Source organism: Aliivibrio thorii, assembly GCF_057368585.1.
In genome coordinates, this window is sequence record NZ_CM170654.1 from 2133843 (window position 1) to 2191513 (window position 57671).

A 57671-nucleotide genomic window follows, 5' to 3' on the forward strand; every position below is an offset into this window, starting at 1 on the left:
CTTTGGCTGGAATATATAGAAGGCTCGTGTAATCGTTTTTACCTTCTACTTTATTATGGCTCCACGTCAGTGGATCAGCAAAATCATGAGATACGTGCTTATAAAACTCTTGATACTCAGCATCTTCAATCTCTGATTTACTGCGAGTCCAAAGCGCTTGAGCCTTGTTTACTTGCTCCCACTTTCCTTCTTTATCTTTGCCTTCTTTGTCTTCTTTGTCTTTTTCTACAGACCAAAGGGAAACAGGAATACCGATGTGATCAGAGTATTTACCAATCACTTCTTTTAGGCGCCACTCACTTAAGAACTCTTTACCGTCTTCACGCATATGAAGAATAATATCCGTACCGCGAGTTTCTTTAGTAATGTCTTCAATTGTATAGTCACCCTCACCTTCTGAGTGCCACTGAACCGCTTGGTCTTTCGCTACACCCGCTTCACGAGTACGAACTGTTACAGCATCAGCAACAATGAACGCAGAATAGAAACCAACACCAAACTGACCAATCAATTGAGAGTCTTTACTTTGATCATCCGATAGTTTTGAAAAGAAATCAGCAGTGCCTGATTTAGCAATTGTACCTAAATGCTCAATCACATCTTCGCGGCTCATACCAATACCATTATCAGAAATGGTTAAGGTGTTTGCTTCTTCGTTAAAAGAAAGTTTTACACCAAGATCTGCATTGCCTTCATATAAATCACCATTTGATAATGCTTTGAAACGCAATTTATCTGAGGCATCAGAGGCGTTTGATATTAATTCACGTAAAAAGATCTCTTTATTTGAATATAAAGAGTGGATCATTAGATGAAGTAATTGTTTCACTTCAGACTGAAAGCCGCGTGTTTCTTTATTATTAATTGTTTGCTCGCTCATCAATAAACTCCAAAATTGTACAATGTATTTAACTTATTAATTAAAATGAGGTCTTAAAATGGCAATTCAAGGTAAAGCAATGTAAAAAACACTGTTTTTTTGCTTTTTTTATACTATAAAATGCGTAATGATAAATTTTGACATAAAATAGACATTCTAAAAATGATACTTGGATATCATAAATAAGAATCACCATTACTGAGTTAGCAACCAATGAATATAGAAAATAACAAAATTATTATTGGCAACCGGTTTCTATTCGATCCAAACGATAATAGCCTCATCGATACATTAAATGATGAAGAAATTATCCGCTTAGGTGGTAATGAAAGTCGCGTATTAAGCCTACTTATTCAAGAACCAGGGAAGGTTGTTAGTCGCCATGAACTACATGAATACGTATGGAGAGATCAAGGATTTGAAGTTGATGATTCGAGCTTAACTCAAGCGATCTCTACGTTACGAAAAATGCTACAAGATCCAACAAAACTACCTGTTTATGTAAAAACAGTGCCTAAGCGTGGGTATCAATTCATTTCAACAGCAGTAGCTCAAGAGTCAGACTCAGAAACAGAGCTTGCGACGAACCCAATGGAAGATCTCTCAACTGTTTCAATGGAGAGTCATGAAGACATAACTTCTGACGAATCTGTGGATACCGTTAAAACAGAAAGCGTGCAACCAAGTAAAATCACAGAAGCATCAAATATAAATAAACCTCAAGCACACCTATCTCTGCTTGGAACAATAACCTTGATTATTGCGTTTATCTTGCCTGTCATTGCATACTTTAATCATACTCCAAAATCAGATGCATTTACTCAAGTCGCTATTTACGATGAAATTCCTGTATTGATTCCTATTAATCATCCTAATATCGACCAATGGCAACCTCTTATTGAACAATGCACCATTTTTTATAATTCAAAGCATACTGATACATTAAAGCCAATTGAAGTTATCGCTACTAGTGGACAACCAAATCAAATTACATTGAATTATATTCATAATGAAGAACATAGCGATCAAAGCATTAGCGTTCGTTTGCTAATAAATCAAAAAGAGGTAGATAAAGTATGTGGTTAAACGACGAGCAGTTACCTCTAATGAAACGCTTTTCACCTATTATTCTTCTTCTCATTTCAATGATAGGGAGTGGTTGGTTTTACTGGGAAAGCGACAGTAAAGTTGAACAATTACTGACGTCTAAAGAATGGCAAAGTATGAGTACAATTCGTATCGATAGCAATATTGATTACGAAGATATGGGACCGTTAAAACGAGCTGACATTAAATCAAATGTAGTTTACTTACCAAATAAAACTTACTCTAAATCATCAAAACTGACTATTTATAGTGTCCTAGATACAGAAACGCATCCACTAACCATTAACGTGATGGAAACCGGTAATTGGGAATATAGCGGTGATTACCTTCTTATTGACCCTATTGAATTTAAAGATGTAACATCAAGCGATAATAAAGAATTCACTGGCGCACAGAAAAAGTTAATCATGCGAGTATTTAGAATTGATGCCCAACAAAGCAAGCGTGTTGATGTGATTAATGATAAAACATTATTATTGACTAGCCTTAACTATGGCTCAGGGATTTTATTTTCTCATTAAATTAACGGCATAGTTCTTAATATAAAAAATCCGAGACGATTATCTTCTCGGATTTTTTATATCTGTTCTAAATTTAAGTAAGAGTGATCGAATACAAACTTAGATTACAATTCGATAGAATTCAAAATATTCCCATCAAAATCAAGAACGGATAGATTAGTTCCATCCAGTAAACCGTAACTTGGTTTCCCACTATCATTACGTGGGAAGGTCGTTGAGCCCGGATTAAAAATAATCTGCTCACCTTGCCATTCAGCAACGGTTATATGAGTGTGTCCATGCGCAATAACATCTCCTTTCTTTAATAAAGGACGTTTATCTGCATTAAAAATATGCCCATGAGTTAAAAAGATTTTTTTCCCTGTTGGCAATAATACAATATTGTAATCAGACATTATTGGAAAAGAGAGCAGCATTTGATCAACTTCACTGTCACAATTACCTCTTACTGCAATGATAGACTCAGCATATTGATTCAATAATTCAGCAACCCCAATAGGATTATGGCCTTCAGGTATTGGGTTTCTTGGACCAAAATTAATTAAGTCTCCAAGCAGAATTAAATGATCCGCTTTAGAGGCAAGAAACGTATCAATAACACGCTGAGTTGCAGGCAATGAGCCATGCAGATCTGAGGCAAAAAATAACTTCACAAAGAATCCTTAAATTTAAAGAGGTGCTTCAAACCAGAAGTATAAAGGAAAATTGCATGAAAGTTGCCAATCAGTGAAGTCAATTTATACTTAGTTCATTAGATATTAGGAATATCTTGCAGGAGACGAGATGAAAATACTTATTACAGGCAGTACTGGATTAATCGGAAAAAAGTTATTAGATCACCTGAAAGGTCACCATTTAATACTTTTAACTCGTGATACAAAACAAGCAGAGTCCACACTGAGTCACCTTGCTTTACCTCACGCTGAATTTATTTCAGATCTCAGTTCTTTTCAGAATTTTAACGAGATTGATGTAGTCATCAATCTTGCAGGTGAGCCGATTGCTGAAAAAAAATGGACTAAAAAACAAAAAAAAATTATTACCGATAGTCGATGCAACCTTACTGATAATCTAGCTCAACTCAGCCTTAAATCAACTAATCCACCACCTTGTTTTATTTCTGGATCCGCGATTGGCTATTACGGCGATAACGGTAATCAAGATATAGATGAGACAACGCAAATTTTATCATCTGATTTTGCACACCAAATCTGCCAGCGTTGGGAAAATAAAGCCTTACAAGCCCAAAGTGAGCAAACCCGCGTTTGTATCTTACGTACAGGTGTTGTTTTATCTCCTCTAGGAGGCGCTCTTAAAAAAATGCAACTACCCTATCAGTGTGGGCTGGGTGGCCCCATAGGAAATGGTAAACAATATATGTCGTGGATTCATATCGATGACATGGTACTCGCTATATTACACCTGATAGAAAATAACGATAGTTGTGGTATTTATAATCTAACTGCCCCTCATCCTGTGACCAATGCTATTTTTAGTCAAACATTAGCAAAAACACTAAAACGCCCTCACTTTCTGTTTACACCCACAATAATCATTAAGGCAATTCTTGGCGAAGCAGCGGTTTTGCTTACAGATAGCCAAAGAATCCGTCCAAAACGTTTAGTTCATGAAGGATTTAAGTTTCGTTATTCCCGTATTGAATCAGCATTAAAACAATTGCTGAGCTAAGTAGCTCTAGTTGCAATAGATTTAGTTTAGATTCATTATAAAATGACATTCATAAACAGAAGTGTAAGTTAAGCTATGCAACGTTCAATCTTTATTACAGGCTGCTCTACGGGCATTGGTTATACCGCTGCCCATCAATTACAACATCACGGGTTTCAAGTCATTGCATCATGCAGACAAATTAAAGATGTGGAACGACTGCAAAAAGAGGGCTTAACTTGCTTACATTTGGATTACAGTGCTCCTCAAACGGTGACTCAAGCTATTCAGGAGTTACTCGCTCTTACTGATGGGAAATTATACGCATTGTTCAATAATGGGGCATATGGACAAGCTGGAGCACTAGAAGACTTACCAAGAGATGCATTAAAAGAGCAGTTTGAATCAAACTTCTTTGGATGGCACCAATTAGTCACAGAACTTCTTCCTGTCATGAGAAACCAAGGAGAAGGTAGAATTATTCAAAACAGCTCCGTTTTAGGTATTGTTGCAATGAAATATCGCGGGGCTTATAACGCATCAAAGTTTGCTATCGAAGGTTGGACTGATACTCTGCGTTTAGAGTTATCAGATACCAATATTAAAATAAGCTTAATCGAACCAGGGCCAATTGAAACTGAATTTAGATCTAATGCATTGAAAGCATTTAAAAAATGGGTCGATATAGAAAAAAGCCCGCATAAAGAAAAGTATCTTATTCAACAAAAACGACTTGAAAAAGAAAACTCTGCCAGTGCATTTGTTTTGCCTTCGGAATCTATTATCCCTCCATTATTACATGCACTTAATTCATCTAGACCCAAAGCACGCTATCGAGTCACCTTTCCGACTCACCTCTTTGCTATTCTAAAACGATTATTACCAACAAAGTACCTAGATAAAATCTTAAATAAGAGCGATTAACTTATCTTTATCATGTCGATTAAGTGTAATAATTAAGAAATATGAGAAAAGACTAAAAATGTAATATTAGTGTCATATTGCATAAGTATATTCGTTCATATCCGGTAGAAAGTGTTTTAGGAGAGAATATGACACTAGGTAAAATCAACTGGATCTGTGTGAGTGTCGCGGTTGCAGTCTTCATACTGATCTAACAGTTGTCTTCGCTTACGATAGTAAAGCCATTATGTTACGCATAGTGGCTTTCTTCGTACCTGGCTCCTTGAAAATCAATGCAATACCCCATATAACTGTATATATCTAGCAACAATACTGATTTTAGGAAAAGACCATGCAGCCAGAACATAGCGTTGAACTGAACGAACAAAACTTCCAACAAATTCTCGAAGGCTCAATGCAGATCCCTGTGTTAATTCATTTCTGGACCCCAATGAGTCAAGAAAGCCTTGCTGTCATTCCTGCATTACAACAATTGGCGCAACAATACGGTGATGCAGTAACTCTCGCCCTACTTAACTGTGAAGAACAACAAAGTCTTGCACAGCAATTTGGCGTTCAAACCTTACCTACAATTGCTTTATTTAAAAATGGCCAAGCGGTTGATGGGATGGGCGGCCCTCAAACGATCGAAGCCATTCAAGGAATGCTAAGCAAACATTTACCTAGCCAAGAAGAACTTCAGTTAGGCCAAGCATTTAAATTAGTTGAAGAAGGTGAATTTCAAGCAGCACTTCCTACCCTTCTCGCTTTACTTGAGCACTTTGGTGGTAATGGCCAAATTAAACTTCATATCGCCCAATGCTATATTGAAACTCAAGCTTATGATCAGGCAGAAGCAATGTTGTCTGAAATATTAATGCAGGATCAAGACAGCAAATACAAAGAATTAATAGCAAAACTAGAACTTCACAAGCAAGCAGGAAATACACCAGAAATCCAAGCATTAGAAGATAAGTATAATGCCGATCAAAGCAATACGGACCTAGCTTTAGAGCTTGCGATTCAATACAGCCAAGTAAATCGCCAAGAAGAAGCATTAGACATTTTAATGATCATTTTATTAAAAGATCTTAACGCTCAAGATGGGCAGGTAAAGAAGACAATGATGGATATCCTCTCTGCTCTTGGCCAAGGAAATCCAGTTGCAGGTAAATACCGTCGCCAACTGTATTCTCTACTTTACTGATTGACGAATTAATCCTGTTGCTACTTTTTATCGTAGCAACAGGTAAGCCCTTTAATAATAGGACAGTCATTACTTTCATCTCCAGGACAAGCACTCGCCAGCTCTAATAATGTTTGCTTCATTCCTTCTAACTCTTGAATTTTAGCTTCTATTTCCATTACTTTTTCTAGCGTTTTCTTTTTCACATCCGCACTACGGCGGTTTGGGTTATTTGATAAGCTTAAAAGATCTTGGCACTCTTCTAGACTAAACCCAACCAATCTTGAACGTCTAATCAGCTGCAATTCTTCAACTTGGGTTGCGGTGTATTGACGATAACCATTAGCACTTCTATTTGCCTCTCTGATGATGCCTTTACTTTCATAAAAACGAATCGCTTTCGACGTTAATCCGGTTAACTTAGCTACTTGACTAATATTCATTTCATTTACTCATTTAACTGCTTGACCTTCCATTTACTGTAAGGTTTATTCTTAGCAATATCAAGAATAGTTAATGAGGTTATTATGAGTCAGGAATTCACTCTTCCTTTATCAGGATTAAATTGCGGCAAATGTATCGCTAAGGTAGAGCATGCACTTTCTACCAACACTGGTATCTCTCAATATTCTGTTACCAAAACAGAACTGACTCTTACCACTAGCCTTTCTAAACAACATATTATTGAGATAATTTCTCAGCTTGGTTATTCTGTACCTGAAGAAAAAGTAATAACGCTTTATTTAGCAGGATTAAATTGCGGTAAGTGCGTAAAAAAAACCACAGAGGCATTAGAAACCTTATCTCATTCCACTATTCTTTCTATTTCAAAAGCAGAACTTAATCTCAATACCATACACTCAACAGGAAATGTGGTATCGCTGATTAAATCTATTGGTTTTCACGCCTCTACAATTCCACTTGCTCTTGAAGATAAATCATCAGAAGAATCAGATAACAAAGCCATCACTAGCAAACCAGAAATACTAGAACCTAATACAACCAAAACAACTCAACTCATTTTATCCGGAATGACTTGCGCTAGCTGCATCGCTTCTGTTCAGAAAATCATTTCAAACATTCATAGCGTTCAATCTGTTCAAGTGAATTTAGCAGAACGTACCGCTCTAATTATTGGTGATATTAACGAAACTGACGTAATTCACGCGATAGAAAAAGGCGGTTATGGGGCAGAAATTAGTCTAAATGAAGAGCAACGCCGTAAAAGACAAAAAGAGCTGTACCTAAAAACAACCGCTACACATAAAAAAAACACCACCATCTCATTAGCGATTGGGGCGCCATTAATGTTATGGGGAGTGTTTGGTGGCAATATGCAAATCAACACCATAAATGATCAACTTTCATGGGCTGTAGTTGGATTAATTTGTTTAGGTTTATTATTAACTTCAGGTAAACATTTTTTTGTTAATGCATGGAAAGCTTTCTCCCACCACAGAGCAACAATGGATACGCTTGTGGCTCTGGGAACAGGCTCCGCTTGGCTTTATTCCATGGCTTTGGTTATTTCACCTGAGTTTTTCCCTGAACAAGCACGTCATGTTTACTTTGAAGCAACAGCAATGATCTTAGGTTTAATAACGCTTGGTAATTTAATTGAAACCAAAGCACGGAATCGAACGTCTAATGCAATTGAAAATCTATTAAATCTTCAGCCACAAACCGCCGTGGTTATTCAGGATGGTCAAGAGGTTAAATTACCCGTATCTCAAGTGTTTCAAGGAATGATAATCAAAATTAAACCTGGTGAAAAAATCCCCGTTGATGGTGTTTTAATTAGCGGTGAAAGCTACCTTGATGAAGCGATGTTAACTGGAGAACCTCTCCCTAACTTAAAAACCATCAACGAGACTGTGCATGCCGGAACAATTAATCAACAAGGCAGCTTTACTTTTAAAGCAACCAACGTTGGTGAACACACTATGCTGGCGCGAATTATTACTATGGTACGTAATGCACAAAGCAGCAAACCTAATATTGCCAAGTTGGCCGATAAAATATCATCTGTATTTGTACCAAGTGTCATGATTATTGCTATTTTCTCAGCACTCATTTGGTATAACTTTGGTCCCGAGCCAACATCAAGTTATATGTTGGTCGTTGCCACAACGGTACTCATCATTGCGTGTCCTTGTGCACTCGGTCTTGCAACACCAATGTCTGTGACTGTTGGAATAGGCAAAGCCGCTGAATTTGGCGCTCTAATAAAGGATGCCGATGTACTCCAAACAGCAAGTACCATAGATACCGTTGTTGTTGATAAAACAGGGACACTGACTGAAGGCAAACCTACCGTCAATAAAGTCACTACCTTTAATGATTATACCGAACAACAAGTAATGACGTTGGCTGCCGCGGTTGAAAGCCATTCAGAACACCCGCTTGCTTTGGCTGTAATGGCTTATTTAAAACAACAGTCATGGACTCCTATTACTAGTCTTGGGTTTACCGCTCAGCTAGGTCTTGGGGCTTCAGCAAAAATAGATAGCGATACCGTACTTATCGGCAATATGGCTTATTTATTACAAAATGAAATAGCAGTACCTCACGTTGAGCTTTCACCTTCATCAACACCTCTGTTTGTTGCAAGAAACACCCAATGCATTGGCGTCATTGAGGTCAGTGACGCAATTCGTGTTGATTCCGCCCTTGCAGTTAAACAATTAACTCAATTAGGCATTACTGTCGTGATGCTCACTGGTGATCGCAAAGAAACTGCAGAGCATGTAGCTAAACAACTAGGCATTACTCAAGTAATTTCAGGTGTACTACCTGACGGAAAAGCACAAGCAATAAAAGATCTTCAATCACAAAGTAAAAAAGTCGCCATGATTGGAGACGGTATTAATGATGCACCTGCGCTCGCTCAAGCAGAGGTAGGAATTGCCATGGGTAATGGCAGTGATGTAGCCATTGAAAGTGCGCACCTAACCTTAATGAATCATTCATTACTTACCGCGGTAAGCGCGATTGAATTATCTAAAGTCACAATGAAAAATATGAAACAAAATTTATTCGGCGCATTTGTTTATAACATCATAGGTATTCCTATTGCCGCTGGGATTTTATTTCCATTTACGGGTATGTTACTAAGCCCTGTAGTTGCGGGAGCTGCAATGGCCTTGTCTTCAATTACTGTTGTTACTAATGCAAATCGATTACGACTTTTTACCCCTCGTTCTCAACGAGATATTCACCAACAAACACAAGGAGCATCACATGATTAATCTATTTGGTCTCGCTCTAATTATTGCCATTATCTACTGGTTTTGGCTATCACCTAATTCAAAATAACCTTTGGGAAAACCCACTATGCAAAACCTTAAATTTGCTTTTTTTTCTTTCGTTTTATTTAGCTCTTCAGCGTTCGCATCTACTGAGGTAATGACTTACAAATCACTTTACTGCGGTTGTTGTAGCGAATGGGTTGAACATATGGAAGAAAATGGATTTACGGTCAAAATAGAAAATCATGAAGACATGAATCCAATTAAAGAAAAACTAGGTGTCGAACCCCGCCTTGCTTCTTGTCATACCGCTGTTATTGATGGTTATGTATTTGAAGGACATATCCCTGCTGCTGATATCAAGAAATTTTTAGCGGACCCACGTGATTTTAAAGGCCTAGCTGTTCCAGGCATGCCAATGGGTTCTCCGGGTATGGAATATGGCGATAAGAAAGATAAATACCAAGTTGTGGCATTTAAAGAAAATGGAAAGCTAGCACTATTTAATACATATAATTAGGGTCTAGGGTCTAGGGTCTTTAAAGCATAATAGGTGTTGATAGCTATCAATACCTATTCATTTCTCAAATAAAATGGTTATACCAATCGTAGTAGATAACTAATCGTCCTAGCTGGTTAAAATGCTCGATAACTGTGTTGAAATACTATTACTTACTGTGATTAGCATTTACATTACAGACGCAAAAAAGCCGTATCATTTCTGATGCGGCTTTTTTAAAAGTGGTCGGTGAAGAGGGATTCGAACCCCCGACCCTCTGGTCCCAAACCAGATGCGCTACCAAGCTGCGCTATTCACCGAGCTGTTAAACAAAGAATTTGTCCGAGTCAACGAGGGCTATAATACTGTCTGAGAATTTTTTGACAAGTATTATTTTGTTTTTTCTTGCCGTTCGCTTACAAAAACAACAAACTGTTGAATTGATAAACAAAAGCCCCTAAAAATATAACGATTTAGGGGCTTATCTTCTTTTAATAATTACTTATAAGTAATTTCACCACGAGGTGCAAATTTGTTCACATCGATTGGGCTGTTTGTTTCTAAGAACTCTTTAAGAACTTCAGCATCAACAAAGCCAGTATTCACATAGCCTGGGTGATCCGAGATTTTCGGGTAACCATCACCACCAGCAGCGTTGTAGCTTGGTACTGTAAAGCGATACGTATTATCTAAACGTAATTGTTTACCACCGATAAACACATTTGATACCTTACCATTTTCAACCGTCATCTTGATCCCAGCAAACTGAGCATAAGCACCAGAATCGATTGGTTTGGTTGCAACTACATTTAGGTAATCTAATACTTCTTGACCCGTCATATCTGCATAAGTCACGATGTTACCAAATGGTTGAACCGTTAAAACGTCTTTATACGTAACATCACCAGGTTCAATTGAATCACGTACACCACCAGAATTCATTACTGCGAAATCTGCTTTGGCACGAACCATATGGGAAGTCGCGATTAAACGACCTAAGTTTGTTTGCTCAAAACGAACCACATTACGGTCACCTTCTAACTTACCGTTAGTTGATGCAATTTTCACATTCAATTGGCCTTGGCCTTTTTCTTGGTAAGGTGTTAGGAATGCAAGTAACTCAGGATCTTGTGCAATTTCTTCTTGAATAAATACACGCTGTTTTTTACCGTCGATCTTCACTTTTTTCTTCAAGTTAACAGGGATTAGATTGTAGCTAACCATTTCTAATTCACCATTACGGAATTCAAAATCAGCTTTACCTACATACTTACCCCATTCGTAAGCTTGAACAATCCAAGTACCGTTTTGCTGATCTGGTTGACACTCATCACCCGGCTTGAAATTTTTCTTCATTACGTTAGGGCCTTCCATACACACAGGCTCTTGTGAGTGGCCACCAACAATCATATCTAACTCACCTAGCTCAAGTGAACGCGCTAATGCAACATCACCAGGTGCATTAATACCACGTTGACCGTTCTCATAGTGACCCATATGAGTCACAGCGAAGATAAGATCTGGTTTTTCATTTTCTTCTAATTCTGCAATTACTATTTTTGCCTCTTCTTTTGGATCTCGGAACTCTAATTCATCAATATATTCAGGGTTACCAATCTTTGCTGTATCTTCAGTTGTAAAACCAATAACCGCTATTTTAATGCCTTGTTTTTCGAAGATTTCATAAGCCTGATACTTACGCTCACCCGTTTCTTTATCGTAAATATTTGCAGACAGCATCGGGAATTCAGCCCAATCAATTTGCTTTTGAAGAACATCTAGTGGGTTATCAAATTCATGGTTACCTAATGCAATTGCATCATATCCAATTTTATTCATACCCTTAAAATCTGGTTCAGCGTCTTGGAGATCTGATTCTGGAACACCAGTATTGATATCACCACCAGATAAAAGAAGCACACTGCCGCCTTCTGCTTGAACATCTGCTCGTAATTCATCAATCAACGTTTTACGTGCTGCCATGCCATATTCACCGTATTTATTTTTCCAAAAACGACCATGGTTATCGTTTGTGTGTAATACCGTTAGTTTATATGTTGTATCTTCTTGCCACTCGTGTTCAGTCGTTGTAGCACAACCAGCAAGAGTCGTTACCAATGCCGCAGCAATCGCTGTTTTTAGAGAAAGACGTTCCATCATGTTTCACCATTAATTCAAAAGAGGATGATCTAGACCAAATAAATCAATTGTTGATTAATCCTGTCAAATAACCTGACCAAGTTTAAAAGAATTACGTAGGACTCTCACATTGATCTCATAAATATGTCTATTAGATCACTAAAAATTACGGATAAATAAAAAAAGTAAATCACAAACAATTAAATATTTTACAGGAAAAGCAAACGTTTACCCATCAATCACGGCTTGATAAAAACAAAATTCATTAATGCAAAAATAAGAAAAATTCAATTTTAAATTAAGTTTTGTAGGTTATTTCCGATAACCAGAGCAGTGCTTAGTAAAGCAATCCATATTACAAACTAATATAATGGCAACATGAATCCACGGACTTAGGTAAAACTATGAAACTAAAACATAAGCTAATAGGCGCAAGTGTACTCGCTGTTGTTATTACTGCATCAGCCTTAACTTGGCTTTCTTCAAACCAACTTTTTGAACAGACCCGCAACGGTGTATACTCTCGAGCAGAAAGTGTTACTTCAGCGGCAACAACTGGGATTTCAAATTGGATCTCTATTAAAGCTGAAATCGCTCATGCGACTAATGAACACACCCAAGAAAATGACATTGTTTCTTTCTTACAGCTTAGTCGTAAAGCTGGTGGGTTTGATGATATTTTCTTTGGAACTCCTCAAGGTGATATGTACCGCTCTCATCCAGAAAGAAATCGTGCCGATTATGACCCTCGTCAACGCCCTTGGTATCAAGAAGCACAGCGTGAAAACAAACAAATCATTACCTCATCATATCAAGATGCGATTACTCAATCTCTCCTCGTAACCATCGCAGAACCAATATATAAAAACGGAACTTTTTTAGGCGTAATTGGTGCCGATGTTCTTATTGACCAATTAATTGCTGATGTAATTAGCCTTGATGCAGGTAAAGATACTATTACTATGCTGATTGATAGTGATGGGACTTTTTTAGCTCATCCAAATAAATCACTGATCAAAAAAGAGGTAAACCGCTACTTCTCTGATATGACACCACAAAGTATCCAAGAATCTATCTCTCTAAAACGCATCGATGTTGCCGAAATCAATGGTGACACTAAGTTGGTTTACTTCGCAAAAGTACCGAACACCAATTGGACATTTGCTGTTGAGATGACGCAAGCAACAGAAGAAGCCGCTCACGCAGCTCTGCTTCGTGAAATTATTCTACTTAGTATTGTACTAACCGTGGTGGTTGCTATTGGTGTCACTATTCTGGTGAATATTCTATTCCGAGATTTACTTCGAGTATCAGATGCGCTTGCTGAAATATCTTCAGGCGAAGGCGATTTAACTCAGCGCTTAGAGCCAAACAGTAATGATGAAGTGGGTCAATTAGCTATTAATTTCAATACTTTTGTGGGTAACATGCACTCAATGGTATGTCGCCTACGTAGCATTTCTATCACTCTTGCCAACCAAGCTAACTCAACAGCAGAAAGTGCTGAAGAGCGTAATGTTCGCATCCAACATCAAATGGATGAGATTAACATGGTAGCAACTGCAATTAATGAAATGGCAGCTGCTACACAAGAAATCGCTGGTAATGCTGACAATACAGCTCAAACTGCAGAGCAAACTGTAAGTGCATCAAACCACGGTGCCGAACAAGTAAGCCAAAGCCAACACTCTATTGATAACCTAGCAAAAGAAGTTGAAACCGCAACTGGTGTAATTGAAGAGCTCCACCACAACGCACAAAACATTAACACTATCCTTTCAACGATTCAGAACATCGCCGAACAAACTAACTTATTGGCATTAAACGCAGCAATCGAAGCCGCTCGTGCTGGTGAACAAGGCCGTGGTTTTGCTGTCGTTGCTGATGAAGTTCGTATCTTAAGTCAACGAACTCACGCTTCAACTCAGGAAATTCAACAAATGATTGAGGCACTACAAGGCACGACTCAAAAAGCGGTAGGTATAATGGAAGATAGCCAGAATTTGGCAAACACCAGTGTAGAAGATGCTCAATCGGCATCAGCTAGCCTACTTCAAATTACAAACTCGGTAACTCAAATCAGCGACATGGCTGCACAAATTGCAGCCGCTGCTGAAGAGCAATCATCAGTAACTGAAGAAATTACTCGTAATACAGAAGCAGTTCGCAATGTGTCAAATGAGCTAACGGAAGAAACGAAACAATCAGTAATTCAAGCCTCTGAACTTTCAGAGTTATCTAATGAACTAAAACAAGAGATCGATAGATTTAAACTATAATTGTTTTATTTCATTAATTAACAAAAAAAGACAGTATGTGAACTTCATATTCTGTCTTTTTTTTTCAGATTTTTATCCATAAACAGCTTAAATTTCCGGATATCCTTTCAATATTTGTAAAAAAACCACAAACAAAAGCTACGTGCCACAAATAACTCATTGAATTATTAGATATAAAGTATAATACCACCTTAGAGCTACCCCTTTGGAGTAGTTTTATTTCGTAATTGATCCACATCATATCTACATATTCGTTCATAACTCATCATATATACATATCAATGATAATAGGAATTCTTATGAGCAAGATGAAGTTAGTCATCATCGGTAATGGCATGGTTGGTCATCGCTATATCGAAGATTTAGTCGATAAAACCGATGTTCAAAATATGGATGTTACTGTATTTTGTGAAGAGCCACGTATCGCATATGATCGTGTTCACCTTTCTTCATACTTCTCTCATCATACTGCTGATGAACTTTCTCTTGTAAAAGAAGGTTTCTACGAAAAACACGGTATTAATGTATTACTTGGCGAACGCGCTATTAATATCAATCGTGAAAAACAAGTCGTTTACTCAAGTACTGGTCGTGAAATTCAATACGACAAACTGGTTCTTGCAACCGGATCTTTCCCATTTGTTCCACCGATTAAAGGTAACGAAAGTAAAGACTGCTTTGTGTATCGTACTATTGAAGATCTTAAATCTATCGAAGCGACGGCTAAAAACAGTAAAAGCGGTGTTGTAATTGGTGGTGGCTTACTTGGCCTTGAAGCTGCTGGTGCGCTTAAAGCATTAGGCGTAACGACTCACGTTGTTGAGTTTGCGCCAGTACTAATGGCTGAGCAGTTGGATCAACAAGGCGGTTTACAGCTACGCAATAAAATTGAGCGCATGGGTGTTCAAGTTCATACAAGTAAAAACACACTTGAAATCGCTCCTGAAGGTAAAGACGCTCGTAATGTAATGCGCTTTGCTGATGGTACTGAACTTGAAACTGATTTCATCGTATTTTCTGCTGGTATTCGTCCTCAAGATAAATTAGCTCATCAAATGGGTTTAGGCGTTGCTCCTCGTGGTGGCGTTGAAATCAATAACCATTGCCAAACTACAGATAGCAATATCTATGCTATTGGAGAGTGCGCTTCTTGGAATCGTACTTTCTATGGGCTGGTTGCTCCTGGCTATAAAATGGCGACGGTTGCCGTTGATCATTTACTAGGTAATGACAGTGCATTTGAAGGCGCTGATATGAGTGCTAAATTGAAATTACTTGGTGTAAAAGTAGGTTCAATTGGTGACGCAAATGGTCGAACTCCTGGCTGTAAAAGTTACGTTTACCAAAACGAAGAGCAAGAAGTCTATAAGCGCATTATCGTTTCTGAAGACGGTAAAAAACTGCTTGGTGCGGTAATGGTTGGCGATACGTCTGATTATGGCGATTTACTTCAACTTAAACTTAATGACATTGATCTTCCTGAACATCCAGATCTTCTGATCCTTCCTGCTCATTCAGGTGCAGAAAAGCCATCATTAGGTGCTGATTCATTACCAGAAACAGCGGTTATCTGTTCATGTTTCGATGTAACTAAAGGCAAAATAGCTCAAGCAGTTGCAGATGGTCATCACACGATGGCAGACATTAAGGCGGTTACTGGAGCGGGTACGGGCTGTGGGGGTTGTATCCCTCTGGTAACTTCCGTTCTTAATGCAGAGCTAGCTAAATCTGGTATTGAAGTAAAAAGTGATGTATGTGAGCACTTTGCTTACTCTCGCCAAGAACTTTTCCACCTGATCCGCATTGAAGAAATCAAAACATTCGACGAATTACTAGAGAAATACGGTAAAGGCTACGGCTGTGAAGTCTGTAAGCCTCTAGCGGGTTCTATTCTTGCTTCATGCTGGGGTGAACACATCCTGAAGCCTGAACTTGTAAAACTGCACGACACCAACGACAACTTTTTAGGTAATATCCAAAAAGACGGCACTTACTCTGTTATCCCTCGTATGGCGGGTGGTGAAGTAACACCTCAAGCACTTAGCGTCCTTGCTGACGTTGCGGCTGAATACAACCTGTACACCAAGATCACGGGGGCGCAACGTATCGGTCTGTTCGGTGCTCAGAAAGATGACTTACCAGCAATCTGGAAGAAGTTAATCGCTGCAGGTTACGAAACAGGTCAAGCTTACGCAAAAGCACTTCGTATGGCTAAGACATGTGTTGGCTCAACTTGGTGTCGTTACGGCGTTCAAGATTCAGTTGGCCTAGGCGTGATGATCGAGAACCGTTACAAAGGCATCCGTACTCCTCATAAGATGAAGTTTGGTGTGTCGGGCTGTACTCGTGAGTGTGCTGAAGCTCAAGGTAAAGATTTAGGTATTATCGCGACTGACGCTGGTTGGAACATGTACGTGTGTGGTAACGGTGGTATGAAGCCTCGTCACGCAGACCTACTAGCAAGCGACCTAGACCAAGAAACACTGCTGAAATATATCGACCGTTTCATGATGTTCTACATCCGCACGGCTGCTCCACTGCAACGTACTTCGGTATGGATGGACAACCTAGAAGGTGGCGTTGACTACCTACGTGAAGTGATTGTTGATAACAAACTTGGCATCAACAACCAGCTTGAAGCTGACGTGGCTGGCCTAGTGGGTAACTTCGCTTGTGAGTGGACTGACACTATCAACGACGAAGCTCAACTTAAGCGCTTCTCACACTTCATCAATGCTGATGAGCGTGATGAAAACGTTGTGTTTGTTGACGATGGCCGTGAACAACACCGCCCAGCAACATTTACAGAGAAACACCCAGAAGCGAAGGGCGACATCCTTCACGTTGAACTGGTTTAATTGGGAGACGACATCATGGCATTTACCAAAGTTTGTAAGATCGAAGATATTATTCCAGGTACCGGTGTTTGTGCATTGGTTGGTGGTGAGCAAGTTGCTATTTTCCGCCCAACTAAAGCCGAAGAAGTGTTCGCTATTAGTAATACTGACCCGTTTTTCCAATCAAACGTTTTATCTCGCGGTTTAACGGTTGAGCACAAAGGTGAGCTTTGGGTGGCGAGCCCACTTAAGAAGCAACGCTTTAACCTAGCAACAGGTGTGTGCATGGAAGATGAGAACTTCAGCGTGAAAGCGTATAAAGCTCGTATTACCAAAGGTGCTGTTGAAATCTCAGCATAATCGAATACGTAACAAGATTTGATAGTTCAAGGGTTCTAGTTCCCGACATTGCCTTAGTTCGGCAGCTAGAGCCTTTTCCTATCCAATTTTAACTTTTAATTTTTAATTTTAACTTTTTAAGGACAACCTTATGTCTCCTGATTTTAAACCAGCTGAATTCGTTCAAACGATGATCGATGTGGGTGAAGCGAAAACGAAAACAAGTACTCGAGATCTTCTTATTCGAAGCACAATGGCAGGCATCATTCTTTCTCTTGCTGTTGTTGTGGCAATTACGACTATCGTGCAAACAGGCATTGGTATTGTTGGCGCTCTAGTATTCCCAGTGGGCTTCGTCATTCTAAGTGTTATGGGCTACGACCTAGTAACCGGTGTATTTGGCCTTGCTCCTTTAGCGAAATTCGATAACCGCCCAGGTGTGACTTGGGGTCGTGTTTTACGTTGTTGGGGTATTGTTGGCCTTGGTAACCTCATCGGTTCTCTAATCGTTGCGGTATTGGTTGCTATCTCATTAACGGGTAACTTTTCTTTAGATCCAAACGCAGTAGCACAAAAGTTCATTGCGGTTTCTACAGCTCGTAGCTTAGGTTTTGAAAACATGGGTATGGACGGATGGATCACGTGTTTCGTACGCGGTATCTTCTGTAACCTAATGGTATGTCTAGGCGTGATTGGTAACATGACTGCACGTACTGTGTCCGGTCGTGTAGCAATGATGTGGTTCCCAATCTTCATCTTCTTCGCACTAGTATTCGAGCACACAGTAGTAAACATGTTCCTATTCCCACTGGGTATGATTCTAGGCGCTGATTTCGGTATCGCGACATGGTTGAACTTCAACCTTATCCCAACAATCCTTGGGAACATCGTTGGTGGCCTACTAATGGCATGTGTTCCTCTATACCTAACTCACGCAAAAACAGCGCCATCATTGAATGCTAAATAATAAGTAACAGACAAAGTTAGTTATAACTCATTCAAATTAAATCACTCTTAATCAAGTATTAAGGGTGATTTTTTTTATCGACTCTTACATACTAGAGTGAAATAAAAAATGATGCAGGAATCTATTATGCCAAGTATTCAAGCTCAGTCTGAGCAGAAAAAACAAAACGGACTTGTTTCTCTTGTTGGCGCAGGTCCTGGTGATGCAGACCTATTAACGGTCAAAGGCTATCGCCTTATACAGCAAGCTGATGTGGTTGTTTATGATCGTCTTGTTTCCAAAGAAATTTTAGCGCTTGCTAATGACAATGCTGAAATGATTTATGTCGGGAAAAAGCTCGATTTTCATTTCGTGCCGCAAGATAAAATAAATCAACTTCTAGTTGATAAAGCACAAGAAGGAAAGCACGTTGTTCGCCTTAAAGGTGGTGATTCATTTATCTTTGGTCGTGGTGGTGAAGAGTTAGAGACACTGGCTGAGAATGGTGTTCAATTTGAAGTGGTTCCTGGTATTACTGCTGCTGCAGGAGCAACCTCTTATGCGGGGATTCCCCTCACCCATCGAGATCATGCTCAAAGCGTTCAGTTTATAACTGCACATGTACAAAAAGACGGAGCAGAAATTGAATGGGATGCCTTAGTTCGTTCAAACAATACCTTAGTATTTTATATGGGGTTGAAACAATCACCACATATCTCAACCCAATTAATTAAGCACGGTTTAGCCGCTGATACTCCTTGTGCCATTATTGAGCGTGGTACAACTGTAAAACAAAAAGTATTTACTGGTACTATTTCAGAACTAGCTCAAATGGCAGAAAAAGCCATTAGCCCATCTCTTATCGTTGTGGGCAGTGTTACGACATTACATAAAAAGTTAGATTGGTTTTCACCAAGCTCAGCAGATACTGAATAAGCATTTAAATCAAACACAAAAAAGCCCAAGAAAGTTATCTCTCTTGGGCTTTTTCTTATTTATCTTTGTAGCAAAAGATTATTTAATATCGATGTGCTCAAAACCTTTAATTAAATCATCTAATACTTTCATTTGTCTCAAAAAAGGTTCTAGTTGATCTAATGGCAATGCAGAAGGCCCATCACATAACGCTTTATCAGGGTTTGGATGCGCTTCAATAAATAAACCCGCAATACCAGTTGCTAAACCTGCTTTAGCAAGTTCAACTGTTTGTGAACGACGACCACCAGAGGCTTTACCACTTGGATCACGGTTCTGTAGAGAATGCGTTACATCAAAGATGATTGGACTACCATTTGATGCTTTTTTCATTACACCAAAACCAAGCATATCAACCACTAGGTTATCGTACCCCATGCACGAACCACGCTCACAAAGAATGATATTTTCATTCCCACACTCTGCAAACTTATCAACGATATTGCCCACTTGATCAGGGCTCATGAATTGAGGTTTCTTCACATTAATTACAGCGCCTGTTTTTGCCATTGTCTCTACTAAATCAGTTTGACGAGCAAGGAAGGCTGGAAGTTGAATAACGTCCACCACATCAGCAACAGGTTGAGCTTGTGCTTCTGTATGAACATCAGTGATAATTTTCACGCCAAAAGTATCTTTTAGTTCTTGGAAGATCTTTAGACCCTCTTCCATACCTGGACCACGGTATGAATGAACAGATGAGCGGTTTGCTTTATCAAAAGAGGCTTTAAATACGTATGGAATGCCTAGACGGTCAGTGATCTCTACGTAAGTCTCACACATTCTCATCGCTAAATCACGAGATTCTAATACGTTCATACCTCCAAATAAGGTAAACGGCTTATCATTTGCTACATCGATATTGCCAATTTTTACTGTTTTTTGATTTTGCATTATCTTCACTCTTAATGGAGAACGGTAGGGTGCTGTTCTAATAATAATTGAACTTGCTCTTTCATCAGCATAGCTGAAGGATCATTAGGACACTGTTCAATAAAATACGTTAAGTCATTTTTAGCGACATCATTACAGTGTAGTTGCTGATAGATTAAACCTCTATCACGGATCTCAAAAGGATCATCAGGCACCATATACAGTGCAAGATTACTACAGGTTAAAGCAAACGAAAATTTTCGTTCTCTAATACATGCCGTTTTAATTACAGCTAATAAACGTCCAACTAATGTTGGATTGTCTATTGATTCTAAATGTACTGGCAATATTTTTGCTAATGGTCCGCCATAGCCAATAAGCCATGCCGTCATTAAATGTGTACTCACATATTGCCCATCAAATGGATTCAAGTAGAGCGGTGTTTGGTTTGGCCATTCTACTTTTAATACTAATTGAGTAGGGAAATTAATCGCACTAACAGGCAGCCCTACGTATTCACACAAATGTAAAAAAATAGCGCCCAACGTAACTGGAATACCCTTCTTACTCTCAAGCACATGATCAATAAATGCATTTTCAGAGTTAAAATAAGTATAAGTATCCCCTTGATAACCCCATTCAACATAAAAAAGCTGAATCAATCGCTCCAAACGCTGCTCATCATTAACTTCGTGAGCAAGTGTTTGTTCTGCTTCAATACACATTTCTCGCAGTTTGATGTCAACTCGTAGTCTTTGTATCTCAGGATTAATCGCTAAATTAAGCGCTAATGCTCCTTCAACAAGATTAAGGTCTTCTAAATTTTCATCAAGCAACTGAAACATAGTTACCCCAAAAACGTTGGTACTTTAGTTACCGCAATTTTAGCAGCAACCATTAACCATCCTAATGCACCAAGGAAAGCGAATGTTTTAAATACTTTATTTTTGCCATTGTTCAACGTAACAAAAGCCAAAGCTATATACACCATTACACACGTCAATTTCTCAGTTAACCAAGGAGCACCCCCTGTAAATGGAATAAAGCCTGTAATAAAAATAAGTGCAATGCCACTTAACAACATCGCTGAATCAACAACGTGAGGAACTCGTTTTAAAAATGCTTTATTACGAAGATCAGAATCAACCATCATTAATACATAGCGAACAACAAATAGCAGTACGCTACAAGCAATCATAAATAAGTGAATATGTTTAACAGCGGTATACATGAATTATCCTTTATTCTCTGTTTTTGTTGACCATTGACCTAATGTAACACGGTCATTGCCAGCATAATCTTGTTCTGTTTTGACATTAACAAAGCCGTGCGCTTCAAAATAAGTACGTAATTGCTTACCTTGTTCAAAACCATGCTCCATGAGTAACCAACCATTCTCAACCAAATAAGTACGGCTGTGTTCCATTATGTGAATTAAATCAGCAAAACCTTCTTGCTCTGCAACTAATGCAGTTTGAGGTTCGAACCGTACATCACCTTGAGATAAATGAGGATCATTACCATCAATATAAGGGGGATTACTCACAATAATAGAAAACTGTTCATCAAGCTGAATTGGCTCAAACCAACTTCCCTGACGAAATTCAGTATTCATAATATGATTGTCTTTAGCGTTACCTTGCGCTAATTCAACCGCATCTTGTTGATAATCGACACCAATAACACTAAGCGTTGGGTTCTCAGAAGCAATGGCTAATGCTATTGCACCAGTCCCGGTTCCTAAATCCAATACTTTTATTGATGATGCATCAAGATGGTCGAGAGCAATCTCAACAAGGCGTTCTGTATCAGGGCGAGGAATTAGCGTGGTTGGTGACACTTTTAGCGGTAATGACCAAAACTCACGATAACCAATAATATAAGCAATTGGCTCACCAGAGAGACGACGAGAAAGTAATGATTCAAATGCGGTAAGTTCTACGTCAGTTAATTCTTTTTCAGGCCAAGTAAGCAGGAAACTTCTTGGTTTATCTAAAACATGACATAGAAGAACAGACGCATCAACTTGAGGAGAATCACTCCCCTCAAGTTGCAGCAATTGAATTGAACGCTTTAGTAACGCATCAATAGATTGGCTCATTAGTTATTTTCAGCTAATGCTGCTAATTGATCTGCTTGATATTCTAATACTACAGGTTCAATCAACGCAGCTAAATCACCTTCTAACACTTCGTTTAAACGATAAATAGTTAAGTTGATACGGTGATCAGAAACACGACCTTGAGGATAATTGTAGGTACGAATACGGTCAGAACGATCACCAGAACCTAGCAAGTTACGACGCGTATCAGACACTGCAGCAGCACGACGAGCTTCTTCTGCTTGAATAATACGGGCAGCAAGAACAGACATCGCTTTGGCTTTGTTTTTATGTTGTGAACGCTCATCCTGACACTCAACAACTGTTCCTGTTGGTAAGTGAGTAATACGGATTGCTGAATCAGTGGTGTTAACGTGCTGACCACCCGCGCCTGACGCACGGAAAGTATCGATTTTTAAATCTGCCGCTTTAATTTCTGGAAGATCCGCCTCTGGGATCTCAGCCATTACTGCAACAGTACACGCAGACGTATGTACACGACCTTGTGATTCAGTTTCAGGTACACGTTGTACACGGTGGCCACCTGACTCAAACTTCAGCACACCATAAGCACCATCGCCACTCACTTTTGCAATCATTTCTTTAAAGCCACCTTGCTCAGAAACATTTGAGCTCATAACTTCAATACGCCACCCTTTTTTCTCTGCAAAACGAGAATACATACGGAAAAGGTTACCTGCAAAGATACCCGCTTCATCACCACCAGCACCTGCACGGATCTCTAAGAAACAGTTACGCTCATCATTTGGATCTTTTGGAATAAGCAAGACTTGTAGCTCATCAGCAAGACGCTCAATCGCTTCTTTTGCTTCTTTAATTTCATCTTGCGCCATTTCGCGCATTTCAGCATCATCTTCTTGAGCCATTTCTTCCGCAGCGATCAAGTCTTCTTGAGCTTGTTCGTATGCTTGGAAACATTGTGTCACTTCTTCCAATTGAGAGTATTCACGAGATAAAGCTCGGAATTTATTTTGATCACCAATAACTCCAGGATCACCTAATAAATGTTGAACTTCTTCATAACGCTCAACCAGCGTCTCCAGTTTTACTCGAATTGATGCTTTCATATAATATTTATTCTTTATGTTGGTAGCGAACGCTACACTTAGTTGTCTAGACCAATACTGGTGCGGATCACAGCAAGTTTGTCTGGCTCACCATTTTTGGCAGCCTGCTGCATCGCAAGTGTTGGTGCATGAATGAGTTTATTGGTTAATTTATTGCTTAATTCTGCTAATACTTTTTCTGCATTTTGACCAGAAGCTAATGCTTGAATACTTTTTTGTAATAATTCAGTTCTGATCGCTTCTGAATTATTACGATATTGGCGAATACTATTCACTGCTTGTCGAGAACGAATCCACGTCATAAAGCTTGCACTTTCTTCACTGACAATTGCTTCAGCTTGAATTGCTTCAATTTTTCTCTGTTCGATATTGTGATCAATAATCGATTTAAGATCATCTACCGAATACAAATACGCATCATTCAATTCAGCAACTTCTCCCTCAATATCTCTAGGGACAGCAATATCAACAAACAACATTGGTTGATGTCTACGTTGCTTTAATGCACTTTCAACCATCCCTTTACCAATAATAGGTAATGGGCTAGCAGTCGAACTAATAATGATATCGGCTTTTGGTAGATATTCTGGAATTTCAGGAAGGCTAATAACGTCCGCATTAAATTGCTCAGCAAGCCCCATTGCTCTTTCACGAGTACGGTTAGCAACGATTAATTGCTTACAGCCTGCCGCATCTAAATGCTTAGCAACCAATTCAATCGTTTCGCCAGCTCCAACAAGAAGAACAGTGGAGTCAGCAAGAGATTCAAAAATTTGACGAGCAAGAATACAAGCAGCATAAGCAACCGACACAGCATTACCGCCGATATTTGTCTCAGTGCGAACTCGTTTAGCGACAGAGAAATCACTCTGGAATAGCTTCTCTATTGTCCCTTCAACAGCATTATGCTCTCTTGCATCTGCAAAGGCTTTTTTTACTTGGCCTAAAATTTGCGGCTCGCCTAGCACTAATGAATCTAATCCACATGATACGCGCATTAAGTGTTTTACCGCTGCCTGTTCTTCATACACATAAATACTTGGCATTAATATGTCTAAAGAAACACGATGAAATTCAGCTAGCCAATTGAGCACATAACCACTGCTAATCCCTGCTTTCACTTCACAATAAATTTCAGTTCGGTTGCAAGTTGATAGAATTACGCCGCTTTGAATAGAATCACTATTTTTTAATTCATCTAACGCCTTAGTTAATTTATCAGGTGAGAAAGCAACTTTCTCCCGCAAATCAACAGAGGCTGACGTATGATTGATTCCAATAACAAGCAATGACATTCGGCAAACAGACCAATAAAAAAACAACAAGGGCGAATTTTACTTGATGCGACCGAATTTTAAAAGGCATCAGGACGTTCAGTCCGAAAATTAGTGACGAATAAACACTATTTAACTCCAAATGTACTAACAATTTGCTACAATCTGAAAATCTACTTCGAATTATGCATGAGATTTCTAATGAAGTGTTCTCGTTTTACTCGTTCTCCTTTTGCTATTTTCATCATCACTATTTTTCTTAATGCCTGTTCTAGCGTTCCATTAACGCCACAACAATCGACCAATTGGGACAAGCATACAACTCAATTAGAAAACATTGTCAATTACCAAGTCACCGGTAAAATTGGCTACCAATCTCCAGAAGAACGTCATAGCTTAAATTTCCAATGGATACAAAAATCCGAAAATAGCCAATTATTACTCACCACATTTTTAGGCCAAACGGTTATTAAAGCTTCAATGTCCAATGGACGTACTATAATTGAAACTGGTGATGGCCAAACATTTGAAGGACAAGAACCTGGTCGATTAATGTATGGACTTACTGGATTAAACCTTCCTATTGGCTATCTAGGAGATTGGATAAAAGGATTACCTACCGCTGCTGATAGCTTCCAACTTAATGAACTAAATACAGTTGAACATCTAGTAAAACAAATTGGCCAGACTAATTGGCACCTACGTTACAATAGTTATATTGAAAAAGAACAAGTACTCTTACCAAATTCAATGAAACTAACCCAACAAAAAACAACAATTAAAATCATTGCTTCAAATTGGACTGTTTCTCAATGATAAAAAGTTACTCAATGATTACAACAACTACGCGGTGGCCCTCCCCAGCCAAATTAAACTTATTTCTTTATATCAATGGACAACAAGCTAATGGTTACCATGAGTTGCAAACCTTATTTCAATTCATAGACCTATGCGACTACCTCACCATCACTGCAAATCAATCAAATAAAATTACCCTTTCTCCTGATATTCCGGGAGTTAAAACAGAAGACAACTTAATATGGAAAGCTGCAACACTACTTCAACAGCACACTCAAAGCTCTTTTGGTGCGCATATTGAAATAGACAAAATATTACCTATGGGTGGTGGTATTGGTGGTGGTTCATCAAATGCAGCAACCGTATTAGTTGCCCTCAATTTTCTTTGGGGTCTTAATTTAAGTAATGAGATATTAGCTGATTTAGGGGTAAAACTTGGTGCAGATGTGCCAATTTTTGTCCATGGCTTTGCTGCCTTTGCCGAGGGGATTGGTGAAAAACTACAACCAGCTACTCCTAAAGAATTATGGTATCTACTGATCAAACCAGAAGTGAGCATTTCTACTGTTGATGTATTCACTCACCCAGAGTTGATTAGAAATACGCCAAAACAGCCACTTAACGTACTTTTAGACGCTCCGTACGAAAACGATTGCGAAAAAATTGTCAGAAGTGTGTATCCAGAGGTTGATTACCAACTTTCATGGCTGTTAGAATATGCGCCATCAAGATTAACTGGAACAGGTGCTTGTGTTTTTGCTGAATTTAACAGTGAAAAAGAAGCTAAGTACGTCTACTCCTTAATCTCTGATAATGCTACAGGATTTATCGCCCGAGGTATGAATACTTCGCCACTCAACCACCAACTGGAAGAGTATAAATCATTATGCAAAATATAAAATTCTCACAATTTGGACGCAACCCTGAGGTTTCCACCGTGCCTGACATGAAGCTATTTGCTGGTAATGCAACTCCTGAACTAGCGCAACGTATCGCTGATCGACTATACATTTCACTTGGTGACGCTACTGTCGATCGTTTTTCTGACGGCGAAGTAGCTGTTCAAATTAACGAGAATGTACGTGGTAGTGATGTTTTCATCATTCAATCTACATGTGCTCCTACTAATGACAATATCATGGAATTAGTAGTAATGATCGATGCACTTCGTCGTGCTTCTGCTGGCCGTATCACTGCGGTAATCCCATACTTTGGTTACGCTCGTCAAGATCGTCGTGTACGTTCTGCTCGTGTGCCTATCACTGCTAAAGTAATTGCTGATATGCTTTCAAACGTTGGTGTTGACCGCGTTTTAACTATCGACCTACACGCAGAACAAATTCAAGGTTTCTTCGACGTACCCGTAGATAACATCTTCGGTACTCCTGTGCTGCTTGATGATATGCGTACTCGTGGTCTAGAAAATCCTGTTGTAGTTTCTCCTGACTTAGGTGGTGTTGTTCGTGCTCGTGCAACAGCTAAAGCACTAGGTGATGTAGACATCGCTATCGTTGATAAGCGTCGTCCACGCGCTAACGTTTCTGAAGTAATGAACCTTATCGGTGATGTTGACGGTCGCGATTGTGTTATCGTTGATGACATGATTGATACGGGCGGTACATTATGTAAAGCAGCTGAAGCTCTTAAAGAACGCGGCGCTAAACGTGTATTTGCTTACGCAACTCACGCTGTATTCTCTGGTTCTGCAGCAGAAAACATTGCCAACTCAGTATTAGACCAAGTCGTGGTTACTGACTCGATTACTCTATCTAAAGAAATGGCAGCAACAGGCAAAGTAACTGAACTTAGCCTTTCTCGCATGCTAGCTGAGGCGATTCGTCGCATTAGCAATGAAGAGTCTATCTCTGCAATGTTTGATCACTAATCAAACAAAAATCTATTCAAACGCCCTGCTTATGCGGGGCGTTTTTGTATTTGGAATTCTTGTGTTAATATGGCGCGCCTTTTTAATGGGACATACTAATACCATTAATTGTCTTTAGTTCGATTACGCTCTAGATAAGTGTATTAATGATATTAGTATCCAAATAGAGAGATAAGTCTTTGAGCAATCAAATCAAACTTCTTGTTGGACTAGCAAACCCTGGTCTTGAATATAAAAGAACTCGCCATAACGCAGGCGCGTGGGTTGTTGAAGAACTCGCTCGTGTACATAACGTATCCCTGCGAGAAGAAACGAAATTCTTCGGGTTAACTGGTCGAATTCAAACGAATGGTCAAGATCTTCGTTTATTGATCCCAACAACATTTATGAATTTATCAGGTAAAGCAATTGCTGCTGTCGCTAAGTTTTACCAAATAAAGCCAGAAGAGATCTTAGTCGCTCACGATGAACTAGATCTTCCTCCTGGTGTTGCCAAATTCAAAAAAGGTGGTGGGCACGGCGGTCATAATGGCTTACGTGACACTATTAGCAAATTAGCGAATACGAAAGAGTTTTATCGACTTCGTATTGGTATTGGTCATCCTGGCCATAAAGACAAAGTTGCCGGTTTTGTTTTAGGAAAAGCGCCTACCAAAGAGCAAGAGTTAATCGATGCTGCTGTAGATGAATCTACACGCTGTCTAGATATCTTGCTTAAAGACGGATTAAGTAAAGCACAAAATCGTTTACATACATTCAAAGCTGAATAATACCAATCTGTTTTTATTTAGCTTGGTATAACTAAAGATAAGGTTTACATCATGGGTTTTAAATGCGGAATCGTTGGTCTTCCAAACGTTGGTAAATCAACACTGTTTAACGCACTAACTAAAGCAGGAATCGAAGCGGCAAACTTCCCTTTCTGTACTATTGAACCAAACACAGGTGTGGTTCCAGTTCCTGATCTACGTTTAGACGCATTAGCTAAAATCGTAAATCCAGAACGCATTCTTCCAACTACTATGGAATTTGTTGATATTGCAGGTCTTGTAGCTGGCGCATCTAAAGGTGAAGGTCTAGGTAACAAGTTCCTTGCTAATATCCGTGAAACAGACGCTATCGGCCATGTTGTTCGTTGTTTTGAAAATGAAAACATCATTCACGTTGCTGGTAAAATCTCACCGATTGAAGATATCGAAATCATCAACCTTGAGCTTGCTCTTGCGGATCTAGATTCTTGTGAACGTGCTATCTTCCGTCAAACGAAGAAGGCAAAAGGTGGCGATAAAGACGCTAAGTTTGAAATCTCAGTTCTTGAGAAACTGCTTCCTGTATTTACAGAAGGTGGAATGGCTCGTACTGTTGAACTAGCAAAAGAAGAAATTGCGGCAGTTTCTTACCTTAACTTCTTAACACTAAAACCAACAATGTATATTGCCAACGTTAGTGAAGAAGGTTTTGAGAACAACCCATTCTTAGACATGGTTCGTGAATACGCAGAAAAAGAAAACAACGTTGTTGTTCCTGTATGTGCTGCTATCGAATCTGAGCTTTCTGAACTTGATGATGAAGATCGTGAAGAATTCCTTGCTGACATGGGTATCGAAGAACCAGGTCTAAATCGAGTGATCCGCTCAGGTTACGAACTACTAACTCTACAAACGTATTTTACTGCGGGTGTAAAAGAAGTTCGTGCTTGGACTATCCCAGTAGGAGCAACTGCACCACAGGCTGCTGGTAAGATCCATACTGACTTCGAAAAAGGCTTTATCCGTGCAGAAGTTGTTGGTTACGACAACTTTATCGAATTTAACGGAGAAAGTGGTGCTAAAGAAGCAGGTAAATGGCGCCTTGAAGGAAAAGATTACATCGTTAAAGATGGTGATGTAGTACATTTCCGCTTCAACGTATAATAAAAAAGGCCAGCATATTTGCTGGCCTTTTTATTACTTGCCTACATTTCAATCAGTTAAAACACATTCCCTCTCCATATCTGCCTAACTGCTACATCCTGTTTTCGACTCTTATTCTTATTCTTTTTCCTTGATTCACTCTAATTTGCATATAAAAAGTACGCTTTGATTAAAATCCGTTCGAACAAACAAAGAATTCATATTTTTTTCAAAAAAGTGTTGACGCATAGGGCTCAGAAAAGCATAATGCGCTCCGTCCTCACCGCTAAGGCGAAAGAGAGACGAGTTAGAAAGTAAGAAGCAACTTGGCTACTTAGCTCAGCTGGTTAGAGCACATCACTCATAATGATGGGGTCACAGGTTCAAATCCCGTAGTAGCCACCATACAATTTTTAATTGATTTACCAATCGTCGATTAAAATATAGAATAACTACTCTTTGTAGATTAAGTAACGAATGTTCTTAATAATCAAACAGTAGAACGCGGACGTGGCGGAATTGGTAGACGCACCAGATTTAGGTTCTGGCGCCGCAAGGTGTGAGAGTTCAAGTCTCTCCGTCCGCACCATATTTAAAGATGCATTATCTTGGTTTAATCACCAATTTAATCTTCTCTGTTGGGATATCGCCAAGCGGTAAGGCACCGGCTTTTGATGCCGGCATTCCCTGGTTCAAATCCAGGTATCCCAACCACTATTTACATAATTGATGCAACCTGATTAATTATGACAACGTTAGAAAGACTCTCCAATTCGTCTTATAACTACAAAAATTTCGACTCTTTGTTTTAATTAACAACTAGAAGAACGCGGACGTGGCGGAATTGGTAGACGCACCAGATTTAGGTTCTGGCGCCGCAAGGTGTGAGAGTTCAAGTCTCTCCGTCCGCACCATATTTAAAGATGTATTATCTTAGTTTAATTACTAGCGTAATCTTCTCTGTTGGGATATCGCCAAGCGGTAAGGCACCGGCTTTTGATGCCGGCATTCCCTGGTTCAAATCCAGGTATCCCAACCACTATTTACATAATTGATGCAACCTGATTAATTATGACAACGTTAGAGAGACTCTCCAATTCGTCTTCTAACTATAAAAACTTCTACTCTTTGTTTTATAACAATTAGAAGAACGCGGACGTGGCGGAATTGGTAGACGCACCAGATTTAGGTTCTGGCGCCGCAAGGTGTGAGAGTTCAAGTCTCTCCGTCCGCACCATATTTAAAGATGTATTATCTTAGTTTAATTACTAGCGTAATCTTCTCTGTTGGGATATCGCCAAGCGGTAAGGCACCGGCTTTTGATGCCGGCATTCCCTGGTTCAAATCCAGGTATCCCAACCACTATTTACATAATTGATGCAACCTGATTAATTATGACAACGTTAGAGAGACTCTCCAATTCGTCTTCTAACTATAAAAACTTCTACTCTTTGTTTTATAACAATTAGAAGAACGCGGACGTGGCGGAATTGGTAGACGCACCAGATTTAGGTTCTGGCGCCGCAAGGTGTGAGAGTTCAAGTCTCTCCGTCCGCACCATATTTTTGATTGCTTTATTAAAAACAATCATTGGCTACTTAGCTCAGCTGGTTAGAGCACATCACTCATAATGATGGGGTCACAGGTTCAAATCCCGTAGTAGCCACCATACAACTTTTAATTGATTCACCAATCGTCGATTAAAATACAAAAATATCTATTCTTTGCTTAGGCAAACTATAGAACGCGGACGTGGCGGAATTGGTAGACGCACCAGATTTAGGTTCTGGCGCCGCAAGGTGTGAGAGTTCAAGTCTCTCCGTCCGCACCATATTTTTTGATTGCTTTATTAAAAACAATCATTGGCTACTTAGCTCAGCTGGTTAGAGCACATCACTCATAATGATGGGGTCACAGGTTCAAATCCCGTAGTAGCCACCATACAACTTTTAATTGATTCACCAATCGTCGATTAAAATATAGAATAACTACTCTTTGTAGATTAAGTAACGAATGTCCTTAATAATCAAACAGTAGAACGCGGACGTGGCGGAATTGGTAGACGCACCAGATTTAGGTTCTGGCGCCGCAAGGTGTGAGAGTTCAAGTCTCTCCGTCCGCACCATATTTAAAGATGTATTATCTTAGTTTAATTACTAGCGTAATCTTCTCTGTTGGGATATCGCCAAGCGGTAAGGCACCGGCTTTTGATGCCGGCATTCCCTGGTTCAAATCCAGGTATCCCAACCACTATTTACATAATTGATGCAACCTGATTAATTATGACAACGTTAGAGAGACTCTCCAATTCGTCTTCTAACTATAAAAATTTCTACTCTTTGTTTTAATTAACAATTAGAAGAACGCGGACGTGGCGGAATTGGTAGACGCACCAGATTTAGGTTCTGGCGCCGCAAGGTGTGAGAGTTCAAGTCTCTCCGTCCGCACCATATTTAAAGATGTATTATCTTGGTTTAATCACCAATTTAATCTTCTCTGTTGGGATATCGCCAAGCGGTAAGGCACCGGCTTTTGATGCCGGCATTCCCTGGTTCGAATCCAGGTATCCCAACCACTTTAAGAAAGCTCATCATTAATTTGATGGGCTTTTTTTTCGTCTGTACTATTCCTTTCACTACCTCTTCTCCTATATCTATGTTCTTTTGTACCAATAACAGTAAGTAAGTAAGTAAGTAAGTAAGTAAGTAAGTAAGTAAGTAAGTAAGTAAGTAAGTAAGTAAGTAAGTAAGTAAATGTTTATAAATAGCGCTGGAACAAGGCCACACTTTTCAAAAAATAGTGATTCTACAAATAAAAAAAGGGTGACCAAATGATCACCCTACTTTGTACAGATTCGTTTTTACTCGTCCCTAAGCTCTAGTCCCTGATATGATTTAATATTTCTATAAACCTAATGCATACTTCAACGCTTGCGTTTTTAACGCCCCTGAAGAGTCAGCTAATTTCAAACCTACATTACGTAAAAATTTAACTGGCGGTAAAGAGTTACTGAATAACGTATAAAACAAATCCATACTTGATTGCATCGCTAAATTATCTATTTTTCGTCTTGATTCATAAATACGTAACGCCCTATCTGTCTCTGCGCCTTTGGATTCAATTTCTTCCAATAGCACCTTTACATCTTTAAAGCCCAAATTCACCCCCTGTCCTGCTAAAGGATTAATAGTATGAGCTGCATCCCCTAATAAAACACAACGCTGAGCGACATATTTTTGAGCATGTCGACGCGTTAAAGGAAAAGAACCATGCTGCTCTACAGTAAATTCTCCCAATTCCTGTGGGAAATAGGCTTTAATTTCTTTTTCTAATTGAATTGAACTCATAGAAGAAAGCTGTTTAATACGCTGAGGGGAGTCATACCAAACTAAAGAGCCTTTATTTCCATGTAGGGGAAGGAATGAGCGAGGACCAGAAGGAGTAAACCACTGCCAAGTTATATCTTGTTGATTTTTTTCTGTTTCTATATTAATTAACATGCAGTGCTGACGATAATCCCAAGCAGTGATACCTATTTTTGCTTTCTGACGGACATAAGAATTCGCGCCATCAGCACCAATAACCCATTTTGCTTTAATTTTATCGCCACTTTCTAATGTCAGTACATTGTGGTCAGTAAAAAACTCAAGATCAGCGATTTTTGCAGGAGTAATAATCGTCAGATTTTCAAAAGTAGAAAACACCTGCCATAAACCTAATTGAATAAGACGATTTTCAACAATAAAACCAAGTTGAACCATATTTAATGCATCGGAATGAAAACGAGTACGACATTCGGGGTGCTCCCATGTTTCAAGACGCTTATAAGGACAAACTCGCATTCCTTTAATTGATTGCCAAGCCCCCAAAGCTTCAATCAGATCAACAGAAGACTGAGAAATAGCAGAAACACGAATATCCATTACTTGGCTAGCATCAAAAGAATTGGGGGTTTTATATTCAATTACAGCAACTTGATACCCTAATTTCGATAAACCAATAGCGGTAGCGGCTCCCACCATTCCACCACCAACGATAGCGTAATCATATTCTTTCATCATCCATAGACCTTATATGAGTCAATAATTTCCTTCATTCTACCGTGATTCACTCTTAATCTAAATCATTCAGATAAGTCATGCCCTAATACCCTTAAAATATTCAAGGACGTCTACATCTAGTCATTAAGCGTGGAAAGCAGTACAATACGCGCCCTATCCGTTTTGATTGAGCTTGTCTCTCAAAACTGTACCGAATTCTAGTAATAAAATACGAGTGAAAAAGTTACATGACTAAGAAACTGCTAATCAAAACCTGGGGCTGCCAGATGAACGAATACGATTCATCTAAAATGGCCGATCTTTTAGGTGCCGCAAATGGTTATGAATTAACTGAAGATCCAAAAGAAGCGGATGTTCTGTTATTAAATACCTGTTCAATTCGTGAAAAAGCACAAGAAAAAGTGTTTCACCAACTGGGCCGCTGGAAACATTTAAAAGATAAAAAACCAGACTTAGTTATTGGTGTTGGCGGTTGTGTTGCTACACAAGAAGGCGATCATATTCGTCAACGAGCTCCTTATGTAGATGTTATTTTTGGGCCTCAAACGCTTCACCGTTTGCCTGAAATGATCAAACAATCTCAATCAAATGAAAAACCAGTAATGGATATTTCATTCCCTGAGATAGAAAAATTCGATAACCTTCCTGAGCCAAAAGCCGATGGCGTATCTGCGTTCGTTTCTATCATGGAAGGTTGTTCAAAATACTGCACTTATTGCGTAGTTCCTTATACTCGTGGTGAAGAAGTTAGCCGTCCATTAGATGATGTATTGTTCGAAATTGCACAGCTGGCAGGTCAAGGTGTACGTGAAGTAAACCTACTAGGTCAAAACGTAAATGCTTACCGCGGTCCTACCTATGATGGTGACATTTGTACTTTTGCTGAATTACTTCGCATGGTTGCCTCTATTGATGGTATCGACCGCTTGCGCTTTACAACAAGCCACCCATTAGAGTTTGGTGACGACATTGTTGCGGTTTATGAAGATACACCTGAACTAGTAAGCTTCTTACACTTACCTGTTCAAAGTGGTTCTGATCGCATCCTAACGATGATGAAACGTCCGCATACTGCAATTGAATACAAATCGATTATTCGTAAATTACGTAAAGCTCGTCCAGATATCTTAATCAGCTCTGACTTTATCGTCGCTTTCCCTGGCGAAACAGATAAAGACTTCCAAGACACAATGAAGCTAATTAAAGACGTTGATTTCGATATGAGCTACAGCTTTGTTTTCTCTGCTCGTCCTGGGACTCCTGCAGCTGATTATCCATGCGATATTCCTGAGCAAACAAAGAAAGATCGTTTAGCTGAGCTACAACAACAAATTAACTTCCAATCGTCGCGTTACTCTCGTCTAATGCTAGACACTGTACAACGTGCACTTGTAGAAGGTCCGTCAAAACGTAACCCAATGGAGTTACGTGCTCGTACTGAAAATAACCGTGTTGTTAACTTCATCGGTAGTCCTGAGTTAATCGGCCAGTTTGTTGATATTCATATTACTGAATCATTCACTAATTCACTACGTGGTGAGTTAGTTCGTACAGAAAAAGACATGGGTTTGCGTGTTGCAGTTTCTCCTTCAGAAATGATGGAAAAAACACGTCGTGAAGACGACTTAGGTGTTGGAACTTTTACACCATAATGTGACATTATCAGTAAAAACCAAGACAAAAAAAGATGATTGAGGTTTCTTGATCATCTTTTTTCTTATTTGGTCTTGAGAAAGTTTACTCTTTACCCAATAAATAATAGATATATCCCATAGTTACTAATATGTGAGGCGACATTGAGCATTAAAACAACCAAATTAGAGTTGACCTTAGAGCCAGCAGACAATCAACGCCTATCCAGCCTTTGTGGTCCATTTGATGACAACATAAAGCACCTTGAGCGTCGCTTAGGAGTAGAAGTAAACTATCGTGGCAATCTTTTTACTGTCGTAGGTAAACCTCATACTGTTTCTGCTACGGTTGATATTTTAAAAGATCTATATGTAGATACTGCGCCAGTTAAAAATCAATATCCTGATATTGAACCTGAACAAATTCACTTGGCAGTAAAAGAATCAGGCATACTAGAAAAAGAAGACGTTTCTACCATTCCTTATGGCAAAGAAATTTTTATTAAGACCAAAAAAGGCCTGATAAAGCCACGAACAGAAAACCAAGCACAATATGTTACCAATATGGTAACTCATGATATTACGTTTGGTATTGGTCCTGCCGGCACCGGTAAAACATACCTTGCCGTTGCTGCTGCAGTTGATGCATTAGAGCGCCAAGAAGTTCGTCGTATTCTTTTAACTCGACCAGCGGTAGAGGCAGGTGAAAAACTGGGCTTCTTACCTGGTGATTTAAGTCAAAAGGTCGACCCTTATCTTCGCCCTCTTTACGATGCTCTTTTTGAAATGCTTGGATTTGAGCGCGTTGAAAAACTCATCGAACGTAATGTTATTGAAGTAGCACCACTGGCGTACATGCGTGGCCGCACATTAAATGATGCCTTTATTATTTTAGATGAGAGCCAAAATACAACCGTAGAACAAATGAAAATGTTCTTAACTCGTATTGGTTTTAATTCCCGAGCAGTAATTACTGGCGACGTAACTCAAATAGATTTACCTCGCGGAGCTAAATCAGGTTTACGCCATGCTATTGAAGTATTATCTGAAGTTGATGAAATTAGCTTCAATTTCTTTATTGCCGATGACGTTGTCCGCCACCCGGTTGTCGCCCGTATTGTAAATGCCTATGAAAAATGGGAAGCAAATGATCAAAAAGAGCGTAAACTAGAGGAGCAGCGTCGAAAGCAGGAACGTGAAGCACGTTTAATCGACTCTGAACATAACTAGTACGATAAATTTAGGTGAATCATGAGCATTGAACTCGATCTACAAATTGCATGTGAAAATGAAAAAGACCTGCCTTCTGAAAAAGACATTATGTCTTGGCTAAATGCAGTGCTTCCTCAATTTCAACCACAAGCAGAGCTAACAATCCGAATTGTAGATGAAAAAGAAAGTCATGAGTTAAACCATCAATACCGCGGTATGGACAAACCAACCAATGTATTGTCTTTTCCATTTGAAGCACCACCTGAAATTGAACTCAATTTATTAGGTGATTTAATCATCTGTCGTCAAGTTGTTGAAAAAGAAGCTGTTGAGCAAAAAAAGCCTTTATTAGCACATTGGGCGCATATGGTTGTACATGGTAGTCTTCATCTGCTAGGTTATGACCATATCGAGGATGAAGAAGCTGAAGAGATGGAATCACTCGAAACAGAATTAATGCAAGAAATGGGATTTGAAGACCCGTATCTTGCTGAGAAATAATTGTTGGAATAATCCAATAGTTACTTATGTGAGCTATCCACATTGATAGCAACTACTTTTAAAGAAGCCATGAACGACGAAAATTCACAGAATACAGAAGGTCCGAGTAGAAAGTCCTTCTTAGGACGCCTTTCCCAACTATTTCAAGGGGAACCTAAAGATCGCCAAGAACTGGTAGATGTATTTAGAGACTCTGAGGAAAATGAAGTTATTGACCACGACACCCGAGACATGCTCGAAGGTGTAATGGAAATATCTGAAATGAGAGTTCGAGACATCATGTTACCGCGCTCTCAGATGGTCACTGTAGAGAAAACACAAGATCTAGAATCACTGATAGCAACAATCATAGAAGCGTCACACTCACGCTACCCTGTGATCAGTGAGGATAAAGACCATGTTGAAGGAATACTCCTTGCGAAGGACTTACTAAGATACTTAGGCTCAGATTGTGAAGCCTTTGAGATCGAACAAGTTATTCGACCTGCTGTTGTAGTACCAGAAAGCAAACGTGTTGATAAACTTTTAAAAGAGTTTAGAGAAGAGCGTTACCACATGGCCATCGTAGTCGATGAGTTTGGTGGAGTTTCTGGTTTAGTTACCATTGAAGATATCCTTGAAGAAATTGTTGGGGATATTGAAGATGAGTTTGATGACGAAGAAGAAAAAGACATCCGTCAGTTAAGCAAACACACTTTTGCTGTGAAAGCCTTAACTGAAATCGATGACTTTAATGACGCTTTTTCAACACACTTCAGTGACGAAGAGATTGATACCGTTGGCGGTTTAGTATTAACCAGTTTTGGGCATTTACCTGAAAGTGGCGAAACTATCGAAATATCAGGCTTTACTTTTAAAGTAACCGCTGCCGATAACCGTCGCATCATACAACTTCAAGTGACGATTCCAGAAAAAGAATCGGAAAAGAAACACGAAGAAGAGTAATATCCTCAGCCGCTTAGCAATAAGCGGCTGAACTTTATCAGACTTTTGAAGACTAATTACAACAACTGATATTACCTAACTGTTCTTTCATTATTTGTTTGAGACCTTTCATGCCATTTTCGAACCATTACCTTATTCGCCTTCTTATTGCCATTCTCTCTGGTGCAAGTGCCACTCTGGCTTTTGCTCCCTATTCTTTATGGCCTTTTGCTTTTATTTCCCCACTTTGCCTATTGTTGTTATTGCACCAACAAACAACCAAGCGAGCAACTTGGCTCGGATTCTTTTGGGGCTTAGGCTATTTTGGTTGTGGGATCAGTTGGGTTCATATAAGTATTGATAACTTTGGCGGCATGCCAATGGCTGCTGGGCTTTTCTTAATGATTGGTCTTATCAGTTATCTTGCTCTTTATCCGATGCTATTTACTTTTCTAGCAACCCGATTATTTTCACACTCATCATTAAGTAAATACTTACTTGCTTTACCTGCACTCTGGTTGATCACTGATTGGCTTCGTGGTTGGGTCTTTACTGGTTTTCCGTGGCTGTGGCTCGGTTATAGTCAAATAGACAGCCCATTATCCGCATGGGGTCCTATCTTTGGTGTTGAAGGAATAACCGCCATTATCATTATCTCTGTTGGCGCTATCACCTATTCTTTATTAGAAAAAAAATGGTGGCTTTTACTTATTCCCGCAATTTTAGTGGTTACTTCTTTTGCGATAAAGCCTTTTGATTGGGTAACTCCGCAACCAGAAAAAGTCACTAAAGTTGCCTTAATTCAAGGGAATATTAATCAAGCCTTGAAATGGTTACCTAGCGAACGCTGGCCGACCATCATGAAGTACATGGATTTAACTCGTCAAAATTGGGATGCTGATTTAATTATTTGGCCTGAAGCGGCAATACCAGCTTTAGAAATGGAAATACCGAGCTTTCTACGTAATCTTGATAGTGCAGCTACAATGAACAACAGTACAGTCATTACTGGAATTGTAGGCGAAAGCCCGACAGGAAATTTCTATAACAATATTATTTCTCTAGGCGTAAACGGAACTGGTGGTTACAACTACCTCGACCAACCAAGATACAGTAAGCATCACTTACTTCCTTTTGGTGAATTTGTACCATTCGAAGCATTACTTAGACCATTAGCGCCAATATTTAATCTACCAATGTCATCATTTAGTCGTGGTGATTATATTCAACCAAATATGGAAGCTAGCGGCACCCATTTAGCTCCTGCATTATGCTACGAAATCGTTTATGGTGAGCAAGTGAGAGAAAACATCACACCACAGACTGATTATATTTTAACACTGTCTAATGATGCTTGGTTTGGTACTTCTATTGGTCCATTACAACACATGGAAATGGCTCAAATGCGAGCTTTAGAGATAGGAAAACCAGTTATTCGCTCAACCAATAATGGTGTAACCGCCATTACCGACCATAGAGGTAATATTACCAAGCAAATTCCACAGTTTACAACGGCAGTATTACGTGGTGAAGTGGTCCCGACAACAGGGACGACCCCTTATCGCTATTGGGGAACATGGCCCCTGTATCTACTCGTCATGCTATCGTTGGTTATTGCTTGGCGTAAGCGTCAATAATCACACTAAAGGGTCTGTATATCATCTTGAGATACAGACCTTCTCTCTTTCAAATAGTGGAGAACTATGGTTTCAATGACACACGCATAAACGCTTCATTTTCACAATGTGTACATGGTTGAATAATTTGAGCATGATTAAATTGCTCACGGTGACCACATTTTTCACACACTAAAATACCTAAACCGACAACTTCACCTGCTTGATAAACACCTTGGTGCTCTAAATCATCAAACACCTCCTTCCATTCCACTTGTGTTTTGTCGGTTATTTCAAGTAACCCATGCCAAACTGAATCTACAATTAACCGATAGAAAGGAGAATCAGGGAACGTTGTTTTGCTCTCCTCGTAGCTTTGTGCAAACTCCTTAATATCTCTTCTTACATAACTCGATATTAATTCCAATTCGTCTTTCGTCATATCAGAGGCCGCTTCAAGGACTTCTTCTGATGATTTAGCCCAATGCTGAAATTCTTCAGGACTTCTTTCCAATACGTTCATCACACGCTCAAAGACAGCGTTATAACCTGTTTTTTGCTTAGACATAAGTCACCTCCAAGAATTCGCTAGATTTATTATAGCGAAGAGTGAGTTAAAGGTTATCAGGTCGCTTGAGTATAAGCGCTCCATTAGTTATTCTATGCTGATCAAGTATTATCTGATCAAACCGATCTCACAAATTTTGTGATCCACTGACATAACTGGGTAAATCGATGCAAGAACAATATAATCCACAGGATCTTGAACAAAAGATCCAGAAACATTGGGACGACAACAAAACATTTGTTGTAACTGAAGACGCAAGCAAAGAAAAATTCTATTGCCTCTCAATGTTCCCATACCCAAGTGGTCGTCTACACATGGGTCACGTTCGTAACTACACCATTGGTGACGTGGTTTCTCGCTATCAGCGTCTACAAGGCAAAAATGTAATGCAACCTATCGGTTGGGATGCGTTTGGTCTTCCTGCTGAGAATGCGGCTGTTAAAAATAAAACAGCACCAGCACCTTGGACTTACGAAAACATCGAATACATGAAAAACCAACTTAAACTATTAGGCTTTGGTTACGATTGGAATCGTGAGTTCGCAACCTGTACGCCTGAGTACTACCGTTGGGAACAAGAATTCTTCACTAAACTGTACAACAAAGGCTTAGTTTACAAGAAAACCTCTTCTGTGAACTGGTGTCCAAATGACCAAACGGTTCTTGCAAACGAACAAGTTGAAGACGGTTGTTGTTGGCGTTGTGATACCCCTGTTGAACAAAAGAAAATTCCACAGTGGTTTATTAAAATTACTGAATACGCACAAGAGCTTCTTGATGATCTAGATAACCTTGATGGTTGGCCTGAAATGGTTAAAACCATGCAACGCAACTGGATCGGTCGTTCTGAAGGCGTAGAGCTATCTTTTGCTGTTAATGGCGAAGAAGCTCCTTTAGAAGTATATACCACACGTCCAGATACGCTAATGGGTGTTACTTATGTTGGTATCGCAGCTGGTCACCCTCTTGCAGAAAAAGCAGCGACAACAAACCCTGAGCTATTCGCATTCACAGAAGAGTGTCGCAATACTAAAGTTGCTGAAGCAGAATTAGCAACGATGGAAAAGAAAGGTATGGATACTGGCCTACGTGCTATCCACCCCCTTAACGGTCGTGAAGTGCCTATTTTTGTCGCAAACTTCGTATTAATGGATTACGGCACAGGTGCAGTAATGGCGGTTCCTGCTCACGATCAACGTGACTATGAATTTGCAACTAAATACAACTTAGACATCATCCCAGTGATCAAACCTGAAGATGGTTCTGATGTAGACGTATCTGAAGCCGCTTACACTGAAAAAGGCGTTCTGTTTGATTCTGGTGAATTCGACGGCCTTGCTTTCCAAGAAGCATTTGATGCAATCGCTGCGAAACTAGAAGCTGAAGGCAAAGGCAAGAAAACAGTAAACTTCCGTCTACGTGACTGGGGCGTTTCTCGTCAACGTTACTGGGGTGCTCCAATCCCAATGGTAACAACTGAAGATGGTGAAGTTCACCCAGTGCCTGCAGATCAATTACCAGTTATTCTTCCTGAAGATGTAGTAATGGATGGCGTAACTAGCCCTATCAAAGCCGATAAAGAATGGGCGAAAACCACATTCAATGGCGAGCCAGCACTTCGTGAAACAGATACCTTTGATACCTTCATGGAATCATCTTGGTACTATGCACGTTACTGTTCACCACAAGCTGACGATATTCTAGACCCAGAAAAAGCAAACTACTGGTTACCAGTAGACCAGTACGTTGGTGGTATTGAACATGCATGTATGCACCTTCTTTACTCTCGCTTCTTCCACAAACTTCTACGTGATGCGGGCTATGTAAACTCAGACGAACCATTCAAACAACTTTTATGTCAAGGTATGGTACTTGCAGATGCATTTAGCCACACTAATGAAAAAGGCACAAAAGAGTGGATCGCACCAACAGATGTAACGATTGAGCGTGACGCAAAAGGTCGTATCGAGAAAGCAATCGACAACCAAGGCCGTAACGTTGACCACTCAGGCATGATCAAAATGTCTAAGTCTAAAAACAACGGTATTGACCCTCAAGAGATGGTTGATAAATTTGGTGCTGATACAGTGCGTCTATTCATGATGTTTGCAGCGCCTGCTGATATGACACTTGAATGGCAAGAATCAGGTGTTGAAGGGGCAAGCCGCTTCCTAAAACGTGTATGGAAATTAGTTCACGAACACACAACAAAAGGCGCAACTGAAGCGTTAGATGTTACCGCTCTTTCTGGTGACCAAAAAGCACTACGCCGTGATGTTCACAAAACCATTGCAAAAGTAAGTGATGATATTGGTCGTCGCCAAACATTCAACACTGCGATTGCTGCAATCATGGAATTGATGAACAAACTAAATAAAGCACCTCAAGAATCAGCACAAGACCGTGCCCTTCTTGACGAAGCATTAAAAGCAGTTATTGTTATGCTTTACCCTATGACTCCACACGCAAGCTTTGCAATGTGGGACGCATTAGGTGAATCGAACATCGATACAGCAGCATGGCCAACATTTGACGAAAAAGCACTTGTTGAAGATGAAAAAACTATCGTTGTTATGATCAACGGTAAGTTACGTGCAAAACTGATCGTTGCTGCAGATGCAACTGAAGAGCAAGTTAAAGAGCTTGGTCTAAAAGATGAAAACGCAATCAAGTTCCTAGATGGTTTAACGATTCGTAAAGTAATCTATGTACCTGGTAAACTACTAAACATTGTTGCTAACTAATTATTAGTTAACTCCATATGATTTGTTAAAAAGTAATTTGAACCTTTTTTCTTATTACTTTTCTATTTAAAGCATAAGCGGATCATCTGCTTATGCTTATTTAATTGTTTTATCTTATGCGTTATACAGCATTACCTATAGAATAATTAAATAAGCATTTTAATCACCATTTGAGGGAGTTACTCGGTGAAACGACATTTATCTCTATTTTCTCTTCGTACAACAATCGTATTAACCCTATCACTCATGATCTCTGCGTGTGGTTTCCATTTACGTGGAAATTACCTTCTTCCTGAAGAGTTACATGAAATCTCACTAACCAGTTTTGACCAATACAGTAATTTAACTCGTAACGTACAGAAGCAACTTAGAATGAATGGGATCAGTCAAGTTGCTCCAACTACGGTGACACCTAGCTTGAACTTGATCAGTGAGAGTATCGGCGAAAGAACGCTTTCTCTTTATCAAAATAGCCGCGCGGCAGAAAAAGAACTCACTTACACAGTACAATACAGTGTATTGATTCCAAATCATGATCTTAAAACATATACGACAACAGTAAACCGAAACTATCTTGATAACCCATTAACCGCGCTAGCAAAATCGGTTGAACGAGACATGATTGAAGATGAAATGCGCACTCAAGCAGCAGAGCAAATCTTACGCCAAATGGCTCGATTAAAAGCAGATGATCAACCAGTCGAAACAACTGATACGATTACTAATAACGATGAGAGCGAAACCAAAATTTCGACACAAGAAGTAATAAAAACAATGAATTCATCAGCAGAAAACGCTCAATAACGATGAGAGTATTTCCTGAACAATTAATACAAAACCTTGAGCGTGGTTTACGTCAGTGCTATCTGTTATTTGGTAATGAGCCACTTCTAAAGCAAGAATGTCTTGATCAAATTCGTCAATGCAGTCAACAGCATGGCTTTGAAGAAAAGCATCAATTTATATTGGATAAAAAACTCGATTGGAATGTCATTTTCGATTGCACTCAAGCCTTAAGCTTATTTTCATCTCGACAAGTCATAGAGTTAAGCATTCCTGATACGGGGTTAACAGCTGCACATACCAGTAAAATAAAAGAACTGGTACCAATGCTACACGACGATATTTTATTAATATTCCAAGGGCCAAGAGTAAATAAAGCACAAGAAAACACTCAATGGTTTAAAGCACTAGTACAACTTGGGTTATTTGTTCCTTGCAATACACCCGATAACCAACAGCTTCCCCGCTTTATTCAACAGCGTTGTAAAAAACTAAAATTACAGCCTGATACAGAAGCAATACAAATGCTTGCACAATGGCACGAAGGCAATTTACTTGCTCTTGCCCAAAGCTTAGATAAATTAGCGCTTCTATATCCAGATGGCTTGCTTACTTTAATTCGCATTGAAGAAGCACTAAATAGAAATAATCATTTCACACCTTTTCAGTTGGTTGACACTCTTTTGTTAGGTCAAGCAAAACGAGCACAAAGGATCCTACGTCAATTAGAAAGCGAAGGTACTGAAATGGTAATTCTTTTAAGAACATTACAAAAAGAACTCTTTTTATTACAGAACTTTCAACAAGCTATCACTCAAGGTGAGGCTATGTTTATAGTCTTTGACCGTCATAAAGTATGGCAAAATCGTCGAGCTTTGTATCAATCTGCATTACAGCGTTTATCAATGGTACAAATACAACATTTAATTCGCTCATTAGCGAGAATGGAAATTGCCACCAAAACAGATTTTGATACTAATTGTTGGCCACAACTTAGCCAATTGACATTAGATATGTGTAATACTCACATTTCGGTGACACCCAACTTATCTCATTAATCGAGTTTCACTGATATACTCCTTATAAATAACCCATCTCTAGGTGATTACTTTGCAAGATAAAGAACTGCATGATTTTCTGTTCAACCACGTTGATGATATGAAAGCTGAAAACATAATAACTCTTGATGTTCGTGATAAATCAAGCATTACAGACTTTATGATTGTATGTACTGGTACATCAAAACGTCATGTAAGCTCCATTGCTTCTAATGTTTCAGATAAAGTAAGAGAAGTAGGTTTAATGCCATACGGTGTTGACGGCGAAGCTGAAGGTGAATGGGTTGTTGTTGATATGGGTGACGTCATGATTCATATCTTACAAGAAGAACATCGCGAGCTATATCAACTAGAAAAATTATGGAGCTAATTCTTTGAAACTTCAATTAATTGCTGTTGGTACTAAAATGCCAAAATGGGTTGAAGAAGGCTATAAAGAATATAGTCGTCGATTCCCAAAAGACATACCTCTTGAACTTATAGAAATCACTGCTGGTAAGCGTGGAAAAAATGCTGATATCGCACGCATTCTTCAAAAAGAAGGGGAAGCGATGCTTGCTGCTGTCCCAAAAGGAAATCGTATCGTCACTTTAGATATTCCAGGTAAACGTTGGGATACTGAACAACTTGCTGAACAGTTAGAAGTATGGAAACTGGATGCCCGTGACGTGTCTATATTGATTGGTGGCCCTGAAGGATTATCTCCAGCATGTAAGGCTGCAGCTGAACAAAGTTGGTCCCTATCTCCTTTAACACTGCCTCACCCTCTTGTTCGTGTTGTTATGGCTGAAAGCCTATATCGAGCATGGAGCATTACAGCCAATCACCCTTACCATAGAGAATAGAGTTGATTAAGCGCAAACGTACACAAATTCGTGATTATCACGCCGAAACGAGATTATTTGCTTCCCGCGCAATAGTCTCGTTTGCGGGGATCATTGCGCTTATTGGTCTACTATTGACCAATTTGTACAATATTCAAATCAATGAATTTCAAGATTATAAAACACGCTCAAATGATAACAGAATCAAAATTGTCCCTATTGCACCTAATCGAGGACTTATTTTTGACCGTAATCACGTTCCTTTAGCGGAAAACCGCCCTGTTTTTAATTTAGAAATCAGCCCAGACAAAGTAAAAAACTTACCTTTATTATTCACAGAATTGCAAAAAATCCTACCAATTACTCAAGATAATATTGATGATTTCCAAAAAGAACGTCGCCGCACTCGCCGTTTTAAATCTGTTCCTATTTTATCTCAACTAACTCAAGAGCAAGTGGCTGTTTTTGCGGTTAATCAACACAAATATTCAGGCGTTGAAGTCAAAGCTTATCTAAAACGTTTTTATCCCTATGGTAAAACCTTTACTCATGTACTTGGCTATGTTGCTAAGATTAATGACCGCGATCTCGCTCGTTTAGCTCGTGAAGAAAAAGACGCGAATTATCAGGCTACTCGTGATATCGGCAAACTAGGTATTGAACGTTATTATGAAGACGTTCTTCACGGCACTGCTGGCTATCAAGAAGTCGAGGTTAACAGCCGTGGTCGTGTTGTTCGTACTCTTAAATATGTACCGCCGATCCCTGGTAAAAACATCGTATTAAACCTGGATATTGAATTACAACAATTTGTTGAAAAACAACTTGATGGCCGACGTGGTGCTGCGATTGTTTTAGAACCAAATACAAGTGCGGTATTAGCTATGGTCTCTAGTCCAAGTTATGATCCAAACTTATTTGTACATGGTATTTCAAGTAAAAACTACAATTCCTTATTAAATGACATAGATCGTCCATTAGTTAACCGAGCAACCCTTGGTATATACCCACCCGCATCAACAGTAAAACCGTTTATTGCTGTATCGGCATTAGAAGATAAAATTGTCACCCCAATGACGACGCGTAACGACCCTGGTTATTGGCGTATTCCAAACTCAAAAACCCGACCATTTCGAGACTGGAAACGTTGGGGGCATGGCACTGTTAATTTAAAACAGGCCATTGAAGAATCCGTTGATACTTTCTTCTATCAAATCGCTTTTGATATGGGCATTGACCGTTTATCTGCATGGATGATGAAATTTGGCTTTGGCGATTACACCGGCATTGATATTCATGAAGAAAGTAAAGCGAACATGCCTACTCGTGATTGGAAGGTCGCTCGTTTCCGTACACCTTGGTATCAAGGAGATACAATCCCAGTTGGTATAGGTCAAGGTTATTGGACAGCAACACCAATGCAAATAGCTAAAGCAACGTCAGTACTGGTGAATCACGGAAAAGTCCAAGCTCCGCATTTATTAAAAGCAATCGTTAGTAATAATGCCGAAACGCCATTTGAACCAGAGCCATACCCTCCAATTCAAGGAATTAGAGACAGCTATTGGCAATTGGCTATAGATGGCATGATTCTAGTAAACAATGGCCCGAAAGGTACCGCAAGACGTATTTTTTCTGGTACGCCTTATGTCAGTGCAGGAAAATCAGGTTCATCTCAAGTATTTGGCTTAAATGGTCAAGAATATAATGCTGACGAGATTGCTGAACGCTTACGAGATCATGCTTTATTTACTGGCTTTGCTCCTGCAAAAGATCCAAAAGTCATCATTTCACTCGTTCTAGAAAACGGGGGTGGCGGTTCAACACAAGGTGGACCAGTTGCACGTAGTGTATTTGACCATGTACTGCTTCCGAATTCAGAAGAGGTAACTAAAAGATAATGAGAGTAGATATCGCATCAGGAAAGAACCGAGATTTTTTTCACCGTATTCACATCGACTTACCATTGCTATTAGGTATTTTATTATTAATGGCTTGCGCCCTTGTCATTATGTACAGTGCCAGTGGTCAAAGCTTGTTGATGATGGATAAACAAGCGATGCGTATGCTTCTCTCATTAGGCGTCATGTTTGTATTAGCCCAAATATCTCCCAGAGCATATGAGGGTGCTGCTCCTTACTTATTTACGATTGGTATTGTTTTATTATTAGGTGTTCTTTTTTTTGGTGAAGCATCTAAAGGTGCTCAACGATGGCTTAACCTTGGGTTTGTCCGCTTTCAGCCTTCGGAATTAATAAAACTCGCGGTCCCTTTGATGGTCGCAAGATATATTGGCAACAAACCACTACCACCAAGCGTTAAAACTCTTTTTTGTGCTTTATTAATGGTATTTGTTCCAACAATTATGATTGCTAAACAGCCAGATTTGGGCACCTCAATACTGATTGCTGCTTCTGGTATTTTTGTTATTTTCTTGGCAGGGATCAGTTGGAAAATAATCTGTGCAGCAGGGGTGGCCGTTGGTGGTTTTATCCCTATTTTATGGTTCTTCTTAATGCGTCCCTATCAAAAAGTAAGGGTACAAACATTATTTAACCCAGAATCAGACCCACTTGGTGCGGGATACCATATTATCCAATCAAAAATTGCAATTGGTTCAGGAGGCCTAGTTGGTAAAGGGTGGTTACATGGAACGCAATCTCAATTAGAGTTTATTCCTGAGCGCCATACCGATTTCATCTTTGCCGTCATAGCTGAGGAATGGGGCTTAATTGGGGTTATGGCTTTACTCTCCATTTATTTATTCATCATTGGCCGTGGTTTATTCTTAGCAAGCCAAGCGCAAACTGCTTTTGGTCGAATGATGTCAGGCAGTATCGTATTAAGTTTCTTTGTTTATATTTTCGTAAATATAGGCATGGTAAGCGGTATTCTTCCCGTTGTTGGCGTCCCACTTCCATTAGTGAGTTACGGCGGCACTTCAATGGTAACCCTAATGGCTGGTTTTGGTATTCTCATGTCAATTCATACACACAGAAAAGTTCACTCAAAGGCTAATTAATGCGCATTTTTTTACTCGCACTCTCTCTGGTATTAGCAGGCTGTGCTTCTGAACCACCGATAAATAAAGACGAACCTAATGCGGGCCGCTATCAAATAGACAGTGATATTGCTCCTCATGTTCCTATTTCTGTTGAACACATTGAAGATGCTCACCCTCGCTATGAGCCGAAAAGTTTATACGGCAATAAAGATTACACTTTATTGGGCAAAGGTTACCCAATAGTGAAAGAACCAAGAGGCTTTACTCAAGAAGGAATAAGCTCTTGGTACGGAAAAAAATTTCATGGACATAAAACATCAAATGGTGACGTGTATGATATGTACTCGATGAGTGCGGCACATAAAACACTGCCTATTCCAAGTTATGTAAGAGTAACGAATAAAGACAATGGAAAAACTGCAATTGTTCGTGTTAATGACCGAGGTCCCTTCCATGAAGGTCGTATTATTGATTTAAGCTTTGCAGCAGCAACAAAGTTAGATGTGATAAAAACAGGTACAGCTAATGTGAAAATTGAATATATCTCAGTTGATAAACCTAAAAACGCCCACGAATGGAATGCCATAGATCCAAATAAGTATTACATTCAAATGGTGGCACTAAAAAGTCAAGATGGAGCAAAAAAAGCAGCTGAGAAACTCCAAGTACAGTTCAATAGTCCAACAAATATTGTGAAATCCAACTCTGTTTACCGTGTACGTTTAGGTCCATTTTTAGATCGTGATATTGCAGACTCAACACTATTAGACGCCAAGAATAGTAGCTACATTTCTGCATTTATAATTCAAGAACTTAAAAAATAGCCCTCTTGAATGTCAACGTTAAGTAAATATTGTAACTGGATATCATATAAAATTTAGAAAGACAGCATTAATTGAACTAGTTTAAATTAGCATTGTCTTTATATAACAATAAGATATCTTTTAAGTAAAACGTACGTCTATGAATTTTTATTAGCTTTCTTTTCATAGAAAATCAGTTATTTAATTACACATCTGGTCATGATATTCAAATCTGCTATTATGTATTCAGTTTCACTACCTCACAGTGCAAAGTTATTATTATGAAAAATTCAGCGAAACAGTTAAAACGAATCATTTTATCGAGCTTAATTCTTGGCTCAACCGTTGCCGTTGCTGCACCTGCAGTTATCCCGAATGCACCTCAAATTGCAGCAAAGGGTTACGTACTAATGGATTACCATTCAGGAAAAATTCTTGCCGAAAAGAACATGAATGAACGTATGAATCCAGCAAGTTTAACGAAGATGATGACAAGTTATGTTATCGGTCAAGAAATTGAGAGTGGTAATATCTCAATGGATGACGATGTTGTTATCAGTAAAAATGCATGGGCTAAAAACTTCCCAGGCTCATCAAAAATGTTTATCGAAGTCGGCAGTACAATTAAAGTACGTGACTTAAACCAAGGTATTATTGTTCAATCAGGTAACGATGCTTGTGTTGCTATGGCTGAACACGTTGCTGGGTCTGAAGATGCTTTTGTTGATCTAATGAATGCTTGGGGTAAAACTCTAAAACTTGAAAATACACACTTTGGTAATGTTCATGGTTTAGATAGTAAAGACCTATATTCTACTCCTTATGATATGGCACTTATTGGCCAAGCTTTAATCCGTGACGTACCTGAAGAATACCGTGTTTATTCTCAAAAATCATATACCTACAATGGTATTACACAATATAACCGTAATGGCTTATTGTGGGATAAAAGTATGAATGTTGATGGTATCAAAACAGGTCATACTGATGGCGCAGGTTACAACCTAGTAAGTTCTGCCACTGAAGGGAAAATGCGTTTAGTTGCCGTAGTTATGGGCACTAAATCTGGTAATGCTCGTAAAGCAGAGAGCAAAAAGCTGCTTAATTACGGCTTCCGATTCTTTGAAACAGTTTCTCCACACAAAGCAAACGAAACCTTCGTTACTGAAAAAGTATGGATGGGTAGCACTGATGAAGTTGCTCTAGGTGTGGCTGAAGATACTTATGTAACTCTTCCTCGTGGTCAAGCTAAGAAAATGACAGCAAGCTTTGTCCTAGAAAAAACGCTTAAAGCTCCTATTTACAAAGGTGATGTTGTTGGTAAACTTTTCTACCAAGTTGATGGTGAAGATATTGCTGAGTACCCATTACTAGCTCTACATGATGTAGAAGAAGGTGGTATCTTTAGCCGTCTGATTGATTACATTGTTTTAATGTTTAAAGGTTGGCTAAGCTAAATGCTAGCTAACTAATTGATTAAAGCGGCTTCGGTCGCTTTTTTTGTATCCGATTTTTAGTGATATAAGCTCGATAACTGATAACTCTTGTTATCTGACTTAGGTCACAGTAAAATTGCTCTCTAATATTTATCCACTCTCGATTGGAGACGGTTATGCAAGAGCAACCAAAGCTAAAAGATCTTCTTGAATTCCCATGTAACTTTACTTATAAAGCCGTTGGCCTTGCTCATGAAGACCTTCCTGTACTTGTACTTGAAGTAATTCAACGTCATGCACCTGGTGATTACACACCACAAGTAAAAGCAAGTGGCAAAGGTAACTACAACTCTGTATCTGTAAGCATTACAGCAACATCGATTGAACAAGTAGAAACACTATATAAAGAGCTAGCAGAAATCGAAATGGTTCGCATGGTTCTTTAATATACTTGGTAGGTAATAACCCGCTCTAATTAGCAGAAAATATTGCCTACCATTTTTAACTTTTGATATACCCCTACATTTCTTACCTATTCCTTCCTTTCTATCCTTGCTATCATTGGCGTAAATTTTCAAATCAAGTGTGATCCTATTGAACAAGCGTCTAATAGTTAAAAACCTTGGCCGACAAGATTATGAGCCAGTATGGAAGGCAATGCATACTTTTACTGATGAACGCGATGAAAATACGTGTGATGAAGTTTGGTTAGTAGAGCATAATCCTGTATTTACACAGGGACAGGCAGGCAAAGAAGAACACGTTCTTGCCGCTGGTAATATTCCAATTGTCAAAAGCGATCGAGGTGGGCAAGTAACCTACCACGGTCCTGGTCAGCTAGTCGCTTATGTATTGATCAATTTACGCCGAAAAAATATCGGTGTTCGAGAACTCGTCACTCATATTGAAAATACAGTGATTAACACCTTGGGGCAATTCAATATTACCTCAGCAGCACGACCTGATGCTCCGGGCGTGTATGTTGATAATAGAAAAATCTGCTCGCTTGGTCTGCGTATCCGTAAAGGTTGCTCCTTCCATGGATTAGCACTAAATGTGAATATGGATTTATCTCCTTTCCTTCGTATTAACCCTTGCGGATATGCAGGAATGGAAATGATACAACTACACGATTTACTAAAAGAAAATGATACAGTAGAGAATAAAGCAGAACACGTTGAAGATGTTCATCCTCTATTAATTAAACAATTAACAACATTACTTGATTACACTGATATTGAGTACATAACGGAAAGCAGCCATCATGAGTAAGCCAATTCAAATGGAAAAAGGCGTGAAATACCGCGATGCCGACAAAATGGCATTAATTCCAGTTAAAAATATGCCAACCGAGAAAAAAGAAGTATTACGCAAGCCTGAATGGATGAAAATTAAACTTCCATCAAGCAGTAAACGTATTGATGAGATCAAATCTGCAATGCGTAAAAATAACCTTCACTCTGTATGTGAAGAAGCTTCTTGCCCTAACTTAGCAGAATGCTTTAATCACGGTACCGCTACCTTTATGATTTTAGGTGCTATTTGTACTCGCCGTTGTCCTTTCTGCGATGTTGCTCATGGTCGCCCTGTTATTCCTGAAGCGGAAGAGCCAAAGAAATTGGCAAAAACGATTCAAGACATGAAATTAAAATATGTAGTAATTACTTCTGTTGACCGTGATGATTTACGTGATGGTGGTGCACAACACTTTGCAGATTGTAATCGTGAAATTCGTGAATTAAACCCAGAGATCCGTATTGAAACGCTAGTACCAGATTTCCGTGGACGTATGGATCGCGCTTTAGACGCTATGCATGGAAATCCACCTGATGTGTTTAACCACAACTTAGAAACAGCACCACGCTTGTACCGTAAAGTTAGACCTGGCGCTAATTATCAATGGTCACTTGATCTATTGAAGAAGTTCAAAGAACAGCATCCAACAGTACCAACGAAGTCTGGTGTAATGATGGGCCTAGGTGAGACAAAAGAAGAGATTGTTCAAGTATTAAAAGACTTACGAACTCATGGTGTAACGATGTTAACACTAGGTCAATATTTAGCACCAAGTCGCCACCACTTACCCGTTGAACGTTACGTCCCACCTGCTGAGTTTGATGAACTAAAAGAAATCGCACTTAATCTTGGGTTTACTCATGCCGCTTGTGGACCCTTTGTTCGTTCTTCTTACCATGCAGATCTTCAAGCAAAAGGCGAAGAAGTTAAATAGGGTCTAGGGTCTAGGGTCTAGGGTCTAGGGTCTAGGGTCTGAATAATAAAAAAGGTTGACGTTTTAACGTCAACCTTTTTATTTATTTGCTAGATGCTAATTGAAGAAAGATTAACTACGGATTAGATAATCCGCTTTACCTACCCATTTATAGCTTGTTAGCTCTTCTAAGCCCATAGGACCGCGAGCATGAAGCTTCTGAGTAGATACAGCAACTTCTGCACCTAAACCAAACTGAGCGCCATCAGTAAAGCGTGTTGACGCATTCACATACACAGCAGCAGAACCAGCTGTATTAATGAATTTCTCTGCCGACTCAATATTATTTGTTAAGATCGTATCTGAATGGCTCGCATTATGTGTTTGCATGTGCGCCGCAGCTTCATTTACATCAGCAACTACTTTTACGCCTAACGTATAACTTAACCATTCAGTATCAAAGTCACCGTCTTGCGCTTCACGTAATGACACGCCTTTACACTCTTTCAGTAACGAATAAGCTTTTGGTTCAGCAACTAATTCAACACGACCGGCCATCTTATTTGCTAACAATACTAAGAATTGTGGAGCCACAGCTTCATGAACTAGCAATGTATCAAGCGCATTACATGCAGATGGACGTTGTGCTTTTGAATTATCAACAACCGCTAATGCTCTTTCTAAATCAGCACTGTCATCAACAAACGCATGACTAATACCAAAGCCACCAATGATCACTGGAATAGAGCTGTTTTCTTTACACATTTTATGTAAACCAGCACCACCACGTGGAATAATCATATCTACATAATCATCAAGGCGCAGTAATTCAGAAACTAATTCACGAGCTGGTTTCTCAATATATTGTACTGACGCAGCTGGTAAACCTGCTTTTTCAAGAGCGACTTGAATCACCTTAACTAACTCCATATTAGAAAAGAACGTCTCTTTACCACCACGGAGAATACTCGCATTACCTGTTTTTAAACATAACGAAGCGATATCGATCGTCACATTTGGACGTGCTTCATAAATTACGCCAATAACACCAATTGGTACACGGCGACGCGAAAGCGACATGCCGTTTTCAAGCATTTTGCTGTCAATTTCACTGCCAACAGGATCATTCAAATTAATCACATTACGAACGTCGTTAGCAATAGCGATTAAACGCTCTTCTGTTAGTAATAAACGATCTTGCATTGCATCTGAAATACCCGCTTCTACCGCTGCACTAATGTCTTTTGCATTCGCAGCAAGAATCGCTTCTTTGTTCGCTTCAAGTTCATCAGCAATAATCGCTAATGCTTTGTTCTTCTGGGCTGTTGGTACAACCGCTAAATCAAAAGCAGCGGCTTTTGCTGCCTGACCCATATTCGTTAAATTCACACTATATCCCTTTACTAAATCAGTACTAAATCATCACGGTGGATAGCTACAGGCCCATACTCGTAACCTAATACTGCGTAAATATCCTGACTGTGTTTACCTAAAATCTTATTTAAATCGTCACTTGAGTAACGAGAAATACCACGGGCAATAAGCTCACCTTTAGTATTTACAATCTTAGCAACGCCACCACGGACAAAAGACCCCGAAATAGAGGTAATCCCTTTGCTCAATAAGCTGCTGCCTTTTTGCTGTACCGCATTAACTGCACCGTCATCAATTACGATATTACCATTAGAGGCAGGGCCAGCCAAAATCCAACGCTTACGGCTCTCAAGGGCACATTCAACCGGTAAGAATTTTGTGCCTTGTGGTTTGGAATGCACTACATCACTAATAACATTTTCAGCACTACCAGCAGCAATAACGACTTCAATACCTGCACGGCGTGCAATGTCTGCTGCCTGCAATTTAGTCGCCATGCCACCAGTACCTAAAGTAGTACCACTACCACCTGCAATCTTACGTAATGTTTCATCGATAGTGTGAACTTCTTTAATCAATTCAGCTTTTGGATCTTTACGCGGATCTGCGGTAAATAGACCAGACTGATCAGTCAACAATAATAACTTATCAGCACCAGCAAGAATCCCCACTAAAGCAGATAGATTATCATTATCACCTACTTTAATTTCATTTGTTGCTACCGCATCGTTCTCATTCACAATAGGAACGATGTTATTTTTAAGTAGTGCTTTAAGCATGTCACGAGCATTCAAGTAACGCTCACGGTCATCTAAATCTGCACGAGTTAACAGCATTTGACCAACATCAACGCCGTAGATTGCAAATAAACTTTGCCATGCTTGAATTAAGCAACTTTGACCAACTGCAGCCAATAACTGCTTGTTGGCCATGGTTTTGGGTAGTTCGGGGTAGTTAAGATGCTCACGACCAGCAGCAATCGCTCCAGATGTAACAACAATAACTTGGTGGCCCAACTTTTTAAGATGAACACATTGGCGAACAAGTTCAACCATATGAGCTCTATCAAGTTTTAATGTGCCACCGGTGAGTACACTTGTACCAAGTTTAACGACTATGGTTTGAGATTGTGTATTCAATTCCCTACTACCTATTTAACTAATAATGTTTTGAGTTACGAAAATATATTCATCGTAACAATAATGGAAAAACACCCTATTTTTAGCAAGCAAATCAGAACAGTACAAGCCAAAAATACGATTTAATGATATTTCACTTTAATAAGAGAAATAAAATGTCAGATTATTGCTTCATTTCTTCTTTTATCCACTCAATCATCTGATTTAACGCTTCTTCATAACCACTATGCAAGGTCTTACTTTTTAACTCAATACCTTTACCATACTGGCTAAATAAAGCCGCAAGTTTGTTATCTGATTTAGGAGAGACAGGATCACCTTGCAAACCAATCGAAAGAACCGATACTGACGTTTTACGGCCACCAGACAGAAAACCTTGATTCTTTAAAGACCACGCTTGCATTTGGCTAGTTAAGCTATTTATATCAACTACTTGCTTGCCTAATCTAGACGCCAAAATATCCAAGTACATTTTAGGCATTTTCTTCAATTGTGCTGAATTAGATAAAATATGATGGATCGGAGCACCAAGAGCCACACACGCTTTTAATCTATCCGGTTCTAAAAAAGAAAGGCGTAACGCTACATTTCCGCCAAATCGAAATCCCATTACCGCCGCATGAAAACGATCAACCCATGGTATATTCGGTAAATGGTTTAGTACAGCTTGATGTAAACAACTAGAATCTTCCGTTAATGGCCAATGAGAGCTGTGGCCAATCGATGGCATATCCAGCGTTAGCATCGCCATATTATTTGGCGCAAGAAAGTCACGATACAGTCGCCACATATCTGTTTGTAATGAATCCATTCCACCACTAACAATGACAACTGGTAACGGTTTTTCTGTACTTGGTAAGTGCAAATAACAGGTTATTTTTTTGCCCTTATATGGCACTTGAATTTTCTCTATTCGATGAGACGTTTGCTGTGCAGCCATGTCATATGCTTTATTTGCAAGAACCTGAGCTTGCGTTGCTAAATTATCCCCTTTTATATGTGGATAACCAGCGATGCTAAAATATAAGCTGGCTTTAAAGCACTCCTCAGCAGCCTCATCGCCCGTTAATTCTGCTGCTTTTTTTTGATGTTCTGTTCCTGCATGGATCCACTCATAAGCCCAATTACCGCTATGGTAGCCACTGACTGTATCTAACCATTCATCACGAGTTCGATTTTTATCACTGCTTGCTATTCTCGAAAGAATAGATTCCAACTCTATTGGGTCAACCCCCTGCCAAATCCACTGTGGACGACGAAGTTCGCGATACCAACTTCTTTCACCACTTGCAGAAACTTTTTCTAAACTACTTGGAAGATAAGGAACGAGACCTGATGTCTCTAAGGCTTGCTTCTGGTTTTTAAATAACGTTACGGAGAGGTTTTCACTTTCAGATTGAGACATAGCCAACACCAATAATACAAAGGTTCATTGCCTTTACTATATACTGAAAGACCTAAGAGAAATACGCCGTTCACAATAAAATCAAACGCCAAACAAAAAAAATGACCCTACAAGAGAGTCATTTTTTATCAATTTGATTTCAATTACTTTTTACAAATAGGATCTACGTATGTTACCGCCATATCCCATGGTTGCTCAATCCACGTATCTTGTGGAATATCGACAACATAAGCGTCAACTAAATGAATACCTGCTGGTTTAGCACATACTGTTACTAATTTACCTTTAGGGTACATTTCACGTAGTTTAACCGCCGTATCACCACTATCAACTAAATCATCAATGATGATGAAGCCTTCGCCGTCACCTTCCATTGCTTTAACAACCGTCATATCACGCTGATGATCATGATCGTAACTTGAGATACAAACAGTATCAACGTAACGAATATTTAACTCACGAGCTAGAATAGCAGCTGGTACTAGGCCACCACGGCTCACAGCCAAAATACCTTTCCATTGTTCCGCAGGAAGTAACTGTTCAGCAAGCTGACGAGTGTACATCTGCATGTTATCCCAAGTAATTACAAATTTATTAGCCATAATTGACAAAACCTCTAAGTGACACAATCATCAACGACTATGCCGTAAAAATAAATTTCAGCGTGAATAGTGCAGCAAGAACCCAAACACTGATATGAACATCGCGACCTTTACCACTTAATAATTTGATTGCAGCATAAGAGATAAAGCCCAAAGAAATACCATCAGCAATAGAGAAGGTTAAAGGCATAAGCAAGCATACCACAACAACAGGGGCTGCTTCAGTAAGATCTCGCCAATCTATGCTCACAAGACCTGACATCATTAAAATCGCGACATAAAACAATGCACCAGCAGTAGCATAAGCTGGAACCATCCCCGCTAAAGGGGAGAAAAACA

General features: G+C 39.3%; 51 protein-coding genes and 16 tRNA genes (2 of these 67 cut by a window edge). 49 read left to right on the top strand and 18 right to left on the bottom strand.

The window, feature by feature from the left end; translation table 11 throughout:
* Nucleotides 1-880, bottom strand: partial view of a molecular chaperone HtpG gene (gene htpG, locus AC2IP4_RS09590; RefSeq protein WP_486310214.1) — the 5' end (the start) only. The gene continues 1028 nt to the left of window position 1, outside the view; the window shows 880 of its 1908 coding nt (coding positions 1-880); it begins with the start codon at nt 878-880; its stop codon lies beyond the left edge, outside the window.
* 213 nt (nt 881-1093) lie between these two features.
* Between htpG and AC2IP4_RS09595 the strand changes: the two genes are divergently transcribed.
* Together AC2IP4_RS09595 and AC2IP4_RS09600 are read left to right on the top strand one after the other, a co-directional pair.
* Complete coding sequence (locus tag AC2IP4_RS09595; protein WP_375322017.1) at nt 1094-1966, top strand: transcriptional regulator; 873 nt, start codon at nt 1094-1096, stop codon at nt 1964-1966.
* Nucleotides 1957-2508 carry a regulatory protein ToxS gene (locus tag AC2IP4_RS09600; RefSeq protein ID WP_375322016.1) on the top strand — a complete coding sequence of 184 codons (552 nt, stop codon included), beginning with the start codon at nt 1957-1959 and terminating at the stop codon, nt 2506-2508. Before AC2IP4_RS09595 ends, AC2IP4_RS09600 begins: the two co-directional genes overlap by 10 nt.
* Before the next feature lie 104 nt (nt 2509-2612).
* Here the strand turns inward: AC2IP4_RS09600 and yfcE are convergent, their stop codons facing one another.
* The gene (gene yfcE, locus AC2IP4_RS09605; RefSeq protein WP_486307095.1) at nt 2613-3161 is read right to left on the bottom strand and encodes a phosphodiesterase; all 549 of its coding nucleotides are present in this window, start codon (nt 3159-3161) and stop codon (nt 2613-2615) included.
* Nucleotides 3162-3291: 130 nt separating this feature from the next.
* Here yfcE and AC2IP4_RS09610 point away from each other — a divergent pair, with 130 nt between their 5' ends.
* From AC2IP4_RS09610 to AC2IP4_RS09620, 3 genes are all read left to right on the top strand, one after another.
* On the top strand, nt 3292-4197 hold the full coding sequence (locus tag AC2IP4_RS09610; RefSeq protein ID WP_105054262.1) for a TIGR01777 family oxidoreductase: 906 nt from the start codon (nt 3292-3294) through the stop codon (nt 4195-4197).
* A 75-nt stretch (nt 4198-4272) separates the two neighbouring features.
* Nucleotides 4273-5100 (top strand): SDR family oxidoreductase, encoded by an 828-nt coding sequence (locus AC2IP4_RS09615; RefSeq protein WP_375322014.1) that lies wholly within the window; start codon nt 4273-4275, stop codon nt 5098-5100.
* Between the two features lie 331 nt (nt 5101-5431).
* Complete coding sequence (locus AC2IP4_RS09620; RefSeq protein ID WP_375322013.1) at nt 5432-6286, top strand: co-chaperone YbbN; 855 nt, start codon at nt 5432-5434, stop codon at nt 6284-6286.
* A gap of 20 nt (nt 6287-6306) precedes the next feature.
* Here AC2IP4_RS09620 and cueR read toward each other — a convergent pair whose 3' ends face one another.
* Nucleotides 6307-6708: a Cu(I)-responsive transcriptional regulator gene (gene cueR, locus AC2IP4_RS09625; RefSeq protein ID WP_486317123.1), complete on the bottom strand. Its 402-nt coding sequence runs from the start codon at nt 6706-6708 to the stop codon at nt 6307-6309.
* Between the two features lie 84 nt (nt 6709-6792).
* On the opposite strand from cueR, the gene AC2IP4_RS09630 reads away from it, so the two are divergent.
* Complete coding sequence (locus AC2IP4_RS09630; protein WP_486307094.1) at nt 6793-9513, top strand: copper-translocating P-type ATPase; 2721 nt, start codon at nt 6793-6795, stop codon at nt 9511-9513.
* Between the two features lie 85 nt (nt 9514-9598).
* Nucleotides 9599-10033: a DUF411 domain-containing protein gene (locus AC2IP4_RS09635; RefSeq protein WP_486310215.1), complete on the top strand. Its 435-nt coding sequence runs from the start codon at nt 9599-9601 to the stop codon at nt 10031-10033.
* Between the two features lie 222 nt (nt 10034-10255).
* Here the strand turns inward: AC2IP4_RS09635 and AC2IP4_RS09640 are convergent.
* A tRNA-Pro gene (locus tag AC2IP4_RS09640) sits at nt 10256-10332 on the bottom strand.
* Between the two features lie 178 nt (nt 10333-10510).
* Nucleotides 10511-12172, bottom strand: a complete 1662-nt coding sequence (gene ushA, locus AC2IP4_RS09645) for a bifunctional UDP-sugar hydrolase/5'-nucleotidase UshA (protein WP_375322010.1) — start codon at nt 12170-12172, stop codon at nt 10511-10513.
* A gap of 383 nt (nt 12173-12555) precedes the next feature.
* Here ushA and AC2IP4_RS09650 point away from each other — a divergent pair, with 383 nt between their 5' ends.
* The 5 genes from AC2IP4_RS09650 (at nt 12556) to cobA (ending at nt 19488) form a co-directional block, all read left to right on the top strand.
* A complete protein-coding gene (locus AC2IP4_RS09650; protein ID WP_375322009.1) occupies nt 12556-14430 on the top strand; it encodes a methyl-accepting chemotaxis protein in 1875 nt (624 codons plus the stop codon).
* Nucleotides 14431-14729: 299 nt separating this feature from the next.
* Nucleotides 14730-17288 carry a nitrite reductase large subunit NirB gene (gene nirB / locus AC2IP4_RS09655; protein WP_375322008.1) on the top strand — a complete coding sequence of 853 codons (2559 nt, stop codon included), beginning with the start codon at nt 14730-14732 and terminating at the stop codon, nt 17286-17288.
* Between the two features lie 15 nt (nt 17289-17303).
* On the top strand, nt 17304-17627 hold the full coding sequence (nirD, locus tag AC2IP4_RS09660) for a nitrite reductase small subunit NirD (RefSeq protein WP_004731122.1): 324 nt from the start codon (nt 17304-17306) through the stop codon (nt 17625-17627).
* Nucleotides 17628-17757: 130 nt separating this feature from the next.
* The gene (locus AC2IP4_RS09665; protein ID WP_486307091.1) at nt 17758-18573 is read left to right on the top strand and encodes a formate/nitrite transporter family protein; all 816 of its coding nucleotides are present in this window, start codon (nt 17758-17760) and stop codon (nt 18571-18573) included.
* A gap of 126 nt (nt 18574-18699) precedes the next feature.
* Nucleotides 18700-19488, top strand: coding sequence for a uroporphyrinogen-III C-methyltransferase (gene cobA / locus AC2IP4_RS09670; protein WP_375322006.1), 789 nt, complete (start codon nt 18700-18702; stop codon nt 19486-19488).
* A 78-nt stretch (nt 19489-19566) separates the two neighbouring features.
* On the opposite strand, the gene kdsA is transcribed toward cobA, so the two are convergent.
* From kdsA to hemA, 6 genes are read right to left on the bottom strand one after another with little or no spacing between them, the layout of a single operon-like run.
* Entirely contained in the window at nt 19567-20421 is an 855-nt protein-coding gene (kdsA, locus tag AC2IP4_RS09675; RefSeq protein ID WP_486310216.1) for a 3-deoxy-8-phosphooctulonate synthase, read from the bottom strand.
* Between the two features lie 11 nt (nt 20422-20432).
* Nucleotides 20433-21245, bottom strand: coding sequence for a SirB1 family protein (locus AC2IP4_RS09680; protein ID WP_375322004.1), 813 nt, complete (start codon nt 21243-21245; stop codon nt 20433-20435).
* A 2-nt stretch (nt 21246-21247) separates the two neighbouring features.
* Nucleotides 21248-21631, bottom strand: a complete 384-nt coding sequence (locus AC2IP4_RS09685) for a SirB2 family protein (protein ID WP_375322003.1) — start codon at nt 21629-21631, stop codon at nt 21248-21250.
* 3 nt (nt 21632-21634) lie between these two features.
* Nucleotides 21635-22501: a peptide chain release factor N(5)-glutamine methyltransferase gene (gene prmC, locus AC2IP4_RS09690; protein WP_375322002.1), complete on the bottom strand. Its 867-nt coding sequence runs from the start codon at nt 22499-22501 to the stop codon at nt 21635-21637.
* Nucleotides 22501-23589 carry a peptide chain release factor 1 gene (gene prfA / locus AC2IP4_RS09695; RefSeq protein WP_486307089.1) on the bottom strand — a complete coding sequence of 363 codons (1089 nt, stop codon included), beginning with the start codon at nt 23587-23589 and terminating at the stop codon, nt 22501-22503. The genes prmC and prfA overlap by 1 nt, the downstream gene beginning before the upstream one ends.
* Nucleotides 23590-23627: 38 nt before the next feature.
* Entirely contained in the window at nt 23628-24884 is a 1257-nt protein-coding gene (hemA, locus tag AC2IP4_RS09700) for a glutamyl-tRNA reductase (protein ID WP_375322000.1), read from the bottom strand.
* 180 nt (nt 24885-25064) lie between these two features.
* On the opposite strand from hemA, the gene lolB reads away from it, so the two are divergent.
* The 20 genes from lolB (at nt 25065) to AC2IP4_RS09800 (ending at nt 32013) form a co-directional block, all read left to right on the top strand.
* On the top strand, nt 25065-25679 hold the full coding sequence (gene lolB, locus AC2IP4_RS09705) for a lipoprotein insertase outer membrane protein LolB (protein WP_375321999.1): 615 nt from the start codon (nt 25065-25067) through the stop codon (nt 25677-25679).
* A gap of 14 nt (nt 25680-25693) precedes the next feature.
* The gene (gene ispE / locus AC2IP4_RS09710; protein WP_375322775.1) at nt 25694-26560 is read left to right on the top strand and encodes a 4-(cytidine 5'-diphospho)-2-C-methyl-D-erythritol kinase; all 867 of its coding nucleotides are present in this window, start codon (nt 25694-25696) and stop codon (nt 26558-26560) included.
* A gap of 38 nt (nt 26561-26598) precedes the next feature.
* Nucleotides 26599-27546, top strand: coding sequence for a ribose-phosphate pyrophosphokinase (locus AC2IP4_RS09715; RefSeq protein WP_105055548.1), 948 nt, complete (start codon nt 26599-26601; stop codon nt 27544-27546).
* Between the two features lie 179 nt (nt 27547-27725).
* Nucleotides 27726-28316, top strand: a complete 591-nt coding sequence (gene pth / locus AC2IP4_RS09720; RefSeq protein WP_060990391.1) for an aminoacyl-tRNA hydrolase — start codon at nt 27726-27728, stop codon at nt 28314-28316.
* A 51-nt stretch (nt 28317-28367) separates the two neighbouring features.
* A complete protein-coding gene (gene ychF / locus AC2IP4_RS09725; RefSeq protein WP_105054248.1) occupies nt 28368-29459 on the top strand; it encodes a redox-regulated ATPase YchF in 1092 nt (363 codons plus the stop codon).
* Between the two features lie 307 nt (nt 29460-29766).
* Nucleotides 29767-29843: transfer RNA gene (locus AC2IP4_RS09730), tRNA-Met, on the top strand.
* Nucleotides 29844-29942: 99 nt separating this feature from the next.
* Nucleotides 29943-30027: transfer RNA gene (locus AC2IP4_RS09735), tRNA-Leu, on the top strand.
* Nucleotides 30028-30077: 50 nt separating this feature from the next.
* Nucleotides 30078-30152 (top strand) — tRNA-Gln (locus tag AC2IP4_RS09740).
* 115 nt (nt 30153-30267) lie between these two features.
* Nucleotides 30268-30352, top strand: a tRNA-Leu gene (locus tag AC2IP4_RS09745).
* Nucleotides 30353-30402: 50 nt separating this feature from the next.
* Nucleotides 30403-30477: transfer RNA gene (locus AC2IP4_RS09750), tRNA-Gln, on the top strand.
* Between the two features lie 113 nt (nt 30478-30590).
* Nucleotides 30591-30675 (top strand) — tRNA-Leu (locus tag AC2IP4_RS09755).
* Nucleotides 30676-30725: 50 nt separating this feature from the next.
* Nucleotides 30726-30800, top strand: a tRNA-Gln gene (locus tag AC2IP4_RS09760).
* Between the two features lie 113 nt (nt 30801-30913).
* Nucleotides 30914-30998, top strand: a tRNA-Leu gene (locus tag AC2IP4_RS09765).
* A 32-nt stretch (nt 30999-31030) separates the two neighbouring features.
* Nucleotides 31031-31107 (top strand) — tRNA-Met (locus AC2IP4_RS09770).
* A 77-nt stretch (nt 31108-31184) separates the two neighbouring features.
* A tRNA-Leu gene (locus AC2IP4_RS09775) sits at nt 31185-31269 on the top strand.
* A gap of 33 nt (nt 31270-31302) precedes the next feature.
* Nucleotides 31303-31379, top strand: a tRNA-Met gene (locus AC2IP4_RS09780).
* 99 nt (nt 31380-31478) lie between these two features.
* Nucleotides 31479-31563, top strand: a tRNA-Leu gene (locus tag AC2IP4_RS09785).
* A gap of 50 nt (nt 31564-31613) precedes the next feature.
* Nucleotides 31614-31688 (top strand) — tRNA-Gln (locus AC2IP4_RS09790).
* A gap of 115 nt (nt 31689-31803) precedes the next feature.
* A tRNA-Leu gene (locus tag AC2IP4_RS09795) sits at nt 31804-31888 on the top strand.
* A gap of 50 nt (nt 31889-31938) precedes the next feature.
* Nucleotides 31939-32013, top strand: a tRNA-Gln gene (locus AC2IP4_RS09800).
* 328 nt (nt 32014-32341) lie between these two features.
* Here AC2IP4_RS09800 and AC2IP4_RS09805 read toward each other — a convergent pair.
* Entirely contained in the window at nt 32342-33496 is a 1155-nt protein-coding gene (locus AC2IP4_RS09805) for a 2-octaprenyl-3-methyl-6-methoxy-1,4-benzoquinol hydroxylase (protein ID WP_486310753.1), read from the bottom strand.
* Nucleotides 33497-33726: 230 nt separating this feature from the next.
* Between AC2IP4_RS09805 and miaB the strand changes: the two genes are divergently transcribed.
* The 5 genes from miaB to lnt all read left to right on the top strand — a co-directional run bounded on the left by miaB (nt 33727) and on the right by lnt (nt 39404).
* A complete protein-coding gene (miaB, locus tag AC2IP4_RS09810) occupies nt 33727-35151 on the top strand; it encodes a tRNA (N6-isopentenyl adenosine(37)-C2)-methylthiotransferase MiaB (RefSeq protein WP_486310217.1) in 1425 nt (474 codons plus the stop codon).
* Between the two features lie 144 nt (nt 35152-35295).
* A complete protein-coding gene (locus AC2IP4_RS09815; RefSeq protein ID WP_375321997.1) occupies nt 35296-36360 on the top strand; it encodes a PhoH family protein in 1065 nt (354 codons plus the stop codon).
* A 21-nt stretch (nt 36361-36381) separates the two neighbouring features.
* A complete protein-coding gene (gene ybeY / locus AC2IP4_RS09820) occupies nt 36382-36843 on the top strand; it encodes an rRNA maturation RNase YbeY (protein ID WP_375321996.1) in 462 nt (153 codons plus the stop codon).
* A gap of 69 nt (nt 36844-36912) precedes the next feature.
* A complete protein-coding gene (gene corC, locus AC2IP4_RS09825) occupies nt 36913-37788 on the top strand; it encodes a CNNM family magnesium/cobalt transport protein CorC (protein WP_060993520.1) in 876 nt (291 codons plus the stop codon).
* Nucleotides 37789-37898: 110 nt separating this feature from the next.
* On the top strand, nt 37899-39404 hold the full coding sequence (gene lnt / locus AC2IP4_RS09830; RefSeq protein ID WP_486310218.1) for an apolipoprotein N-acyltransferase: 1506 nt from the start codon (nt 37899-37901) through the stop codon (nt 39402-39404).
* 64 nt (nt 39405-39468) lie between these two features.
* Here the strand turns inward: lnt and AC2IP4_RS09835 are convergent, their stop codons facing one another.
* Nucleotides 39469-39951, bottom strand: coding sequence for a zinc ribbon-containing protein (locus AC2IP4_RS09835; RefSeq protein WP_486307088.1), 483 nt, complete (start codon nt 39949-39951; stop codon nt 39469-39471).
* A gap of 167 nt (nt 39952-40118) precedes the next feature.
* On the opposite strand from AC2IP4_RS09835, the gene leuS reads away from it, so the two are divergent.
* From leuS to lipA, 12 genes are all read left to right on the top strand, one after another.
* On the top strand, nt 40119-42695 hold the full coding sequence (leuS, locus tag AC2IP4_RS09840; RefSeq protein ID WP_486310219.1) for a leucine--tRNA ligase: 2577 nt from the start codon (nt 40119-40121) through the stop codon (nt 42693-42695).
* A 246-nt stretch (nt 42696-42941) separates the two neighbouring features.
* Complete coding sequence (locus AC2IP4_RS09845) at nt 42942-43499, top strand: LPS-assembly lipoprotein LptE (protein WP_486310754.1); 558 nt, start codon at nt 42942-42944, stop codon at nt 43497-43499.
* Nucleotides 43500-43501: 2 nt separating this feature from the next.
* The gene (gene holA, locus AC2IP4_RS09850) at nt 43502-44536 is read left to right on the top strand and encodes a DNA polymerase III subunit delta (RefSeq protein WP_486310220.1); all 1035 of its coding nucleotides are present in this window, start codon (nt 43502-43504) and stop codon (nt 44534-44536) included.
* A gap of 100 nt (nt 44537-44636) precedes the next feature.
* Nucleotides 44637-44906: a ribosome silencing factor gene (rsfS, locus tag AC2IP4_RS09855; RefSeq protein WP_375322772.1), complete on the top strand. Its 270-nt coding sequence runs from the start codon at nt 44637-44639 to the stop codon at nt 44904-44906.
* A gap of 4 nt (nt 44907-44910) precedes the next feature.
* Nucleotides 44911-45381, top strand: a complete 471-nt coding sequence (rlmH, locus tag AC2IP4_RS09860) for a 23S rRNA (pseudouridine(1915)-N(3))-methyltransferase RlmH (protein WP_375321990.1) — start codon at nt 44911-44913, stop codon at nt 45379-45381.
* A gap of 2 nt (nt 45382-45383) precedes the next feature.
* Entirely contained in the window at nt 45384-47261 is a 1878-nt protein-coding gene (mrdA, locus tag AC2IP4_RS09865) for a penicillin-binding protein 2 (protein ID WP_486310221.1), read from the top strand.
* Nucleotides 47261-48382: a rod shape-determining protein RodA gene (rodA, locus tag AC2IP4_RS09870; RefSeq protein ID WP_486307086.1), complete on the top strand. Its 1122-nt coding sequence runs from the start codon at nt 47261-47263 to the stop codon at nt 48380-48382. Before mrdA ends, rodA begins: the two co-directional genes overlap by 1 nt.
* Entirely contained in the window at nt 48382-49188 is an 807-nt protein-coding gene (locus AC2IP4_RS09875; RefSeq protein WP_375321987.1) for a septal ring lytic transglycosylase RlpA family protein, read from the top strand. Before rodA ends, AC2IP4_RS09875 begins: the two co-directional genes overlap by 1 nt.
* A 260-nt stretch (nt 49189-49448) precedes the next feature.
* Nucleotides 49449-50624 carry a serine hydrolase gene (locus AC2IP4_RS09880; protein ID WP_486307085.1) on the top strand — a complete coding sequence of 392 codons (1176 nt, stop codon included), beginning with the start codon at nt 49449-49451 and terminating at the stop codon, nt 50622-50624.
* A 155-nt stretch (nt 50625-50779) separates the two neighbouring features.
* Nucleotides 50780-51049: a DUF493 family protein YbeD gene (ybeD, locus tag AC2IP4_RS09885; RefSeq protein WP_105054234.1), complete on the top strand. Its 270-nt coding sequence runs from the start codon at nt 50780-50782 to the stop codon at nt 51047-51049.
* A 148-nt stretch (nt 51050-51197) separates the two neighbouring features.
* The gene (gene lipB, locus AC2IP4_RS09890; RefSeq protein ID WP_375321985.1) at nt 51198-51875 is read left to right on the top strand and encodes a lipoyl(octanoyl) transferase LipB; all 678 of its coding nucleotides are present in this window, start codon (nt 51198-51200) and stop codon (nt 51873-51875) included.
* Nucleotides 51868-52833 carry a lipoyl synthase gene (lipA, locus tag AC2IP4_RS09895; protein WP_486310222.1) on the top strand — a complete coding sequence of 322 codons (966 nt, stop codon included), beginning with the start codon at nt 51868-51870 and terminating at the stop codon, nt 52831-52833. Before lipB ends, lipA begins: the two co-directional genes overlap by 8 nt.
* 111 nt (nt 52834-52944) lie before the next feature.
* On the opposite strand, the gene AC2IP4_RS09900 is transcribed toward lipA, so the two are convergent.
* The 5 genes from AC2IP4_RS09900 to AC2IP4_RS09920 form a co-directional block, all read right to left on the bottom strand.
* On the bottom strand, nt 52945-54201 hold the full coding sequence (locus tag AC2IP4_RS09900) for a glutamate-5-semialdehyde dehydrogenase (protein WP_375321983.1): 1257 nt from the start codon (nt 54199-54201) through the stop codon (nt 52945-52947).
* A 14-nt stretch (nt 54202-54215) separates the two neighbouring features.
* Complete coding sequence (gene proB, locus AC2IP4_RS09905) at nt 54216-55325, bottom strand: glutamate 5-kinase (RefSeq protein ID WP_105054233.1); 1110 nt, start codon at nt 55323-55325, stop codon at nt 54216-54218.
* A 163-nt stretch (nt 55326-55488) separates the two neighbouring features.
* The gene (frsA, locus tag AC2IP4_RS09910) at nt 55489-56730 is read right to left on the bottom strand and encodes an esterase FrsA (protein WP_375321982.1); all 1242 of its coding nucleotides are present in this window, start codon (nt 56728-56730) and stop codon (nt 55489-55491) included.
* A gap of 143 nt (nt 56731-56873) precedes the next feature.
* Complete coding sequence (gene gpt, locus AC2IP4_RS09915; protein ID WP_045101484.1) at nt 56874-57332, bottom strand: xanthine phosphoribosyltransferase; 459 nt, start codon at nt 57330-57332, stop codon at nt 56874-56876.
* Nucleotides 57333-57369: 37 nt separating this feature from the next.
* Nucleotides 57370-57671, bottom strand: partial view of an NCS2 family permease gene (locus AC2IP4_RS09920; RefSeq protein ID WP_375321981.1) — the end only. It continues 991 nt past the right edge of the window; 302 of the gene's 1293 nt are visible here — the last part of the coding sequence; its start codon lies off the right edge, out of view — the gene reads right to left on this strand; its stop codon occupies nt 57370-57372.

What these genes read in the sequence shown, in the direction of transcription:
- AC2IP4_RS09595 (WP_375322017.1), top strand. Translation starts at nt 1,094, where the DNA reads ATGAATATAGAAAATAACAAAATTATTATTGGCAACCGGTTTCTATTC.
- AC2IP4_RS09600 (WP_375322016.1), top strand. Translation starts at nt 1,957, where the DNA reads ATGTGGTTAAACGACGAGCAGTTACCTCTAATGAAACGCTTTTCACCT.
- AC2IP4_RS09610 (WP_105054262.1), top strand. Translation starts at nt 3,292, where the DNA reads ATGAAAATACTTATTACAGGCAGTACTGGATTAATCGGAAAAAAGTTA.
- AC2IP4_RS09615 (WP_375322014.1), top strand. Translation starts at nt 4,273, where the DNA reads ATGCAACGTTCAATCTTTATTACAGGCTGCTCTACGGGCATTGGTTAT.
- AC2IP4_RS09620 (WP_375322013.1), top strand. Translation starts at nt 5,432, where the DNA reads ATGCAGCCAGAACATAGCGTTGAACTGAACGAACAAAACTTCCAACAA.
- cueR (WP_486317123.1), bottom strand. Translation starts at nt 6,708, where the DNA reads ATGAATATTAGTCAAGTAGCTAAGTTAACCGGATTAACGTCGAAAGCG.
- AC2IP4_RS09630 (WP_486307094.1), top strand. Translation starts at nt 6,793, where the DNA reads ATGAGTCAGGAATTCACTCTTCCTTTATCAGGATTAAATTGCGGCAAA.
- AC2IP4_RS09635 (WP_486310215.1), top strand. Translation starts at nt 9,599, where the DNA reads ATGCAAAACCTTAAATTTGCTTTTTTTTCTTTCGTTTTATTTAGCTCT.
- ushA (WP_375322010.1), bottom strand. Translation starts at nt 12,172, where the DNA reads ATGATGGAACGTCTTTCTCTAAAAACAGCGATTGCTGCGGCATTGGTA.
- AC2IP4_RS09650 (WP_375322009.1), top strand. Translation starts at nt 12,556, where the DNA reads ATGAAACTAAAACATAAGCTAATAGGCGCAAGTGTACTCGCTGTTGTT.
- nirB (WP_375322008.1), top strand. Translation starts at nt 14,730, where the DNA reads ATGAGCAAGATGAAGTTAGTCATCATCGGTAATGGCATGGTTGGTCAT.
- nirD (WP_004731122.1), top strand. Translation starts at nt 17,304, where the DNA reads ATGGCATTTACCAAAGTTTGTAAGATCGAAGATATTATTCCAGGTACC.
- AC2IP4_RS09665 (WP_486307091.1), top strand. Translation starts at nt 17,758, where the DNA reads ATGTCTCCTGATTTTAAACCAGCTGAATTCGTTCAAACGATGATCGAT.
- cobA (WP_375322006.1), top strand. Translation starts at nt 18,700, where the DNA reads ATGCCAAGTATTCAAGCTCAGTCTGAGCAGAAAAAACAAAACGGACTT.
- kdsA (WP_486310216.1), bottom strand. Translation starts at nt 20,421, where the DNA reads ATGCAAAATCAAAAAACAGTAAAAATTGGCAATATCGATGTAGCAAAT.
- AC2IP4_RS09680 (WP_375322004.1), bottom strand. Translation starts at nt 21,245, where the DNA reads ATGTTTCAGTTGCTTGATGAAAATTTAGAAGACCTTAATCTTGTTGAA.
- AC2IP4_RS09685 (WP_375322003.1), bottom strand. Translation starts at nt 21,631, where the DNA reads ATGTATACCGCTGTTAAACATATTCACTTATTTATGATTGCTTGTAGC.
- prmC (WP_375322002.1), bottom strand. Translation starts at nt 22,501, where the DNA reads ATGAGCCAATCTATTGATGCGTTACTAAAGCGTTCAATTCAATTGCTG.
- prfA (WP_486307089.1), bottom strand. Translation starts at nt 23,589, where the DNA reads ATGAAAGCATCAATTCGAGTAAAACTGGAGACGCTGGTTGAGCGTTAT.
- hemA (WP_375322000.1), bottom strand. Translation starts at nt 24,884, where the DNA reads ATGTCATTGCTTGTTATTGGAATCAATCATACGTCAGCCTCTGTTGAT.
- lolB (WP_375321999.1), top strand. Translation starts at nt 25,065, where the DNA reads ATGAAGTGTTCTCGTTTTACTCGTTCTCCTTTTGCTATTTTCATCATC.
- ispE (WP_375322775.1), top strand. Translation starts at nt 25,694, where the DNA reads ATGATTACAACAACTACGCGGTGGCCCTCCCCAGCCAAATTAAACTTA.
- ychF (WP_105054248.1), top strand. Translation starts at nt 28,368, where the DNA reads ATGGGTTTTAAATGCGGAATCGTTGGTCTTCCAAACGTTGGTAAATCA.
- AC2IP4_RS09805 (WP_486310753.1), bottom strand. Translation starts at nt 33,496, where the DNA reads ATGAAAGAATATGATTACGCTATCGTTGGTGGTGGAATGGTGGGAGCC.
- miaB (WP_486310217.1), top strand. Translation starts at nt 33,727, where the DNA reads ATGACTAAGAAACTGCTAATCAAAACCTGGGGCTGCCAGATGAACGAA.
- ybeY (WP_375321996.1), top strand. Translation starts at nt 36,382, where the DNA reads ATGAGCATTGAACTCGATCTACAAATTGCATGTGAAAATGAAAAAGAC.
- corC (WP_060993520.1), top strand. Translation starts at nt 36,913, where the DNA reads ATGAACGACGAAAATTCACAGAATACAGAAGGTCCGAGTAGAAAGTCC.
- lnt (WP_486310218.1), top strand. Translation starts at nt 37,899, where the DNA reads ATGCCATTTTCGAACCATTACCTTATTCGCCTTCTTATTGCCATTCTC.
- AC2IP4_RS09835 (WP_486307088.1), bottom strand. Translation starts at nt 39,951, where the DNA reads ATGTCTAAGCAAAAAACAGGTTATAACGCTGTCTTTGAGCGTGTGATG.
- leuS (WP_486310219.1), top strand. Translation starts at nt 40,119, where the DNA reads ATGCAAGAACAATATAATCCACAGGATCTTGAACAAAAGATCCAGAAA.
- AC2IP4_RS09845 (WP_486310754.1), top strand. Translation starts at nt 42,942, where the DNA reads ATGATCTCTGCGTGTGGTTTCCATTTACGTGGAAATTACCTTCTTCCT.
- holA (WP_486310220.1), top strand. Translation starts at nt 43,502, where the DNA reads ATGAGAGTATTTCCTGAACAATTAATACAAAACCTTGAGCGTGGTTTA.
- rsfS (WP_375322772.1), top strand. Translation starts at nt 44,637, where the DNA reads ATGAAAGCTGAAAACATAATAACTCTTGATGTTCGTGATAAATCAAGC.
- rodA (WP_486307086.1), top strand. Translation starts at nt 47,261, where the DNA reads ATGAGAGTAGATATCGCATCAGGAAAGAACCGAGATTTTTTTCACCGT.
- AC2IP4_RS09875 (WP_375321987.1), top strand. Translation starts at nt 48,382, where the DNA reads ATGCGCATTTTTTTACTCGCACTCTCTCTGGTATTAGCAGGCTGTGCT.
- AC2IP4_RS09880 (WP_486307085.1), top strand. Translation starts at nt 49,449, where the DNA reads ATGAAAAATTCAGCGAAACAGTTAAAACGAATCATTTTATCGAGCTTA.
- ybeD (WP_105054234.1), top strand. Translation starts at nt 50,780, where the DNA reads ATGCAAGAGCAACCAAAGCTAAAAGATCTTCTTGAATTCCCATGTAAC.
- lipA (WP_486310222.1), top strand. Translation starts at nt 51,868, where the DNA reads ATGAGTAAGCCAATTCAAATGGAAAAAGGCGTGAAATACCGCGATGCC.
- frsA (WP_375321982.1), bottom strand. Translation starts at nt 56,730, where the DNA reads ATGTCTCAATCTGAAAGTGAAAACCTCTCCGTAACGTTATTTAAAAAC.
- gpt (WP_045101484.1), bottom strand. Translation starts at nt 57,332, where the DNA reads ATGGCTAATAAATTTGTAATTACTTGGGATAACATGCAGATGTACACT.